This is a genomic window from Sphaerisporangium sp. NPDC005288, assembly GCF_040607475.1.
GTDB lineage: Bacteria > Actinomycetota > Actinomycetes > Streptosporangiales > Streptosporangiaceae > Sphaerisporangium > Sphaerisporangium rhizosphaerae.
The window spans coordinates 1-48,826 of the sequence record NZ_JBEXGT010000057.1 but is presented as its reverse complement, the minus strand read 5'-3'; the positions used below and the strand labels follow the sequence as shown (position 1 = coordinate 48,826).

General features: G+C 70.6%; 45 protein-coding genes and 1 pseudogene. 24 read left to right on the top strand and 22 right to left on the bottom strand.

What is annotated here, in order from left to right; all coding sequences use genetic code 11:
- Positions 1-436 (bottom strand): PHB depolymerase family esterase (locus ABZU32_RS36305; protein ID WP_354930068.1); only part of this gene is annotated, 436 nt, incomplete at its 3' end.
- Positions 437-1,509: 1,073 nt separating this feature from the next.
- Here ABZU32_RS36305 and ABZU32_RS36300 point away from each other — a divergent pair.
- On the top strand, positions 1,510-2,796 hold the full coding sequence (locus ABZU32_RS36300) for a cellulose binding domain-containing protein (protein ID WP_354930065.1): 1,287 nt from the start codon (positions 1,510-1,512) through the stop codon (positions 2,794-2,796).
- A 60-nt stretch (positions 2,797-2,856) separates the two neighbouring features.
- Here the strand turns inward: ABZU32_RS36300 and ABZU32_RS36295 are convergent, their stop codons facing one another.
- On the bottom strand, positions 2,857-3,843 hold the full coding sequence (locus ABZU32_RS36295) for a zinc-dependent alcohol dehydrogenase family protein (protein ID WP_354930062.1): 987 nt from the start codon (positions 3,841-3,843) through the stop codon (positions 2,857-2,859).
- Between the two features lie 538 nt (positions 3,844-4,381).
- On the opposite strand from ABZU32_RS36295, the gene ABZU32_RS36290 reads away from it, so the two are divergent.
- The 4 genes from ABZU32_RS36290 to ABZU32_RS36275 all read left to right on the top strand — a co-directional run bounded on the left by ABZU32_RS36290 (position 4,382) and on the right by ABZU32_RS36275 (position 9,944).
- A complete protein-coding gene (locus ABZU32_RS36290) occupies positions 4,382-6,073 on the top strand; it encodes a cellulose binding domain-containing protein (RefSeq protein WP_354930059.1) in 1,692 nt (563 codons plus the stop codon).
- A gap of 478 nt (positions 6,074-6,551) precedes the next feature.
- The gene (locus ABZU32_RS36285) at positions 6,552-8,942 is read left to right on the top strand and encodes an excinuclease ABC subunit UvrA (protein WP_354930056.1); all 2,391 of its coding nucleotides are present in this window, start codon (positions 6,552-6,554) and stop codon (positions 8,940-8,942) included.
- A 118-nt stretch (positions 8,943-9,060) separates the two neighbouring features.
- Positions 9,061-9,528, top strand: a complete 468-nt coding sequence (locus ABZU32_RS36280; RefSeq protein ID WP_354930053.1) for a helix-turn-helix transcriptional regulator — start codon at positions 9,061-9,063, stop codon at positions 9,526-9,528.
- A 5-nt stretch (positions 9,529-9,533) separates the two neighbouring features.
- Positions 9,534-9,944 carry a VOC family protein gene (locus tag ABZU32_RS36275; protein WP_354930050.1) on the top strand — a complete coding sequence of 137 codons (411 nt, stop codon included), beginning with the start codon at positions 9,534-9,536 and terminating at the stop codon, positions 9,942-9,944.
- Positions 9,945-10,039: 95 nt separating this feature from the next.
- On the opposite strand, the gene ABZU32_RS36270 is transcribed toward ABZU32_RS36275, so the two are convergent.
- Entirely contained in the window at positions 10,040-11,230 is a 1,191-nt protein-coding gene (locus tag ABZU32_RS36270) for an NAD(P)/FAD-dependent oxidoreductase (RefSeq protein WP_354930047.1), read from the bottom strand.
- A gap of 53 nt (positions 11,231-11,283) precedes the next feature.
- On the opposite strand from ABZU32_RS36270, the gene ABZU32_RS36265 reads away from it, so the two are divergent.
- The 3 genes from ABZU32_RS36265 to ABZU32_RS36255 all read left to right on the top strand — a co-directional run bounded on the left by ABZU32_RS36265 (position 11,284) and on the right by ABZU32_RS36255 (position 13,630).
- Positions 11,284-11,976, top strand: coding sequence for a TetR/AcrR family transcriptional regulator (locus tag ABZU32_RS36265; RefSeq protein WP_354930044.1), 693 nt, complete (start codon positions 11,284-11,286; stop codon positions 11,974-11,976).
- 104 nt (positions 11,977-12,080) lie between these two features.
- A complete protein-coding gene (locus ABZU32_RS36260; RefSeq protein ID WP_354930041.1) occupies positions 12,081-12,488 on the top strand; it encodes a YciI family protein in 408 nt (135 codons plus the stop codon).
- Entirely contained in the window at positions 12,485-13,630 is a 1,146-nt protein-coding gene (locus ABZU32_RS36255; RefSeq protein ID WP_354930038.1) for a DUF6596 domain-containing protein, read from the top strand. Before ABZU32_RS36260 ends, ABZU32_RS36255 begins: the two co-directional genes overlap by 4 nt.
- A gap of 84 nt (positions 13,631-13,714) precedes the next feature.
- Here ABZU32_RS36255 and ABZU32_RS36250 read toward each other — a convergent pair whose 3' ends face one another.
- Positions 13,715-14,914 (bottom strand): SGNH/GDSL hydrolase family protein, encoded by a 1,200-nt coding sequence (locus tag ABZU32_RS36250; RefSeq protein ID WP_354930035.1) that lies wholly within the window; start codon positions 14,912-14,914, stop codon positions 13,715-13,717.
- Between the two features lie 319 nt (positions 14,915-15,233).
- Between ABZU32_RS36250 and ABZU32_RS36245 the strand changes: the two genes are divergently transcribed.
- Positions 15,234-18,695: a BTAD domain-containing putative transcriptional regulator gene (locus ABZU32_RS36245; RefSeq protein WP_354930032.1), complete on the top strand. Its 3,462-nt coding sequence runs from the start codon at positions 15,234-15,236 to the stop codon at positions 18,693-18,695.
- A gap of 30 nt (positions 18,696-18,725) precedes the next feature.
- Here the strand turns inward: ABZU32_RS36245 and ABZU32_RS36240 are convergent, their stop codons facing one another.
- On the bottom strand, positions 18,726-19,757 hold the full coding sequence (locus tag ABZU32_RS36240) for a recombinase family protein (RefSeq protein ID WP_354930029.1): 1,032 nt from the start codon (positions 19,755-19,757) through the stop codon (positions 18,726-18,728).
- 294 nt (positions 19,758-20,051) lie between these two features.
- Between ABZU32_RS36240 and ABZU32_RS36235 the strand changes: the two genes are divergently transcribed.
- Positions 20,052-20,621 (top strand): WHG domain-containing protein, encoded by a 570-nt coding sequence (locus ABZU32_RS36235; RefSeq protein ID WP_354930074.1) that lies wholly within the window; start codon positions 20,052-20,054, stop codon positions 20,619-20,621.
- A gap of 36 nt (positions 20,622-20,657) precedes the next feature.
- Positions 20,658-21,836, top strand: a complete 1,179-nt coding sequence (locus ABZU32_RS36230; protein ID WP_354930026.1) for a GDSL-type esterase/lipase family protein — start codon at positions 20,658-20,660, stop codon at positions 21,834-21,836.
- Positions 21,837-21,941: 105 nt separating this feature from the next.
- On the opposite strand, the gene ABZU32_RS36225 is transcribed toward ABZU32_RS36230, so the two are convergent.
- From ABZU32_RS36225 to ABZU32_RS36205, 5 genes are all read right to left on the bottom strand, one after another.
- Positions 21,942-22,163 carry a Tn3 family transposase gene (locus ABZU32_RS36225; RefSeq protein ID WP_354930023.1) on the bottom strand — a complete coding sequence of 74 codons (222 nt, stop codon included), beginning with the start codon at positions 22,161-22,163 and terminating at the stop codon, positions 21,942-21,944.
- 26 nt (positions 22,164-22,189) lie between these two features.
- Entirely contained in the window at positions 22,190-22,807 is a 618-nt protein-coding gene (locus ABZU32_RS36220) for a hypothetical protein (protein WP_354930020.1), read from the bottom strand.
- The gene (locus ABZU32_RS36215; protein WP_354930017.1) at positions 22,764-23,264 is read right to left on the bottom strand and encodes a DUF4158 domain-containing protein; all 501 of its coding nucleotides are present in this window, start codon (positions 23,262-23,264) and stop codon (positions 22,764-22,766) included. The genes ABZU32_RS36220 and ABZU32_RS36215 overlap by 44 nt, the downstream gene beginning before the upstream one ends.
- 231 nt (positions 23,265-23,495) lie before the next feature.
- Positions 23,496-24,740 (bottom strand): hypothetical protein, encoded by a 1,245-nt coding sequence (locus ABZU32_RS36210; RefSeq protein WP_354930014.1) that lies wholly within the window; start codon positions 24,738-24,740, stop codon positions 23,496-23,498.
- A gap of 969 nt (positions 24,741-25,709) precedes the next feature.
- Positions 25,710-26,831: a tyrosine-type recombinase/integrase gene (locus tag ABZU32_RS36205; protein ID WP_354930011.1), complete on the bottom strand. Its 1,122-nt coding sequence runs from the start codon at positions 26,829-26,831 to the stop codon at positions 25,710-25,712.
- Between the two features lie 160 nt (positions 26,832-26,991).
- On the opposite strand from ABZU32_RS36205, the gene ABZU32_RS36200 reads away from it, so the two are divergent.
- Positions 26,992-28,119 carry a hypothetical protein gene (locus ABZU32_RS36200; RefSeq protein WP_354930008.1) on the top strand — a complete coding sequence of 376 codons (1,128 nt, stop codon included), beginning with the start codon at positions 26,992-26,994 and terminating at the stop codon, positions 28,117-28,119.
- Between the two features lie 96 nt (positions 28,120-28,215).
- Here the strand turns inward: ABZU32_RS36200 and ABZU32_RS36195 are convergent, their stop codons facing one another.
- Positions 28,216-28,452 (bottom strand): hypothetical protein, encoded by a 237-nt coding sequence (locus ABZU32_RS36195; protein WP_354930005.1) that lies wholly within the window; start codon positions 28,450-28,452, stop codon positions 28,216-28,218.
- A gap of 222 nt (positions 28,453-28,674) precedes the next feature.
- Here ABZU32_RS36195 and ABZU32_RS36190 point away from each other — a divergent pair, with 222 nt between their 5' ends.
- A complete protein-coding gene (locus ABZU32_RS36190) occupies positions 28,675-28,995 on the top strand; it encodes a hypothetical protein (protein WP_354930002.1) in 321 nt (106 codons plus the stop codon).
- Positions 28,996-29,070: 75 nt separating this feature from the next.
- Here ABZU32_RS36190 and ABZU32_RS36185 read toward each other — a convergent pair whose 3' ends face one another.
- On the bottom strand, positions 29,071-30,246 hold the full coding sequence (locus tag ABZU32_RS36185) for an MFS transporter (RefSeq protein ID WP_354929999.1): 1,176 nt from the start codon (positions 30,244-30,246) through the stop codon (positions 29,071-29,073).
- 55 nt (positions 30,247-30,301) lie between these two features.
- Here ABZU32_RS36185 and ABZU32_RS36180 point away from each other — a divergent pair, with 55 nt between their 5' ends.
- Complete coding sequence (locus tag ABZU32_RS36180; protein WP_354929996.1) at positions 30,302-31,045, top strand: helix-turn-helix transcriptional regulator; 744 nt, start codon at positions 30,302-30,304, stop codon at positions 31,043-31,045.
- 51 nt (positions 31,046-31,096) lie between these two features.
- Here ABZU32_RS36180 and ABZU32_RS36175 read toward each other — a convergent pair.
- The 3 genes and pseudogenes from ABZU32_RS36175 to ABZU32_RS36165 form a co-directional block, all read right to left on the bottom strand.
- Positions 31,097-31,416, bottom strand: a pseudogene (locus ABZU32_RS36175) (Tn3 family transposase); the annotation flags it as partial.
- Between the two features lie 413 nt (positions 31,417-31,829).
- Complete coding sequence (locus ABZU32_RS36170) at positions 31,830-32,345, bottom strand: GNAT family N-acetyltransferase (RefSeq protein ID WP_354929993.1); 516 nt, start codon at positions 32,343-32,345, stop codon at positions 31,830-31,832.
- A 37-nt stretch (positions 32,346-32,382) separates the two neighbouring features.
- A complete protein-coding gene (locus ABZU32_RS36165) occupies positions 32,383-33,591 on the bottom strand; it encodes an MFS transporter (protein ID WP_354929990.1) in 1,209 nt (402 codons plus the stop codon).
- A gap of 90 nt (positions 33,592-33,681) precedes the next feature.
- Here ABZU32_RS36165 and ABZU32_RS36160 point away from each other — a divergent pair, with 90 nt between their 5' ends.
- The 3 genes from ABZU32_RS36160 (at position 33,682) to ABZU32_RS36150 (ending at position 35,463) form a co-directional block, all read left to right on the top strand.
- Entirely contained in the window at positions 33,682-34,164 is a 483-nt protein-coding gene (locus ABZU32_RS36160) for an Rrf2 family transcriptional regulator (protein ID WP_354929987.1), read from the top strand.
- A 284-nt stretch (positions 34,165-34,448) separates the two neighbouring features.
- A complete protein-coding gene (locus ABZU32_RS36155) occupies positions 34,449-34,628 on the top strand; it encodes a hypothetical protein (protein WP_354929984.1) in 180 nt (59 codons plus the stop codon).
- 52 nt (positions 34,629-34,680) lie between these two features.
- Positions 34,681-35,463 (top strand): Tn3 family transposase, encoded by a 783-nt coding sequence (locus tag ABZU32_RS36150; RefSeq protein WP_354929981.1) that lies wholly within the window; start codon positions 34,681-34,683, stop codon positions 35,461-35,463.
- Positions 35,464-35,550: 87 nt separating this feature from the next.
- Here ABZU32_RS36150 and ABZU32_RS36145 read toward each other — a convergent pair whose 3' ends face one another.
- Complete coding sequence (locus ABZU32_RS36145; protein WP_354930071.1) at positions 35,551-35,985, bottom strand: recombinase family protein; 435 nt, start codon at positions 35,983-35,985, stop codon at positions 35,551-35,553.
- A gap of 473 nt (positions 35,986-36,458) precedes the next feature.
- Here ABZU32_RS36145 and ABZU32_RS36140 point away from each other — a divergent pair, with 473 nt between their 5' ends.
- Positions 36,459-36,770, top strand: coding sequence for a hypothetical protein (locus ABZU32_RS36140; protein WP_354929978.1), 312 nt, complete (start codon positions 36,459-36,461; stop codon positions 36,768-36,770).
- 15 nt (positions 36,771-36,785) lie between these two features.
- Here ABZU32_RS36140 and ABZU32_RS36135 read toward each other — a convergent pair whose 3' ends face one another.
- Positions 36,786-37,226 carry a hypothetical protein gene (locus ABZU32_RS36135; protein WP_354929975.1) on the bottom strand — a complete coding sequence of 147 codons (441 nt, stop codon included), beginning with the start codon at positions 37,224-37,226 and terminating at the stop codon, positions 36,786-36,788.
- On the opposite strand from ABZU32_RS36135, the gene ABZU32_RS36130 reads away from it, so the two are divergent.
- Entirely contained in the window at positions 37,225-37,848 is a 624-nt protein-coding gene (locus tag ABZU32_RS36130; protein WP_354929972.1) for a hypothetical protein, read from the top strand. The two genes, ABZU32_RS36135 and ABZU32_RS36130, sit on opposite strands and share 2 nt — an antisense overlap.
- A gap of 161 nt (positions 37,849-38,009) precedes the next feature.
- Here the strand turns inward: ABZU32_RS36130 and ABZU32_RS36125 are convergent, their stop codons facing one another.
- Positions 38,010-38,804, bottom strand: coding sequence for a MerR family transcriptional regulator (locus ABZU32_RS36125; protein WP_354929969.1), 795 nt, complete (start codon positions 38,802-38,804; stop codon positions 38,010-38,012).
- A gap of 78 nt (positions 38,805-38,882) precedes the next feature.
- Between ABZU32_RS36125 and ABZU32_RS36120 the strand changes: the two genes are divergently transcribed.
- The 3 genes from ABZU32_RS36120 (at position 38,883) to ABZU32_RS36110 (ending at position 41,293) form a co-directional block, all read left to right on the top strand.
- Positions 38,883-39,245: a nuclear transport factor 2 family protein gene (locus ABZU32_RS36120; RefSeq protein WP_354929966.1), complete on the top strand. Its 363-nt coding sequence runs from the start codon at positions 38,883-38,885 to the stop codon at positions 39,243-39,245.
- 38 nt (positions 39,246-39,283) lie between these two features.
- The gene (locus ABZU32_RS36115) at positions 39,284-40,072 is read left to right on the top strand and encodes an SDR family oxidoreductase (protein WP_354929963.1); all 789 of its coding nucleotides are present in this window, start codon (positions 39,284-39,286) and stop codon (positions 40,070-40,072) included.
- A gap of 189 nt (positions 40,073-40,261) precedes the next feature.
- Positions 40,262-41,293 carry an alpha/beta hydrolase gene (locus tag ABZU32_RS36110; protein WP_354929960.1) on the top strand — a complete coding sequence of 344 codons (1,032 nt, stop codon included), beginning with the start codon at positions 40,262-40,264 and terminating at the stop codon, positions 41,291-41,293.
- Between the two features lie 231 nt (positions 41,294-41,524).
- On the opposite strand, the gene ABZU32_RS36105 is transcribed toward ABZU32_RS36110, so the two are convergent.
- A complete protein-coding gene (locus ABZU32_RS36105; RefSeq protein WP_354929957.1) occupies positions 41,525-42,451 on the bottom strand; it encodes a recombinase family protein in 927 nt (308 codons plus the stop codon).
- A gap of 517 nt (positions 42,452-42,968) precedes the next feature.
- Positions 42,969-43,868 (bottom strand): helix-turn-helix transcriptional regulator, encoded by a 900-nt coding sequence (locus tag ABZU32_RS36100; protein WP_354929954.1) that lies wholly within the window; start codon positions 43,866-43,868, stop codon positions 42,969-42,971.
- 248 nt (positions 43,869-44,116) lie between these two features.
- On the opposite strand from ABZU32_RS36100, the gene ABZU32_RS36095 reads away from it, so the two are divergent.
- Positions 44,117-44,815 carry an SDR family NAD(P)-dependent oxidoreductase gene (locus ABZU32_RS36095; RefSeq protein WP_354929951.1) on the top strand — a complete coding sequence of 233 codons (699 nt, stop codon included), beginning with the start codon at positions 44,117-44,119 and terminating at the stop codon, positions 44,813-44,815.
- 163 nt (positions 44,816-44,978) lie between these two features.
- Positions 44,979-45,350: a beta/gamma crystallin domain-containing protein gene (locus tag ABZU32_RS36090; RefSeq protein WP_111699642.1), complete on the top strand. Its 372-nt coding sequence runs from the start codon at positions 44,979-44,981 to the stop codon at positions 45,348-45,350.
- Positions 45,351-45,716: 366 nt separating this feature from the next.
- Here the strand turns inward: ABZU32_RS36090 and ABZU32_RS36085 are convergent, their stop codons facing one another.
- Together ABZU32_RS36085 and ABZU32_RS36080 are read right to left on the bottom strand one after the other, a co-directional pair.
- A complete protein-coding gene (locus ABZU32_RS36085; RefSeq protein WP_354929947.1) occupies positions 45,717-48,059 on the bottom strand; it encodes a Tn3 family transposase in 2,343 nt (780 codons plus the stop codon).
- Between the two features lie 35 nt (positions 48,060-48,094).
- Positions 48,095-48,826: DUF4158 domain-containing protein (locus tag ABZU32_RS36080; RefSeq protein WP_354929944.1), on the bottom strand; the 732-nt coding region annotated here is incomplete at its 5' end.

Sequence of the window (48,826 nt, the reverse complement as noted above, 5' to 3'; positions counted from 1 at the left end):
CCGCGATGCGGCCGGGGTCGATGTTGTAGCGCTGGCGGGCGTAGGCGACCATCGACATGATGCCGGTGGAGTCGCTGCCGCCGTTGCGCTTGAGCCCGGCGGCGGTGGAGACGTCGAAGCACTTCTCGCTACGAGTGGCCTCGGGCAGGACCATGATGTAGCCGTAGCGGTCGGCGGCGGTGACGAAGTCGTGCCCGTTGCCGTTGAAGATCGCACTCGCCGAGCCGCCGCAATAGTGCACCAGCACCAGCAGCGCCGGCCGTGCGGCGACGTTGTTGGGCACGTACATGTACATGTTGAGGTTGGTGGGGTTGGTCCCGAATCCGGTGACCTGGGTGAGGGAGGCGGCCGCGGCGGGCCGGATCCCCAGAAGCACGCTCGCGACCACCAAAGGGAGGGCGGCGGCCGCGAGGATGGCGGTGAGCCTTCGTTTCACGGCATGTCCTTTCGTCATCGAAACAGGCGCCGGAACGGCGTCGGCCTGTGAAACCCTTGCTCACGCCCGGGTGCTCGGGACAGGCGCCGGCGATGGGCATGCCCTCGGTCGACGGCTCGGCGCGGAGCACGCGGTAGCGGACCGCTCAAGGGCCGGCCCTCGCCCGGCGGACCGAGGGGTTGCGGGTAAGACGCGGGTCCAGCGCCGGTCGGCGGGGCGTCGCAGGTCTGGAGCCGGACGCCGCTGGTGGTGGCGCGGTTCGGCACGTCCAGGCGAAACCGCTCGCGCCCACCTCGTGGATCGCACCGGTGGACGAGGCGTTGAGGCCGAGGTGGTGTCGATCCGTGTCGGTCGGGGTCGGTCCGTGGCTCGCGACACCCTCGATCACCGGGCGTGTCTGGACGGAGCTGCATTGTTAGCGTTCACATCAGTGGCCGAGTGCGTCTCCTTCTCCGGCGGGTGGTCGGAGGTGGTGGTGTGGGGTGGAGCAAATCCGAGACAGGGACGCGCCGTCAAGCGGTGCTCAGGCGCAGCAGGCCGAAGCGTCGAAGGGGCCGGCGTGGCCCATCTGGTGCTATCGGCGTTCCCGTACCGGACCGGCTCCTCGATTGTGCTGAAACTTTCAGTCACCTTCATGGCCGGCGTCCCGCGCCGGCGCACCGCAAGCCGGGCGGAGCCATCGCAGGATCCAGGTGACCAGGGACCGAGGGGCACGGCATGGAGGACACATCCGCGTCCGGATGGGGTCCTGAAACTTTCCTGTGGATATTGACACGTTTCGGCCGTGTTTCCACACTGAGTCCCCAAGAGGTTTCCTGCCGGTGGTGGTGCGGGAGCCGCTGATCGCGACGCCCGCGTGGTGGTGTGCGTTCCGATGCCGGGACGGAGAGGCGACCGGTGCGGTGGGAACCGCCGCACCTTCAGGCCACTCCGCGACGGCGATCACGTGCAGCTCCCTATGAGGGGCTCACTCGAGGAGAAGGAACACCACAGTGCGACGACGTTCCAGCGAGACTCCGGCGCCCGGTGCCGCCACGAGATCACGTTCAGGGCCCGGCTCACAGGGCGGGTTGGTGAGGCGGGCGATGGCCGCGGCGGTCGTCATCCTCGGCCTGCTCACGGTGACCGTCGTGACCCGGCCGGCATCGGCCGCCGACAATCCCTATCAGCGGGGTCCCGACCCGACCTTGGCCAGTGTGGCCGCCAGCAGGGGCAGCTTCGCCACCGCGCAGGTCAGCGTGCCGTCGGGCAACGGCTTCGGCAGCGGGGTGATCTACTATCCGACCGACACCAGCCAGGGGACCTTCGGCGGGGTCGCGATCGTGCCCGGCTACTCCGCCCTGTTCGCCAACGAAGAAGCCTGGATGGGCCCCTGGCTCGCGTCCTTCGGCTTCGTCGTCATCGGAATCGAGACCAACAGCCGCACCGACGGCGCCGACGCCCGGGCCGCCCAGCTGCTCGCCGCGCTGGACTATCTCACTCAGCGCAGTTCGGTGCGCGACCGGGTCGACTCCAGCCGGTTGTCGGTGGTCGGCCACTCCGCCGGCGGCGCCGGTGTCCTCCTCGCGGCGGTCCAGCGGCCCTCGCTGAAGGCCGCGGTCGGGCTCGCGCCCGGCTCCCCCACGGGGAACCTGAGTCTGGCCAATGACCGGGTGCCGATGATGTTCATCTCCGGGCAGAGGGACACGACGGTCACGCAGTCCTACCTCAACGGGCTGTACACCACTCTGCCGGCCTCGACTCCGAGCGCCTGGGTGGAGATAACCGGCGTGGACCACCTGTTCGCCACCAGGGCGAACGCGACAGAGATGCGGACGCTGATCCCGTGGCTGAAGATCTTCGTCGACAACGACACCCGCTACACCCAGTTCCTGTGCCCGTTGATGGACTCCAGCAACATCTCGATGTACCGCAACAAGTGCCCGTACGTGCCGCCGGGCGGCACCTCGCCATCGCCCTCCCCCTCGCCGTCCCCGTCCGCCACCCCGTCACCCACACCCACGCCCACGCCTTCCCCGTCGCCGACTCCCACCCCCTCGCCCAGCCCGTCGCCCTCCCCTTCCGCGGGCGGCTGCACCGCGAGCTACCGCACCACCAACTCCTGGCCGGGCGGCTACCAGGGCGAGGTCACGGTGACCGCGGGCGGCTCGGCGATCAGCGGGTGGACCGTCAGATGGACCCTGGGCAGCGGACAGACGGTCAGCCAGGTGTGGAACGGCACGCTGTCCACCAGCGGCTCCGCGGTGACGGTGACCAACGCCTCCTACAACGGATCGGTCCCGGCGTCCGGCTCGACCACCTTCGGCTTCCTCGGCGGCGGCACGCCGTCGACCCCCTCCCTCACCTGCACCGGCCGCTAGTGACACCCGGTCGGCCCGCTTAGTCATCACACGCGGGGCGGCGGCGACCGCCGCGCCGGTTCAGCCGGTGAGGTCAACGACGATCTTGCCGGCGGCCTCGCCGGCCTCCACCAGCTTGTGCGCCTCGGCGACGGTGCCGAGGGTGAACCGGCGGGGGTCGACCAGCGGGGTGAGGGCTCCGGCGTCGGCCAGGGCCGCCGCCTCGCGCAAGATGTCCCCGTGGTGGTCGCGCCCTCGGCCGGTCAGCATCGGCAGCAGGGTGAAGACGCCGGAGTAGGTGGCGCCGCGGAACGACAGCGGCGCGAGGCTGTGCGACCCCCAGCCCAGGGCGCTGACCACGTGGCCGGTGTAGGTGCGGACCGCGGCGAAGGACGCGTCCAGCACCTGCCCGCCCACGGTGTCGAAGACGACGTCGAAGCCCTCGCCGCCGGTGTGCTCGGCGACGTAGTCCTCCACGGCGGTGGCCTCGTAGTCGATCGGGACGGCGCCGAGGCGGCCGATCGCCGCGAGGCTCCCGGCCGACCCGGTGGCGAACACCTCGGCGCCGCGGGCACGGGCAAGCTGGACGGCCACGTGCCCGACGCCGCCGGCCCCGCCGTGCACCAGCACCTTGTGGCCGGCGCGGACGCCCGCCCGGTCCACCAGGCCCTCCCAGGCGGTGATGGTCGCCAGCGGCAGCGCCGCCGCCTGACGCATGCTCAGGGCCGCGGGCTTGCGGGCCAGCAGCCGCGCGTCGACGGCCGCGTACTCGGCGAGCGAGCCCTGCAGGTCGCCGACCCCGCCGGTGAGCCCGAAGACCTCCTGGCCGGGGGCGAAACCGGTGACCTGCGGGCCGACCCGCTCGACCACCCCGGCCAGATCCATGCCGAGGACGGCGGGCGGCCGGGTGCGGGCGTGGGCGGCCCGGCCGGCGCGGATCTTGGTGTCCAGCGGGTTGACGCCGCTGGCCTCGACGCGCACCAGGACCTGGCCGGGTCCGGGGTCGGGGGTCGCGATCTCCGTCAGGGTCAGCGGGCCGCCGAACTCTTCCAGCACCACAGCGCGCATGGCAATCGCCTTCCACTCGTATCCGTACAACTCGCTGATCAGCACGCTCCGTGCGGGACGGCCCCGCCGTCGTGTCGCTCACAGAGCACATCCTGGGAAATCGGACAAATATCCCTGTTTTATTCCGCTGGGTCTCCGCCGACCTCCGGCCTCCCACCAGGCACGACGGCCCCTCGTCGCCGAAGAGCCGCCCGCGCCCCCGTCCGCACGGGCATCGCCGCCGGCGCCGCCCGGGCCGGACCACTCGCAGAGGCCTGCGTCGTGGGCCGAGCTCCGGCGGCATGCCGGGCAAGGGTCACCGGAGAACCGGCATCCGGGTTCGCGGTTTCCGCAACTTTCATCGGGCTTCCGCAGGCCACACCTGCTCAGAGGACCATCGGAACCCTCGCGCCTGAAATATTTCTAAGCAATATTGACACGTTTCATCGAGATTTTCAGACTGATCAGCGACTGGACACGCGCACGGCGTACAGCCCCGTGCCGCAGATCATCGATCGGCGGTCGTCGTTTCCCTCACCTAACCGGAAGGAGAGGCCTCGTGGTCATCAACTCGGGCCGCTCTAGGATCCGCTCCGTGGTCGTCACGCTCGCGGCGGTGACGCTCGCGGCCATGTGGGCGGCGTTCACGGTGGTAGACGCCCAGGCCGCACCCGCGCGCGCCACGGCCGCCCTTTGGGCGGCGGCCGGTGTCGAGGACGAGGGCGCCGACTGCCCGGTGCCCGCCCTGCCGGACGCGGGGTCGTTGCCGACCACTCCCCGGCTCCCCGACCCGTTCAAGAAGCTCGACGGCACCCGCATCACCAGCAAGGCCGACTGGCGCTGCCGCCGCGAGGAGATCAAGAAACTCGCCGAGAAGTTCGTCTACGGCGAGAAGCCCGGCAGACCCTCCACCGTCACCGGCACCGTCTCCAGCACCAACATCACCGTCAACGTCTCGCACAACGGCCGGACCTCCAGCTTCTCCGCGGGCGTCCAACTGCCCTCAGGCACCGGCCCCTTCCCCGCCGTGGTCGTCCTGGGCGGCTTCGGCGCCGACACCGCCGCCATCCGCTCCGCCGGCGCCGCCGTCATCACCTACGACCCCTACGCCGTCGGCAAGGAAGGCACTCCCCGCAACAACAAACAAGGCGCGTTCTACACCATCTACGGCTCCAACAGCCCCACCGGCCTGCTCGCCGCCTGGGGCTGGGGCGTCAGCCGCATCATCGACGTCATCGAACGATCCGGCGGCGCCATCCTCAAAGCCGACGCCGTCGGCGTCACCGGCTGCTCCCGCTTCGGCAAAGGCGCCTTCGTCGTCGGCGTGCTCGACCAGCGCATCGCGTTGACCATGCCCATCGAGTCGGGCAGCGCCGGCGTCCCCATCTTCCGCGGCATCCCCGGCGAAGGCGCCCAGAGCCTGTCCAGCGCCTACGGCGAGCAACCCTGGCTCGGCGACGCCTTCGGCACCTTCACCGGCAGCCCCACCCGCCTGCCCGTCGACACCCACGAGATGGTCGCCATGATCGCCCCCCGCGGCCTGTTCATCATGGACAACCCCCACATCGCCAACCTCGGCCCCAAGTCCGCCGGCGTCGCCGCGCTCGCCGGCGCCGAGGTCTACAAAGCCCTCGGCGCCGGCGCCAACATCACCTACTGGTCCGACATCCAGGACGGCACCCATTGCGCCAACCGCCCTGAATGGCGCACCCCGCTCACCCAGAACATCCAGAAGTTCCTCACCAGAACCGGCAACGCCGCCGGCGCCATCCGCATCTCCTCCAAGGCCCAGGGCAATCTCGCCGAATGGCGCGACTGGACCACTCCCACCCTCACCGACGACGGCCCCACCCCCACCCCCACGCCGACCGTGACGCCCACGCCGACGCCGACCCCGACCGTCACCCCCACTCCGACGCCGACCCCCACCCCGACTCCCACCCCGACTCCGGCGCCCGGTGGATGCGCGGCCACGATCCAGACGGTGAACTCCTGGTCCGGCGGCTTCCAGTCGACCGTCACCGTCACCGCCGGCACCAGCGCGATCAACGGCTGGACGGTCACCTGGACCTGGCCCGGATCGCAGACCATCACCCAGTTGTGGAGCGGCGTCCGGTCCGGCTCGGGGGCCAACGTCACCGTTGGCAACGAATCGTGGAACGGCAAGCTCAACGGCAACGCCGCGACCACCTTCGGATTCACCGCCGGCGGCAGCGCGGCCACACCCGCACTGAGCTGCAGCGCCTCGTGATCCACTGAGGACACGACGGCGCACGCGCCGGACGACGGCGGCATCCTCGGCACAACGAGGGTGCCGCCCTCGTCGTGTCCGCCGCGGCGACGGTCCGCGGGTGCCTGCGTAGATCACCCCAGAAGTGCGTCCAGGGCGGCCACCCCGACCGGTCACCACCGGTCAGGAATCGAGAAGCGCCGGTCAGCGGGCCGGAGCTAGCCTCAGGGCCATGGAACTCACCGTTCGTCCGAGTGCTGCCGCGGCGTCCCGGCATCACCCGGACCTCATGGCGCCACACTCCCGGCTTCGCGGTCCGCGACGTCGTCGGCCGAGCGCATCACCGCCCACTCCGCGGATCAGGTAGACAGAGGGGCGTCGCCGCGCCCCCGCGCCGGCGACGCACGACCTACAGGTACCGCTCGAAGCCGGTCGGACCGCGCCGGGCGACGCCCGGCGGGGACCGCGCAGGCGGCCCGCCCGACAAGATGGAGAAACGATGAGCATGGCCACCGGGCCGGACACGCACTCGCCTGCGCCGCACGTCGCCGACAGCCACGATCTGATCCGCGTGCACGGCGCGCGCGAGAACAACCTCAAGGACGTCAGCATCGAGATCCCCAAGCGCCGGCTGACGGTGTTCACCGGGGTCTCCGGCTCGGGCAAGAGCTCGCTGGTGTTCAGCACGATCGCCGCGGAGTCGCAGCGGATGATCAACGAGACCTACAGCGCCTTCGTGCAGGGGTTCATGCCCACGCTGGCCCGGCCGGAGGTCGACGTCCTGGACGGGCTGACCACCGCGATCATCGTCGACCAGGAGCGGATGGGCGCCGACCCCCGCAGCACGGTGGGCACCGCCACCGACGCCAACGCGATGCTGCGCATCCTGTTCAGCCGGCTCGGCAAGCCGCACATCGGCTCGCCCAACGCCTTCTCCTTCAACGTCCCCTCCGTCCGGGGCAGCGGTGCGATCACGGTCGAGCGCGGCGCCGACACCAAGGCCGTGAAGCGGACCTTCACCCGTCTCGGCGGCATGTGCCCGCGCTGTGAGGGCCGGGGCTCGGTCAACGACATCGACCTGACCCAGCTCTACGACGACACCAAGTCGCTGAACGAGGGCGCGCTCACGATCCCCGGTTACAGCATGGACGGCTGGTACGGGCGGATCTTCGGCGGCTGCGGCTTCTTCGACCCCGACAAGCCGATCAGGAAGTTCACGAAGAAGGAGCTCGCCGACCTGCTCCACAAGGAGCCGACCAAGATCAAGGTCGACGGCATCAACCTCACCTACGAGGGCCTGATCCCCAAGATCCAGAAGTCGATGCTGTCCAAGGACGTCGACTCGCTGCAGCCGCACATCCGCGCCTTCGTGGAGCGGGCGGTCACCTTCACCACCTGTCCCGAGTGCGAGGGCACCCGGCTCAGCGCGGAGGCCCGCTCGTCCAAGATCAACGGGATCAACATCGCCGACGCCTGCGCGATGCAGATCAGCGACCTGGCCGAGTGGGTGAAGGGCCTGGACGAACCCTCCGTCGCGCCGCTGCTCGAGGCGCTGCGGCACAGCCTCGACTCCTTCGTTGAGATCGGGCTGGGCTACCTCAGCCTCGACCGCCCGTCGGGCACGCTGTCGGGCGGCGAGGCGCAGCGCACCAAGATGATCCGCCATCTCGGCTCCTCGCTCACCGACGTCACCTACGTCTTCGACGAGCCGACGATCGGGCTGCACCCCCACGACATCCGGCGGATGAACGACCTGCTGCTGCGGCTGCGCGACAAGGGCAACACCGTGCTGGTCGTGGAGCACAAGCCCGAGGCGATCGCGATCGCCGACCATGTCGTCGACCTCGGCCCGCGCGCCGGCGCCGAGGGCGGCCAGGTGGTGTTCGAAGGCACCGTCGAGGGGCTGCGGGGCAGCGGCACGCTCACCGGGCGGCACCTGGACGACCGCGCCCGCCTCAAGCCGTCGGTGCGCACGCCGTCGGGGGTGCTGGAAGTGCGCGGCGCGGCCACCCACAACCTGCGCGACGTCGACGTCGACATCCCGCTCGGCGTGCTGGCCGTCGTCACCGGAGTGGCGGGCTCGGGCAAGAGTTCGCTGATCCACGGCTCGGTGTCCGGCCGGGACGGGGTGGTGTCGGTCGACCAGGCGGCGATCAGAGGCTCGCGGCGGAGCAACCCGGCCACCTACACCGGGCTGCTCGATCCGATCCGCAAGGCCTTCGCCAAGGCCAACGGCGTGAAGCCCGCGCTGTTCAGCGCCAACTCCGAGGGCGCCTGCCCCACGTGCAACGGCGCCGGGGTGGTCTACACCGACCTGGCGATGATGGCCGGCGTCGCCACCACCTGCGAGGAGTGCGAGGGCAAGCGGTTCCAGGCCGAGGTGCTGGAGTACAGGTTCGGCGGTCGCGACATCAGCGAGGTGCTGGCGATGCCGGTGACCGAGGCCGAGCAGTTCTTCGGCGCGGGCGAGGCGCGCACGCCGGCCGCGCACGCCATCCTCAGGCGGCTGGCCGACGTCGGGCTCGGCTACCTCAGCCTGGGCCAGCCGCTCACCACGCTGTCCGGCGGCGAGCGGCAGCGGCTCAAGCTGGCCACCCACATGGGCGACAAGGGCGGGGTCTACGTCCTGGACGAGCCGACCACCGGCCTCCACCTCGCCGACGTCGAGCACCTGCTCGCCCTGCTCGACCGCATCGTCGACTCCGGCAGGTCGGTCATCGTCATCGAGCACCACCAGGCGGTCATGGCGCACGCCGACTGGATCATCGACCTCGGCCCTGGCGCCGGCCACGACGGCGGCCGCGTCGTCTTCGAGGGCACGCCCGCCGACCTGGTCGCCGCCCGGTCCACCCTCACCGGCGAGCACCTGGCGGCCTACGTCGGCACCTGACCGGAACGTCAACGGCACCGCGAGGGAAGGGGTCCGCCCGATGTGTTTCCGGCGTTTTCCGGTCGACCGGCGCAGCCTGGAGTGGACGAGCCGGTGGTCGGCTCGGGAGGATGAGGACGTGCACCACAACAGTTCGGCCCCCGAGGAACTCCTGCTCAGGCAGCGCCGGCGCGACCTCGCCCTGCTGCGCCGCGTCCGCGACCGCATCGACCGGGAGTACGCCCGGCCGCTGGACGTCGAGGCGCTCGCCCGCGGCGTGAACATGTCGGCCGGGCACCTCAGCCGCCAGTTCCGGCTCGCCTACGGCGAGTCGCCGTACTCCTACCTGATGACGCGGCGCATCGAGCGGGCGATGGCGCTGCTGCGCCGCGGTGATCTCAGCGTCACCGAGGTCTGCTTCGAGGTCGGCTGCTCCTCCCTCGGCACTTTCAGCACCCGCTTCACCGAACTGGTCGGGGTGCCGCCCAGCACCTACCGGCGCCAGGCGGCGAGCGCGACGGCGGGGATGCCCTCCTGCGTGGCCAAACAGGTGACCCGGCCGATCAGGATCCGAGAAGCGCCGGTCGGCGAGCCGCAGCTAGCCTGAACTGCATGGACCTCACCATTCATTCGAGCTTCCTGCCGCACGACGACCCGGAAGCCGCCCTTGCCTTCTATCGCGACACCCTCGGCTTCGAGGTCCGCAACGACGTGGGCTTCAAGGGGCTGCGCTGGATCACGGTCGGTCCCGCCGGCCGGCCCGGCACCTCCATCGTCCTGATGCCGCCGGGCGCCGACCCCGGCGTCACCGACGACGAGTGCCGCACCATCACCGAGATGATGGCCAAGGGCACCTACGCCGGCATCTTGCTGGCCACCCCCGACCTCGACGACACCTTCGACCGGGTGCAGGCCAGCGGCGCCGAGGTCGTCCAGGAGCCGACCGAGCAGCCCTACGGCGTCCGCGACTGCGCCTTCCGCGACCCCGCGGGCAACCTGGTCCGCATCCAGGAGCTGCGCTGATCCGCCGTCGACCGCCTGCGCGGGCCGCTGACCGGCGCGGCCGTCGGCGGGCTCGGCCGTCGTGGCGGTCACCGTGCCGCCGCCGCCGCTGACGGTCAGGACGACTGGACTTCGTCGAACAGGGCGATGGCCTGGGCGGGGTCCGGGCTCACGAGGCGGTCGAGGCCGGCCAGCGTGATCTTCGCCCACCTGCCGGCCCGCGCCCACATCTGCTCCTCGAAGGCGCGGACGGCCTCGTCCAGATCACCCGGGGCGGCGGCGAGGGACTCGGCGAGTTCGGCGCCTTCCAGCATCGCGAGGTTGGCGCCCACTCCCAGCGGGGGCATCAGGTGGGCGGCGTCGCCCAGCAGCGTCACCCCGGGAACGTGGGCCCAGGTGTGGTCCACGGGCAGGACGTGGAGGGGACGGTGGACGAAGGCGGCGCCGCGGCGGAGGAGGTCCAGGACGGGGGCGGCCCAGCCGTCGAACAGAGCCAGCAGGCCTGATCGCATGGCCTCGGCGTCGGCCAGGTCCAGGCCCGTGTCCAGGTCCGCGTCCCTGCCCCGGTCCAGGTTCGTGCGCCGGTTCAGGCCGAGATGCCGGTCCGGGTTGGCGTGCCAGTCAAGCGGCGCGCGGAACTGGGCGTACACCTTGACGTGGCCGCCGCTGTTGCGCTGGGCGACCAGGCCGCGGTTCACGCCGTACACGGCCACCGAACCGTCGCCGATCAGGCGGGCGAGGTCGGGGTGGCGGGTGTCGACGTCGTCCAGGGAGGTCTCGACCAGGGTGACGCCGGTGTAGTGCGGCGTCGCGGGCGAGACCGCCGGGCGGACCCGGGACCAGGCGCCGTCCGCGCCGACCACGAGGTCGAACCTCTCCTGCCGCCCGTCGGCGAAATGGACCAGCACGCCGTCCCGGTCCCCCGGCACCACCCGCGTCACGCCCCTCCCCCACTGCACGTCCAGGGAGTCGAGCAGCAGGTCACGCAGTTGCCCGCGGTCGATCTCGGGATTGGCCCGGTCGCCTGGACGGGGCCGCCAGTCGCGCAGGACGGTGCCGTCGGTGTCCAGGATGCGCATGGCCTGTCCCTCGGGACGCGACAGCGCCTGGAACCGCGTCAACAGCCCCGCCTTGTCCAGCGCGAGCTGGCCCATCCCTGCGTGCAGGTCCAGCGTGCCGCCCGGGGGACGGGCGTCGGGCGCCGGATCGCGTTCCAGGACCGTGACGGGGTGATCGTGGCGGTGCAAGACGCGGGCGAAGGTGAGGCCGGCGGGGCCGGCTCCGATCACGGCGATACGATGTCTCATGTCGATACAGTGTATTTGGGTAAGACGATGTATCGCAACAGTACGATGTAGCCATGACTGTGTGGGATCGGCCGGAGCCGCCGTCTCGCCCCGCGCCGCTCGACCGCGAGCGCATCGTCGCCGCCGCCATCGCGCTGGCCGACGAGGGCGGGCTGGAGGCGGTGTCGCTGCGCAAGGTGGCCGCCCGGCTGGACGCCGGCCCGATGCGACTGTACGGATACATCTCCACCAAACAGGAGCTGTTCGACCTCATGGTGGACGAGGTCCACGCCGAGATCCTCCCCGAGGAGGCACCCCGCGACTGGCGGGAGGCGCTGCGCAGCCACGCCCACCGCACCAGGCAGGCCACCCTCCGCCACCAATGGTTCGCCGACCTGCTCGGCGGCCGTCCGGCCCTGGGGCCGAACGCCCTCGCCGTGACCGAGGCCACGCTGGCCGCCCTCGACGGCCTCGCCGACCTCGACACCGTCATGCGCGCCGCGGAGACCGTCAGCGCCTACGTCACCGGCGCGATCAGGCGCGAGATCGCCGACCTGCGGGCCGAACACGCCACGGGCCTGTCCAAGCGCGACTGGCAGCGGGCCTACGGCCCGCATGTGAGCAGGATGCTGGCCACGGGCCGCTTCCCCGTGCTGGCCAAGGCCGTGCACGACGGCACGCACGCGGACGCCGAGACCTCCTTCGCCACCGGACTCGACTGGGTCCTGGACGCCGTGGCCGCCAAACTCTCCCGGCCCTCGGCATGACGCCCGAAATCTCTTCGCGAAGGGATGTCGAGAACCGGCGCGCGGCTCCGTCCCCGGCGTGAACACGGCCACAATGGGCCGACACCACACCAAGGAGAACAACGATGGCCAAGTACCTGCTGCTCAAGCACTACCGCGGCGGGCCGGCGGCGGTCAACGACGTGCCGATGGAGCAGTGGACGCCAGAGGAGATTTCGGCCCACATGCAGTACATGGGTGACTTCGCCGCGCGGCTGGAGCGCACCGGCGAGTTCGTCGACGCCCAGGCGCTCTCCCCGGAGGGCACGTGGGTCCGCTACGACGGCGAGGGGCGGCCGCCGGTCACCGACGGCCCGTTCGCCGAGACCAAGGACCTGATCGCCGGCTGGATGGTGATCGACGTCGAGACCCACGAGCGCGCGGTGGAGCTGGCCGGCGAACTGTCCGCGGCTCCGGGCGCGGGCGGCAGGCCGATCCACGAGTGGCTCGAACTGCGCCCCTTCTACGGCGAGACGCCAACGGTGTCCGAGTGAACGAGCCTCTGCTGCGGGAGCTGGTGCCCGCGGTGATCGGCGTCCTCGTCCGCCGCGGAGCCGACTTCGCGGCGGCCGAGGACGCCGTGCAGGACGCCATGGTCGAGGCCCTGCGCGTGTGGCCGGACGACCCGCCGCGAGACCTCAAGGGCTGGCTGGTCACCGTGGCCTGGCGCAAGTTCCTCGACGCCGCCCGCGCCGACACCTCCCGGCGGCACCGCGAGGTACGCGTCGAGACCGAGCCCGCGCCCGGCCGGGCCGAGGCGGTGGACGACACGCTCAGGCTGTACTTCCTGTGCGCGCACCCCTCCCTGACGCCGGCCTCGGCCGTCGCGCTCACACTGCGCGCGATCGGCGGCCTGACCACGCGTCAGATCGCGCTGGCCTACCTGGTTCCGGAGGCCACCATGGCCCAGCGGATCAGCAGGGCCAAGCGGACCGTCTCGGGCGTCCGGTTTCACCGGCCCGGGGACGTCGCCACCGTGCTCCGCGTGCTCTACCTGGTCTTCAACGAGGGCTACTCCGGCGAGGTGGACCTCGCCGCCGAGGCCATCCGGCTCACCCGCCAGCTTGCGGCCACGACCTGCCACGAGGAGGTGGCGGGCCTGCTCGCGCTCATGCTGCTGCACCATGCCCGGCGCCCGGCGCGGACCGGCCCCGACGGCAGGCTCGTCCCCCTCGCCGAACAGGACCGCGGCCTGTGGGACACCCGCCTGATCGCCGAGGGCGTCGAGGTGCTGCAGACCGCCCTGGCCCGCGACCGCCTGGGCGAGTACCAGGCGCAGGCCGCCATCGCCGCGCTGCACGCCGACGCCCGCACGGCCGAGGAGACCGACTGGGTGCAGATCGTCGAGTGGTACGACGAACTGGTGCGCCTCACCGACAGCCCGGTGGCCCGCCTCAACCGGGCCGTCGCGGTCGGCGAGGCCGACGGCCCGCGGGCCGGCCTTGCCGCCCTGGCCGGGCTCGACCCCACCCTGCCCCGCCACACCGCCGCCGCGGCGTACCTGCACGAGCGCGACGGTGACCCGGTCACCGCGGCGCGGCTCTACGCCCAAGCCGCCCGGTCGGCGCCCAGCCTTCCCGAGCGCGATCACCTTACGCGGCAGGCGGCGCGGCTCAACGCGCGACTGCGCGCCTGACCCGATGCCGCCGGACCACCGTGGAGACGGCCCTCAGGCGTCATCACCGGTCGTCACGCCGCGGACCGACTGATGCGGGCCGGCTCAGCCGAACAGCGACAGGTCGATGGAGTCGGCCAGGGCCTGGTAGCCGGCGTCGTTGCCGTGCAGGTGGTCGCCGCAGTGGAAGTCCTGCCTGATCCGGCTGGGGCGCTCCGGGTCGCGCCAGACGGCGTCGAAGTCGAGCACGGCGTCGAAGGCGCCGCCGGTGCGTATCCATTCGTTGACCCTCTGGCGTGCGCTCTCGCCCTCCGGCGAATGGATCTCCGCGCCCTCGAAGGGCGCGATCGTGGTGGCGTAGACCCGCACGCCGCGTTCGCGTGCCCGGGCGACGAGCTGGCGGTAGCCCGCGATGACGTCGTCCGTCGTCACCGGCGCGCCGGGGAACATCTTCAGCAGGCCGGCGAGGGGACCGTCGTCGTCGCGTGGCGCGAAGGAGATGCCGATGTCGTTGCCGCCCACGGAGAGCACCACGTAACCGAGGCCGGGCGTCGCAAGCACGTCACGGTCGAAGCGGGCCAGGACGGCGGCGCCGATGCCGTCGTTGAGCATCCGGTTGCCACTGATGCCCTGGTTGGACAGGTAGCCGGCGCCCATTCCCCGCTCGGCGAGACGTCCGGCCAGCAACTCCGGCCAGCTGCGGTTGGCGTCCGGGGTCGAGCCGGCGCCGTCGGCACGGGAGTCGCCCACCACGACGATGGCCTTGGCCGGGCCGCCGGGGAGCACGTCGACGGCGGAGATGAGGGCTCGCACCGGCAGGACCCCGGCGGTCGCCGGAACGGCAGCAGCGGCGACGGCGTTGCCCGGAATCGTCCAGCCGGTCTCCAGGGCGGGGTCGTGGCAGGTACAGGTCTCCACGTGCCCGGGCAGGTAGAGGCTGATGGACAGCTTGGCGAGGGCGGGCACGGGCAGGTCGACCGGATCGCTGAGGATCGGCGCGCCCGCCGGGACGGTGACGGCCGGCGCCCCGGAGAAGGTCAGCACGCGCTCGCTGCCCGGCCGGACCGCGCCGCCGGCCACCGCGAGGCCCACCCGGGCCGCGCCGATGGTGAAGGGGGCGGTCCCGAACTCGTTGGTGAAGCGGACGCGGATCCGGTGGCCGCCGCCGCTGACGCGCACCACCTGGCGCAGGGTCACGTCGGCGAGGGGCGGGTGGTCGTCGAGCGAGCCGATCCCGTCGTGGGCCGCCTGGGGTGAGGCGCCCCAGCTCCTGACCCAGTTGCCGGCGTCGTTCGTCTCGGTCATCTGTCGCCTCCGTTGTCGGTGATGGTGGTACGGCATGGGAAGAATGAGACGAGTCGCTGACACGAAGCACACACCGAGCACACACGGGGCGAACACGGGGCGAACACGCGGCGGACACGCGACGGACCCCCGGCGGACACCGGCCGACACCGGCCGACACCGGCCGACACCGGCCGACACCGGCCGACACCGGCCGACACCGGCCGACACCGGCCGACACCGGCGGACACCCGGCGGACACCGGCGGATACCGGCGGACACGGCCCTGGCACCGCCGCCCTGCTTCGGGTCTCGCAGGTGAGCACGCGAAGATGGGGGAATGGACGGGGTTGCACGGCTTCGCGTCACGCTGCTCGGCGCGTTTCAGGTCTCTCGCGGCGACGCCGTCCTGCCGGTTCCGGGCGCGCGGTTGCAGGGCCTGCTCGTCCGGCTGGCGCTCGCCGGTGGCCGCGCGGTCGAGCCGGGTGTGCTGGTCGACGCGATCTGGGCCGAGGAGCCGCCGTCCGGCCCCGCCCCCGCCCTGCAGACCCTCGTCTCCCGGCTGCGCCGCGCCCTCACCCCCGCTGGCGCGGCCCACGGCGTGGTCGTGCAGGTGGCCGGCGGATACAGGCTGGCGGTGGAGGCGGCCGAGGTGGACGCGCTGCGCTTCCAACAGCTCACCACCGCCGGTCGGGAGAGACTGCGAGCAGGCGACCCGCAGGCCGCGCGCGTCGCGCTCGCCGAGGCCATGGCGTTGTGGGGCGACCACCCTGGCGCCGAACCCGCGGTCATCGCCGCGGTCGCGCCGACGGTCGCGACCCGGTTGGCGCACGTGTCGATCGAGGCGGTCGCCGACCTCGCCGAGGCCGAGCTGTCGCTGGGGGAGGCCGAGGCGGCCGCGGCCCGGCTGAGCGGGATGCTGGCCGAGCAGCCGGTCCACGAGCGGGCGGCGGCGCTGCTGATGGACGCGCTCGCCGCTCAAGGACGTCAGGCCGAGGCGCTGGCCGTGTACGAGCGGGTCCGCCACACCCTGGCCGACCTCCTCGGCGCCGACCCGGGCACCGCCATGCGGGAACGCCATCTGCGCCTGCTGCGCCCCGGCCGGCCGGTCCTGGCGCCGGACGCCTGGTCCGGAGGCGCCCCGGCGGGAAGCCCGGCTCCAAGCGTCCAGATCGACCCGACGGCTTCGGGCGCCCCGGCCGCGAGCACAGCGGCTTCAAAGGCCCAGGCCGGCAGCCCGGCGGCCTCAGTCCCCCAAGCCGGCAGCCCGGCGGCTTCGGTTCCCCGGGCCGATAGCGCAGCGGCTTCAGGCGCCTTGGCCGGCAGCGCGGTGAGCGAACCCGGCCGGCTCGCCTCCACCTACCTGCCCGCACCGCTGACCGGCTTCATCGGCCGCGATGACGAGCTCACCAGGATCGGTGTCCTGCTCACGACCGGACGCCTGGTCACCGTCCTCGGTCCCGGCGGCGCCGGGAAGACCCGGCTGGCGCTGGAGGCCGCCCGCCGCCACCGTCACGAGTACCGCGACGGCGCCTGGCTCATCGACCTGGCGTCCGTCACCGAACCGGTGAAGATCGCCACGGCCGTGCTCGCCGGTGCCGGGCCGCGGGGCGGTGCGATGCCCACCGCTCGCACGCGAGTCCAGGGCGAGGAGCTGGACGTCCTGATCGGCGAGTTCGGCGGCCGGGAGAGCCTGCTGCTGGTCGACAACTGCGAGCATCTGATCGACGCCGTGGCCCACCTGCTGGCGGCGCTGCTCCCCCGCTGTCCGGGGCTGCGGGTGCTCGCCACCAGCCGCGAGCCGCTCGCGATCGACGGCGAGGCTCTGGTGCCGCTGGCCCCGCTCGCGCTGCCCCGCCCGGACGACGGCGTCGAACAGGCCCGAAGCGCGGCCTCGGTGCGCCTGTTCACCGAGCGGGCCGCCGCCGTGCGACCCGGGTTCGAGGTCGACGAGACCACGCTGCCCGACATCGTGCGGGTGGTGCACGGCCTGGACGGCATGCCACTGGCGCTGGAGCTCGCGGCCGCCCGGTTGCGTACGCTGTCACTGCCCGACCTGGCCGACGGGCTGTCCGACCGGTTCCGGTTGCTCACCACCGGCAGCCGCGCCGCGCCGCCGCGGCACCGCACGCTGCGCGCGCTCATCGCCTGGAGCTGGCGGTTGTTGAGCGAGCACGAGCGCACGGTCGCCGAACGCGTCTCCATCCTGCCCGGCGGCGTCACGCCGGCCTCTGCCACCGCCGTCTGCGCTGACACCGCGGTCCCCGCCGGCGAGATCCCCGAACTGCTCGCCACCCTCGTCGACCGGTCACTGCTGCAGCTCGCGCCCGGCGCCGGCCGCTACCGCATGCTCGAGACCATCCGCGAGTACGGCGTCGACCGCCTGACCGGCGCCGGGGACCTCCGCACGGCCCGGGACCTGGCCGCCGGCCACTTCACCGAGCTGATGGCCCGCTACGACCCCCGTTTGCGCGGGCCCGACCAGCTGACGGCCCTGGAGGTCATCGGCGCCGAGTACGACAACACGCTCGCCGCGCTGCGCCACCTGTGCGCCACCCGGGACTCCCGCGGCGCGATCGCTCTGGCCCTGGCCCTGACCTGGTACTGGCAGATGTCAGGCCGCCAGTCCGACGGCGCCTACTGGCTGGGCGAGGCCCTGGCGGTGCCCGGAGGCGGCCCTACTCCCGAGCGCGACTGCGCCCGAGCCGTCCATCTGCTCAACCGGGCGGACATCCTGTCGGGGATCACCGCCGGGGAGGCCGCGGACGACCGGGCGGAGATGCGCGAGCTGGCCGGCCGGCTCCTCACCCATCCGGAACTGCCGGGCCACTACCGTGTGTTCGGCCCGGTCCTGCTCTTCCTGCGGGAGGAGCAGGCCGCGCTCCCGGTCTTCCAGCGCCTGGCCGACGGCGACGATGTGTGGCTGTCCGGGCTGGCCCACGTGTTCCAGGCCGAGATCGCCGAGAGCGCGGGCGCCCTTGACCGGGCGCGTGTCCACGTGGAGGCGGCCCTGGCCTGCTTCAGGCAGGCCGGTGACCGCTGGGGCCAGGCCGCTACGCTGCCGATGCGCGCCCGGCTGCGGCGGTACGGCGACCTGGATGTCGCGCTGGCCGACCTGCGCGAGGCCCGGATGCTGGCCGGCGCGTTCGGCTCGCCCAGCCTCGGTGACCAGCTCTACAGCGACCTGCGCTGGATCGACGTGCACATCCGGCGCGGCACCACAGATCAGGCGATCGCGATGATCGCCTCCGCCCGTGAACGGGCGCTGCACGCGTCCTCGCCGGAGATGCTGATTCTGGTCGACGCGTGTGAGGCCGGCTTACGGGTGTGGCTCGGCGACCTGGACAGGGCGGCCCGCCTGCTCGCCGACGCCGAACGGGGTCTGCTCGGCGACACCGCGTTGCCCGCTCACCACGTCCGGACTCTGGTCGGCGGCGCACGGGCCGCGCTGTGCCTGGCGCTGGGCGACCTGCCCGGCGCGGACAAGGCGCTGGTGGAGGCGTACGCGGCGGCGCTGGCGACCCGGGAGCTCCCGCTCCTGTCGCTGGTGGCGGTGAACGCGGCGGCGCTCGCCGAGGGGCGCGGCCGGTGGCAGGAGTCGGCCGTGCTGCTCGGGGCCGCAGCCCGGCTGCGGGGGGCGCACGACCACACCGATCCGCAGGTCCGCGAGATCACCCGCCGTGGTCAGGCCGCGCTGGGCGGGGAGGAGTTCGCCGCGGCGTACGCGAAAGGCTGGGAGCTGGACACCGGAAAGGCCGCGACGGCGGCCGGCCCTGCCGCAAGAATGTACGGGTGTGAGTAGTTGCGGTACCGAAAGTGCCGCTGAGATCGATCACGGTCCGGCTGGCGTCGGGGTGAGTGGATCATCCGGCCGCCGGATGCGGACTCGGCGGGGGCGGTGGGGGATGTCGTCGGCGTCCTGGAGGTCGGCGAAGTCGGCGCGGGCCGCCGCGATGGCCTCGGGGTACGCCTCCCTCTTCTCGTGCTCGGCGAGCGCGCGGTAGATGCTCGCGACGCTGGGAGCCTGACCTTTGCGCTCGCCCGTGGGGATGATCAGGTCGGGCTGGATCTGCTCGACGGACTCGCCGTTCGCGCGGCGACGGAGCACGGTGTGGAGCATGTCGTCGGTGATGACGGGCGGCCGGCCGCCGTGCTTGCCCTTGCGGGCCGCCGCGTCGAGTCCTTCGAGGGTCGACTCCCGGATGCTCTCCGGCTCGGTCTCCGCCATCGCCGCGAAGAACGCGAACAGCGGTCGGCCCGGCCCGCTGGGGTCGTACATCCCGGTCAGGGGCCCGGCGAGCATCTCCAGGACCAGGCCGTGGGCGGTGAGGTGGTCGGCGAGCGCGGTGAGTTCGGCGGCGTCGCGGCCGAGGCGCTTCATCTCGTACACGGTGAAGGTGACCCGGCAGTGCGGGGCGTGGGCCTTGATCTGGCGGGCCAGCGCGAGCGCGGCCTCGAACTGGGGCCGTACCCGGACGCGGGTGCTGATCTTCTCGGAGAGCACCTTGTCGCGCGGGATGCCATGCTTGGCGAGCGCGTCGAGCTGCGACTGGAGTTCCTGGGTGAGCGTCGAGCACCGTGCGTACCCGATACGGATGTCGGCGGTCGGAGTGTCCGGCGCGAGGGCGAGCGGGACCAGGGTGCCGGGGCGCCACGGCTGGCCGGGCCCGCGGTCGGCAGGGGTGGGTACGCGCAGGAGCTTGACGAGCCGGGGCACCTTGGTGAAGCGGCCGGTGTGGTAGGTGCCGGCGACCGCGCCGGAGCGCGAGCGGCACGGCGAGCCAGGTCCGGCCCGGCAGCGTGGGCAGGGGTGGCGCTCGACGTCGTCCGCGTCGCTCAGGGAGGCTTCTTGAGGGGCCGTCATGCCCCGGATGCCGTCACAACCATTCTCAGAAGGGCCCCGCACCCGTCTTTGAGTGAGAACGAGTTTTGCGAACCGGAACGGCGCTTCGCGGTCGCCGGGCCGTCACGTTCGATCTTGCTCGGGCAAAGGGCCGTTTGTGCGAATCAAGGCGGGGGTGCCCGTGCGGCTTCGCAGACCTGCCCTCTCGCTCGCCCCCTTCGATGGAGTCGCCAAACCTTAATGAGTACAATGTTTGCCTATAGATTGTAGGTAGATGCATACTGGACATAGACATACTGAGAGTAGGTGATGGTTGTGGTTCGGGCAGGACTGAGCCCGGAGCGGCTGACGCTCGCTGGTGCGGAACTCGCCGATGAGGCCGGTTTCGACCAGGTGACCCTGTCCGCGCTCGCCCGGCGTTTCGACGTGAAGCCGGCGAGCCTGTACGCGCATGTGAAGAACTCCCACGAGCTCAAGATCCGGATCGCGCTGTTCGCACTGGAGGAACTCGCCGACCGGGTCGCCGACGCCGTGGCCGGGCGCGCGGGCAAGGACGCCCTGACAGCCTTCGCGAACGCCTACCGGGACTACGCCCGGGCGCACCCCGGCCGGTACGAAGCAGCGCGGTACCGGCTCGACCCGCGGACTGCCGCGGCCAGCGCCGGCGTCCGGCATGCACAGATGACACGGGCGATCCTGCGCGGCTACGACATGGCTGAGCCGGACCAGACGCACGCGGTCCGCATGCTGGGCAGCGTCTTCCACGGCTATGCCTCCCTGGAGGCGGCCGGCGCTTTCGACCACACGGACGTCGCCGCTCAGCAGTCCTGGGCCTGGACCCTGGACTGCCTCGACACCGCATTGCGGAGCCGGTCCACCCCCTGACCGGCCGCCCCACCCCAGAATCAAAAGTTTGAGGCAATGAGCACCGAACAGAACCTGATCACCACCCCCATCACCGCCGACTTCCTGCGCGGGCACCTCGACGTGGAAGAGACTGCCCACGGCCTGCTGCCGCACCGGCTGCCTGCCTGGGCGCGCCGCCAGATCCCCGACGACCTGCTGGCCGTGGCCGAGGCCCAGCCCTCCGGTGTCCGGCTGGCCTTCCGTACCAGCGCCACCACCATCCGCCTGGAGACCCTGCCCACCAAACGCGTCTACCGGGGCTTCCCGCCCCCGCCGGACGGCATCTACGACCTCCTGGTCGACGGCCGCCTCACCGCCCAGGCCACCGTGGACGGCGGGAACCTGCGCACCATCACTGACATGCAGACCCAGACTGCGGAATTCACCCCGGGCCCCGCCGGCACCGCCCACTTCACCGACCTCCCCACCGGCGAGAAAGACATCGAGATCTGGCTCCCGCACGCGGAGATCACCGAGGTCATCGCCCTGCGCACCGACGCCCCCGTCGAGCCCGCTCCGGACAAGGGGCACCGGGTGTGGCTGCACCACGGCAGCTCCATCAGCCACGGATCCAACGCCGTCTTCCCCAGCACCATCTGGCCCGCCCTGGCCGCCTCCGCAGGCGATGTGGAGCTGATCAACCTCGGATTCGGCGGCAGCGCACTGGTCGACCCGTTCACCGCCCGCGCGATGCGCGACACCCCCGCAGACCTGATCAGCCTCAAGCTCGGCATCAACGTCGTCAACAGCGACGCCATGCGCCTGCGCGCCTTCACCCCCGCCATCCACGGCTTCCTCGACACCATCCGCGAGGGCCACCCCACAACCCCCTTGCTCCTGGTCTCCCCCATCCTGTGTCCGACCCACGAGAACACCCCCGGACCTCTGATGCCGGACCTCTCCAGTGGAACCCTGAAGTTCAAGGCCACCGGTGATCCGGCCGAGACCGCCGCCGGACGGCTGACGCTCACGATCGTCCGCGACGTCCTGGCCGACACCGTCAAACAGCGGTCCGCCGAAGACCCCAACCTCCACTACCTCGACGGACTCGACCTCTACGGCGAGAACGACCACGACGAGTTCCCCCTTCCGGACGCGATCCACCCCAGCCCCGAAGGACACCGCCGCATCGGCGAGAACTTCGCCAAACTCGTCTTCGCAAACAACGGGCCCTTCGCCATCACGACCGGCTGACCCGGATAACCCGTGCCCGGCGGGGAGAGCGTGATGGCTGGCTCCCCGTACCGCACCACCCCGTAGGCGAACAGGACTCGGCCACACATTCCGGGGCTATGCCTCCTAGTCACCGTCCTCGGGCGCGTCCGGAAGGTTGACCTTGTTGCAGGCCACGTCCTCCAGCGGCCCGTACCCGGTGGCCGGCTCCCCGCCGTCGTCGGGCAGGTCGGCCCGCCAGAACCGCTGATCAGCCAGGTCGCGGAAGCGCGGGGCGAAGCGGAAGCCGAGCATCTTGTACAGGCCGAACGCCATGCCGGAGTACGAGGCGTTATCGGTCGCCACCATCTCCGGCTACACCCCGCCATCCAGGTTCAGCAGGGTGTCCAGGGTGTAGAGGGTGTAGAGGGTGTCGCGCGGGGTGCCGCGCACGACCATCGCGCCGATCGTGCACGTCCCCCGCCTTCGGGAACAACGATCTCCACCTTCGCGTCGGTGCCGGCTTCCTCCAGGCGGTCGGCCATCTGCCGCCACGCCGCATCAAGCCCGCGGGTGAGCTGGGCCAGGTGCTCGCCGGCGTCCTCGCTCAGGGACAGACCCGCGAGCACGTCCGCGCGCATCGCCTCCCACCGCGGGCCGTCCAGCAGGCGGGCGCGCGGGTCGGCCCATCGGTTCGAGGGGGCAGCGAAGACGTCGCGCCGGTTCGGGGCGCGGTGCAGCTGCTCCAGCACGCACACCACATACGCGTCCCGGTCGACCGCGCCCTGGGGCAGCTTGGCGTTGGAGAACACCGCTCGGCGCCACATCGCAGGCACCAGGTCCGCGAACGCGGAGATCTCCCCCACCCGCTCCATCGCCCGCACCATCGCGGTGCCCGTCGACTTCACCGGCGGCGTACGCAGCCGCTCCAGCTCCGAGACTCGGTTGCCCTCCGGCACCGCCAGCAGTTCAGCCAGCGCCGGCGCGAGCGCGGGATCGGCCCGGTGCGGCACGGGCCACCGCCTCGTACAGCCGCCGCTCGGCCGCCGTACGGGCCTCCGACACCTGCCGGGCCAGCACCGACACCCCCGGCAGCAGCACCCGGTTCTTCCGCACCCACGTCACCGCGTGGTTGAACAGCGCCACTGGCCCCTCGGCGTGCGTCCACGCCCGCCCGTACAGGAACCCGCGGAACTCCCGCCCCCACCGCCGGTCGGTGAAGTCGCGGTACCGGAACCGCTCCTGGATCTCCTCCGCGTGTTCGTACGGCGTCCTGCGCCGCTCGGGATACCGCTTCACACACGACGCGTCATCGATGCTGAGCTGCCTGGCCAGGTACTCCCACGGCACCGCCAGCGGATCGTCGCCCAGGAACCGGCCGATGTAGCGAACGGTACAGATCTGCACCGCCATGCCCAGCCGGTGGGCGTCCGTACGCCGCAGCGCGATCAGGTCACGGGTCGTCGTCATCGAGGAAGAAGAACCGCTCCAGCTCCGGGCGCGTGGGCACCTGGGTGAAGGTCCCGTACGCCTCGGCCTGCTCGTCAGTCAGAAACTCCACCGGCACGAAGCGGACCGTAGCCAGCGCCAACAGCCGCCCGGCGACCTTTCCGTGAACCCCAGCGGCAGCCGCATCCCGTGTGCCAGCCAACCATGATCAATCTCAGCGGCACTTTCTGTACCGCAACTACTCACACCCGTCTACTGCCTGCGGGCCTCCAGCGCCAGTTCGGCGGTGACGGCGCGTTCGCGCAATTGGGCCGACTCGGCCCGCAGGGTGTCGGCCTGGGCCCGCAGGTCGGCGACCCTGGCCCGTTCGATCTCCAGCAGGGCGGCCAGCCGGTCGCGTTCGGCGACGGCGGCGCGTTCGCCGTCGACCGCGGCCGCCACGGCGGTGGACGCCCGCTCCTCGGCGGCGCGCACGCGGTCCGCGGCCCGCCGCTCGGCCTCCTCGGCGCGGGCGCCCGCCTGGGCGGCGTCGGCGGCCGAGCGGGCGGCCTGTCCCACCGCCTCGGCTCTGGCCTGTTCGGCATCGCCGGCCCGGCTCTGCGTGCGGTCGCGCTCGGCCTCGGCGGCCTGGGCTCGGGCGATCGCCGCGGCGGCGGCCTGCTCGGCCTCCACGCGTGCGCGGCGGGCCAGTTCGGCCTCGGTGCGCGCCGCGTCCCGCTCGGCGGTGGCGCGTTCGGCGTCACGCCCGGCCTCCTCTGCCAGCTGCCGCGCCCTATCGGTCTCCTCGCGCGCCTCGCGCGCTTCGGCCAGCGCGGTCTCGACCTGCTCGCCCATCTGCTGGATCGCCTGCTCGCGCTCGCTCTGTGCGCGGGCGGCGCGCCGGTCGGCCTCATCGGCGACCTGCTTGGCGCGTCGTTCGGTGGCGGCCGCCTCGCGCAGGGCGGCCAGGGCCTGCTCGCGGGCGGTCTCCGCGTCCGACAGGGCGGTGTCGCGCTCGGCCTGGGCCTCGCGGATCCGTCCGCGCATCTCCTCGCGTTCGCGCCGGGCGTGCTCGGTGGCCTCGCGTGCCAGCCGTACCTGCTCGAAGGCCTGTTCACGCTCGGTGCGGGCGATCGCGACACGGGTGTGCGCCTCGGCCTGAACCGCGCTCAGCTTGGCCTCCACCCCGGCGGGGCTCAGCTCGTCGGCCAGCACCTGCGCCAGCGGGGCGATGGCCGCCGCGAGCCCTTTCTCCATGCGGTCGTACAGGTCTTCGGCCCGGGCCAGCGCCCCCTCGAGGCCCGGCGTGGCGCGGCGCATCTCCCGCTCGCGCTTGGCCGCCGCCTGGCAGTCGCCCAGCGGACAGTACTCCTTGGGCCGGCCGCGCCCGGAGCGCCGTTCGATCGCCGCCCCGCAGTGCTTACACGCCGTCACCGCCCCGGCGCCCCCCGCCGCGGTGTCCTCCAGCGTCCCCGCCTCACCCACGCCCGCCTGCCCTTCGTCCCCCTTGATCGCCACCTCCGCATCCTAGCATTTACGAATTTCCAGAAATTGAAAATCAGAAACAACGATCCATTGCGTCCTCCAGGTCTGGAGCAACTAACGAGAAGGAGACTTCCCGCAAGTAACCCGACCTCCATCCCCCGGCATGACGAAAGGCGGGCCTTCCCTGCGGTTGGCGCTGAGAACGATTACGGTCTGCTGGTGTCCCATCTCACTCGAACTGGCGCAGTCTCACCGAAGTTGGCGCCATTCATGGTCCCGTCTCACCCACTTGGCGTGCTGACTGTTCTGCGGACTGCCACGAAGTTGTCCTGCAGTAATGCCAGTTGATGTCAGTGGATTTGCCACTTCGTGTCAGCAAGATCACTAGATGTCACTTGATCCGTCCGACGGAAGTTTTGCGGCACCGACAGTTTCCCAGCTAAGAGCTTTGGTCTCTGGCAATCCTGCAGCTCTTCGAGCGGTCGTTGCTTCGTGCAGCACACCGACTACTTCTTGTCCACGAGCAGCATCCTCTACGGCCTGCTGGGGTCGCTTAGTGCGCTCCGATGCTGTTTCCGTTCGTCCTCGACTGACAAGCTGTATCGACCTGCCACGTACTGACAGTCCCCCTAGACGCTCTGACCTGCATATTTGCCATCAGGTGTCAGTGCTGTCGTGATCTAGGTGTCAGTGGCGCGCTTTCAGTCGCCACCCGTGTTGTCCCGGTCGAAGATCGACGTTGCGCATGGTGCTGCCGCACGAGCGGCTCGACCTTGTTGTCAGCGGCGATGCTCCTCGCTCTCCCATCCTCCGCTCCTAGCTCAACGCTTGGTCTCTTCGCCGGTGCGCGGTTTCCGCGAACGAGGCGAAAGACGGCGTTGGGGGCGGCGTTCTACGGTGTCGGCGCTCGCAACGGCGCGGAACCGTGACTGTCTCAGGGGCGCTCAGGGAAGTCTTCGCGATAGGTGGCACCGCCTGAACCCTCAGCCGACGCTGCCGGCATCAGCTTGCCGAGTTAGGGACGGCGACGAAGGAGATCAGGCGGGTGGCGGGGTGGCGGTCCAGGGCGTAGCGGGCGCGGTCGTAGCCGCGGGTGGTGCGCGGGTCGGCGTGGCCCATGGCGTCTTGCACGTCGCGCAGGGCGGCGCCGGCGTCCAGGGACAGGGTGGCGAAGGAGTGCCGCAGTGAGTGCGGGGTGAGCCGGTCGGCTGAGGGGATGGCGGCGGTGCGGGCGATGCGGCGGATGAGTTTGGTGATGGCCCAGCGGTCCAGGCGCCTGCCGCCGAGGTGGGGGCCGGATGCTGTGGTGACGAACAGCGGTCCCCGCAGGTGTTCATGCGGCTGGCCGCTGCCGGCGCGGTCGGTCAGGTAGCGGTCGAGGGCGTCGGCGACGGGCGGGGCGAGCGGCAGGGGCTGGCGTTTGCCGCCTTTGCGGGTGACGGTGAGGGTGCGCCAGCCGCGGTTGTGGCCCAGGTCGGTGATGTCGGCGTTGCAGATCTCTGAGACGCGGACGCCTTCGGTGAGCATGATGGCCAGCAGGGCGGCGGTGCGCAGCCGGACCGGGCGGGGGTCGGCGGCGGCCGCGGCCAGGAACCGGCCGGCCTCGTCGCGGGACAGGGCGATGGTGGCGGAGGTGTCGCGGTCGGGCCGGGGCCGGTCGACGGCGGCGACCGGGTTGCGGTCGCAGGCCTCGTTGCTGGTCAGGTAGCGGTACCAGGAGGAGATCGCCGACAGTTTGCGGGCCACGGTGGAGGCGGCCGCGCGGGCGGCCAGGTCCGTCTTGTACAAATCGACGTCGGCGCGGCGTACCGCCAGCGGGTCCAGGGCGCGGTCGGCGCACCAGGTGAGCCAGTGGGTCAGGTCGGTGCGGTAGGCGGTGGTGGTGGCCGGTGAGGGCCGCGATTCCAGCCAGATGGCGGTCAGCCGGTGCACGCCGTAGGGGTCGGCGAGCTGGACCGGGCCCAGCGCCGGGAGCGCGGTCACGTCCCGGGCCAGGTCCGCGCGCCGCCGTTCCAGCGCCTCGAGCGCTCCGCCGGTGACCGCCGGTGCCGCAGCGGTGGCCGTGCCAGCCGTGGTGGGCATGGTGGCTGCTTCCGCGCCGTCGGCCGTCTGCGTGCTCACCATTCGCCCTCCTCGGCGTCCGCCGGGTGTCTGTCGCCGATGAGGATCGACCGTACACCATAACCGTGATTATGGGGTACGACTTGTCGACATGGATTTCGCGCACTCAGTGACGCGTTTTATTTTCGCGTGCTATTGCGCGAATTATCGATAGAGTGTGAGGGTGATCGACGAGCAGCGAGCCGACCTCCACGACGACACGCCCCACCCCGCCGGGACGCCCGACGCCGAGCCGGGGTGCGCGTTCTGCGGCACCCCGCTCCCCGAGCCGCCGCTGGACGAGCACGGCCGCCGCAAGGCCGGCCGGCCAGCCCGGTACTGCCGCAAGGCCTGCGCCGACGCCGCCTCCCGCGCCCGCCGCACCCACCAGCACGCCGCCATCACCGACCACCTGACCGCCGCCGCCCGGCTCGGCGCCACCACCGGCCCGGCGCTGGCCGAACTCACCGCGGTGCTCGCCGAGCTGACCGGCAGACTGCGACAGGCCGAGACCGGCGCCCTGGCCCAGATCCACTCCGCCGAGCAGGAGGCCACCGACGCCCGCGCCTTGGCCGAGACCGCCGAACAACGCGCCACCGACGCCGAACGCGCCCGCCGCCAGGCACTGGCCACCCAGCGCGCCGCCGAACAGGCCCGCGCCGAAGCCGAACGGCGGATGAGCGACACGCGCGCCGAGACCGACCGGATCCGCGAACAGGCATGGCGGCAGGTCGCCGAACACGACACCGCCCGCGCCCGCGCCGAGGCGGCACGCGAAGCGGCGCTGGCCGCCCGCGACGAGGCGATCGAACGGCGCGACACCGCCCAGCGCGAACTGGCGGAGCTGCGCGCCACCTGCACCCGGCAGACCGACCAGATCGAGGCACTGCGCCAGGCACTGGACGACCAGCAGACCGCGCACACCGCCCAAGCCGCCCAGCTCGCCGACGCCCGCGCCGCGCTGGCCCAGGCCACCGCGGCCGCCGACCTACTGCGCGAGCAGACCAGCGCGGCGCTCACCCGCGGCGAGGCCGCCGAGCAGCGCCACGAGCAGGCCGAGCGACGGGCCGCCCACGCCGAACAGGCCACCGCGCGCACCGCCCAGCAGATCGAACAACTGCGCGCCGACGCCGAACGGCAACTGGCCGCGCTCACCACCGCCCACCAGGCCCAACTCGCCGCGATCACCGCCCGCGCCGACGACGCCGTCGAACGCGCCCGCAGAGCCGAAGCCCAAGCCGACGAAGCCACCCGGCAGCTGCAGGCGGCGCGCGCCGAACGCGCCCAAGCCCAAACGGGTACGGCGCGGTGAGCCCCCCGCGATAGCGGGGACAGCTCGGAGAGCGGACTCAGCGCACCCGCCCCTGCACCGTCGTCACCCAGCGGTGCACGCCGGCAGAGAAGGCGATCAGCCGACGTCGAAGGCCGCGACTCCGGCTGCGCCACCAACGGCAAGCAGCGATCGCGGCAACCCCGCAGCATTCGTGTACGGTACGACGCTGAACGATGTGACCGGAGCACCCATCACCACCCGCGCGATTTCGATACCGGTGAGCGGATCCAAGACCCGCACCGTCCCATCATCGCCGCTGGTGGCGAGCAGGGGGCGGCCGCCGGGACCCGGCACCACCACCATCGTCTGCACCCCACGCGAGTGCCAGGTGTCGGGGCTTGATCGACAACGGAACGGTCAGTGGCGTTAGCGAGCCGACGCGGGCGGAGTTACCGCCAACCACCGTTCCAATGTCGTTGGGCTCGATGTCCGCGTCGGGTGTCGAAAAATCGACCGATTCCTGAACAAGATCAAAAACCTGCTATTCGTGCCCCGATCGAGCCCGGATGGTGCGCAAGAAACGGTGTCAAAAAGGTGGCGTGCGTCGACGAGGAGAAGCTGACGGCGAACGCTCTGTGGGAGGCGGTGACCGGGAAGCCGGGCACCCAGACTTGGTACGAGCGGGTGCACATCACCTGCCGCAGTCCGGAGCCGGAGGTGGCCCGCAAGGCGGAGAACGAGCGGATCTACGGTCCGCGGCGCGAGCGCGCTGAGAAGGCGAAGACGGAGCCAGCCACAGCCGCTCAGGTGAAGTACCTGACCACGCTCGCGGAAAAGGTCGGCAAGGAGCGGTTCGACGCCGAGTTCGCCAAGGTGATCAAGGATCTCGGACCAGCTCACCGAACCGGCCGATGAGTGAGACGAACTGGAGTCCGGACACGTCCTCGTCCGCCGTGCGGACCATGTGCATAGTCACTGATCCGTGCTGGTCTACGCGTCTTGCCGTGCGGGTGCGGCGGCTCGGGGCTTGGGGGCGGTGGGTTCGGGCAGGGCGCGGAAGAGGAGCGAGCTTAGGGCGGGCATGGCGATCAGGGGAGTGAGGGCCGTCTTCAGGGAGGTGGAATCGGCCAGGTGTCCCAGCAGGGGGCTGATGAGGCCGCCGATGCTGACGGTGAGGCCGAGGGTGACGCCGCTGGCGGTGCCAATGCGGGAGGGCAGGTAGTCCTGGCCGAGGGTGACCTGGAGGGAGAAGGGGACGTACAGGCCGGTGGAGGTGAGGGCCACGAAGAGGAACATGCTCGGGCCGGGTGCGTAGATCACTCCGGTGACGGCGGCGATGGAGAGCAGGTAGGACCAGCGGGAGACGCGGACGCGGTCGTAGCGGTTGGCCAGGGCCCCGCCAAGCACCGAGCCGACGGCACCGCCTAGGAACAGCAGGAATAGGGCGACGGTCCCCGCGGTGGTGCTGCCCTGCATGCGCTGCTGGGCGTAGAGGGAGATGAAGGTGCTCAGGCCGGTGAAGACGATGGAGCGAAAGACGACCGCCAGGGACAGCTTCACGAACGAGGCCACATCATCGGCGCCCCGCAGGGTCTCCGTCTTGGACGTACCGGCCTGGGGCCGGGCGAGCATCCGGAGCACAGGCGCACACAGGGCGGCGCCGGCGAGCGCCGGGAGGACGAGGACGGGTGTCCAGCGCAGGGAGCCGTGCCCGATCGCGGCCGACACCATGAGCGGGGCGAGCGCGAAGCCGATGTTGCCGCCGAGGGAGAACCAGCTCATCGCGCTGTGGCTGCCTTTGCTGGCCAGCCGGGCCACGCGGGCCGACTCCGGGTGGTAGGCGGCTACCCCGATGCCGGAGACGGCGACGAAGAACAGGGTGAGCCCGTAACAACTGTACAGGCCGCTGAGCGCGATGCCCACGCCGCCCAGCAGGGTGCTGACCGGCAGCAGCCACGGCATCGCCCACCGGTCGGTGAGCGCCCCGAACACCGGCTGGGCGACCGAGGACAGCAAGGAAGCGGCCAGCACGATGCCGGAGGCGACCGCGTAGGTGTAGTCCCGTTCGGCCACGAAGAACGGGATCAGCGCCGCGACGGCGCCCTGGTAGATGTCGACGCAGGCGTGCCCCACGGCCAGCAGCAAGATCGATGTATTCCTTCGCACCCCTCCCATGCTGGGAGAACCACCGAGTGTCGCGCTTTCGATAGATTGACAGGTGATGCAGAAAATCCGCCACACCTCTGTCGCGCCGACCCGGACCCAGCGCCTGGCGTCCGGCGGCGAGATCGACGCGCACCGCCACGACGACCACCAGATCGCCTACGCCAGCCGGGGCACCATCGCGGTGACCACCGACGCCGGCTCCTGGGTCGCCCCCGCCACCCGCGCGCTCTGGATCCCCGCCGGCACCGTCCACCAGCACCAGGCCCACGGCGAACTCGACCTCCACCTCGTCGGCCTGCCCGCCACCGAGAACCTCCTCGGCCTCGACGAACCCGCCGTCCTCGCCGTCAGCCCCCTCCTGCGCGAACTCATCGTCGCCTACACCCGCGACCCCGACAACGACAGCCCACCCCACCTACGCCTGCGGGCCGTCATGCTCGACCAGCTCACCATCTCCCCCGAGCAACCTCTGCACCTGCCGACCCCCACCGACCCCCTGCTCCGGGAACTGCACGACATCCTGCGCGCCGACCCGGCCGACAACCGCTCCCTCGACGACCTCGGACGCCAGATCGGCGCCAGCGCCCGCACCCTCTCCCGCCGCCTCCGGGACGACCTCGGCCTTACCTACCCACAGTGGCGCACCCAGATCAGGCTCCACCACGCCCTGATCCTCCTGGCCGACGACGCCCCCGTCACCGCTGTCGCCCACCGATGCGGCTGGTCATCCGCCAGCACCTTCATCGACGTCTTCCGCCGCACCTTCGGCCACACCCCCGGCACTCGCCCCACCACCTGACGCAGGACCCGGTCGGCGGACGGACGGTCTGAAGCATCTGGCAACCAAGGTCTAGTCCTGCCCGCCCCCGTCGTCGTCCTCATCCAGCTCCGGCGCGTCTGGGGCGCGCAGCGGGCGCAGGGAGCCAGCGGCCGGGACCCTGGCGGTGAAGCTGTAGCGACCGAGCAGGTTCAGGTCCTTGTGCTCGAGCGGGGAGAGCCGGGCGATGTCCTCCTCCCGGATCTCGTGGCCCTCGGCCTGAGCTGGGCGACGGCGGCGTCGATGTACCGCGTCGTCCAGAGCACGATGGCGTTGAGGACCAGGCCGAGCGCGCCAAGCTGGTCCTCCATGCTGTCGCGATACGCCTGGTGGATGGTGCCGCGCTTGCCGTGGCACGACAGTGCGCCGGTCCTGGTGACGCCGGGCATGAGGGGCGGCCAGGTCCGCCGCGCGCGGCGGATGCAGGTCGGCCTCGATGCCAGAGCGACTGCGGCATCGAGGCCGGCGCTCTGATGGCGTGCAGCCGCATCTCCTGGCTGACACGACGCTTACGGACGGGCGTTGATCTCCCGGGCGGCTTCGCGCAGGCTGGGTGGCCCGCGAGCGCCGTCCAGCAAACCGGTCGGCGCGTGCCGAGGCCGCCTCGCTCCGGTGCGGGAGCACGCATCAATGCAGGTCAGCGAAATCCGAACCCTCGCGAGGAGGGCCCGCCTCCCGGGCCGCACGGCAGGTGCATTGGGACGGGCACCCGTAAGAGGGGGTCAGCAGAGGATGATTGTGACGGCCCGTCGGCTGATCGAGGAGTTCACGGCGAACGCAAGAACACCACGATGTTCGCCCTCGGCCCGGTCAGGCGCCGCCAGCCGAGCCGTTCATAGAACCTGATCGCGTCAGCCGCTTGCGGGGCGGTCAGCAGCCAGCAGGAGTCGGCGCGGCCGCACAGGAGGTCGAGGATTCGTCCCGCGAGGCCCTGGCCGCGCGCGTGTGGGCTCACCGCCAGCTCGTCCACCTCCAGCGCTCCAACCAGCCGCGTTTCCACCGCGTCACCTAGTTCGGCACGGACGAGATCGTAGGCGCGGCCCGTGGGGAAAGGCCTCGGGGTGCGCCATGCCGTACCGAAACCAGCGGGTTCGCCGTTGTCGCTGGCCAGCACCGCCGCGAATCCGGGACGTTGCGCGTCCGCGGTCAGGCGTTCAGCGAAGGCGTCGGCGGCGCGCTCGTCCTCGTGCCATGGCGGGCCGCCGAACGCGGCCCGGTAAATCTTCACCAGGTGAGAGGTGCGGGGCAGGATCTCCTGACCGGTGAGACGTTCGAGGTTCACGCGGGCACCCGCACCTTTCCGATGCTCGAGGTGCACGTCAGCGTTCCTTGACCGGACGGAGGATGGTGCTGCGCAGACGAGCGATGGGCAGAAGCATCAGCAGGCCGATCGCGCCCAGCATGCCGAAGGCGAGAGCGAAGTCGCCCGTGGCGTCGCGCAGCGCGCCCACCAGAAGGGGGGCCAGCGCGGCGCAGCCGTAGCCGACGAAGAACGCCATCGCGCTGATCCGCCCCGCCTCGCCGGGGTCACGGCCGGCCAGCACGGGCAGGGTCAGCACGAGCGTGAACAGCCCGCCGTGCCCCACGCCCAGCGCCGCGATCCACATCCACGTCGCGGTGCCCGGCGCGTACGACAGCCCCAGGAAGCCGGCCGCGGTCAGCGTCATCGTAAGCGCCAGTCCCGCCCACGTGCCGCGGCGTTCTCCAAGCAGCGCCGGTACGGCCAGCATCGCCACGACCTGGATGGAGATCATCACGGTCAGCATGCCCCCGGCGGTCGCCGCGTCGCGACCGGCGTCATCGTGCAGTAGCGGCGTCACCCAGGCCAGCTCGCAGTAGTACAGGGCGGAGTTGACGGCCGACAACATGGTGATGTGCCAGGCCGTGCCGCTGCGCCAGGGCATCTGCTGGGTTACGGGCCCGGCGGGGGCCGTGACGTTGTCCAGGCTCAGGGGGCCCTTGGCGGCAGACCACAGCGCGATGCCCGCCAGTGCGAGCACCGCCCACGACGCGAGCGCTCCGGGCCAGGAGCCGAGGGCGTCGGCCAGCGGCGCGCTCACTCCGGCCGCCACCGCGCCGCCCAGGCCGAGTCCAGCGGTGTAGAGACCGGTGACCAGCCCGGCGCGGGCGGCGAAGCGCGTCTTGACCACGGCGGGCAGCAGGGTTTGTGCGATGGCGATCCCTGCTCCGACGGTTGCCGCGCTGCTCAGCTGGAGCCAGGTGGACTCGCCGAGCAGGCGCGCCGCCGTAGCCAGGGCGATGATCACGAGCCCGGCGAGCACGCCGGACTGCAGGCCGTACCGGCGGCCCGCGTACGCGGCCAGCGGCGCGCACACTCCCATGGCCAGCGTCGGGACGGTGGTCAGCAGCGACACCCCGGTCGCCGACAGATCCAGGTCGGCGCGGATGTGGTCGACAAGCGGCGAGACGGCCGCGATGGCCGGCCGCAGGTTCGCCGCCGCGACGAACAACGCTAAGGCTGCCACCCCCAGGGATGTGCGGCTGGATTGCAGTGCTGTCTGCGTCATGGGCACTCCAACAATTTCTCTCGGATATTTTCTATCCGAGTTCATATCACAACTCGGACATCTCTTGTCCGGGATGGGTAGGGTTGGGGCATGAAGATGTCGAGCGGGGTGGAGTGGGCGTTGCACAGCTGCGTCACGCTCAGCCAGAGCCACGAACCGGTGCCGGCGGCACGACTGGCGGAACTGCACGGCACCCCGCCGGCGTACACGGCCAAGCACCTGCAGGCACTGTCGCGGGCCGGAATCGTCCACTCCACCATGGGCCAGGTCGGCGGCTACACCCTCACCAGGCCCGCCTCGGAGATCAGCGCTCTGGAGGTGGTGCAGGCAATCGACGGAGACGAGCCCGCGTATCGATGCGCCGAGATACGGCAGCGCGGACCCCTCGGCATCCCCTCCGAACGGTGCTCACGGCCATGCGCGATCGCCCGAGCCATGACCGCCGCCCAAGACGCCTGGTCGCGCGCACTCGCCCAGCTCTCCATCGCCGACCTGGCCGTCGACATCGACGCCGACAGCAACGGCACCGCCATGCCCGACATACGCCGCTGGCTGACCACCACCAGGAGCTGAAGCGCTCGGCGTGCTGGCCATCGAGATCGAACTTCTCCAGCCCGCCACCACGTGACCGCGGCAACCCCAGCCGTGATTTAGGGCCCACGCGCACTGCCCGGGCCCTAAACGCATGTGCGCCCAGCATGGGCGATCGCTTGGGGGTGAAAGTCCCCTGGAGGAAGAGGTGGTGCTAATTCCGAGCCGGAGGCAAGGGCGTCGTCGTGAGGCGGGGTCTGGAGGAAGCCCGAGGCGAAACTCTGCACCGAGGAACGCGAACCGCGTATGAGGCCGGATGGGTCTGGGTGAGCCTGCACGCGAAGGTGAAGCCGGCCCTGGCCGTGCTGCGCTCGGACTACCCGGGCCTGTCCTGGCACACCCTCGGTGGCCACTTCCGCGAGCCCGCCCCCTTCTGGGACGCGGTCGGAGCCGCGGCGGGCGGCTACAGCCAGCGGCGCCCCTGCCCACACATCGAGACAGGCTGACCGGAACGGGACCCACACTCGCCGGCCGGTGGCCCCGCCAGCCCGGGAGGTCTTGCGCCCCCTCCTCGTCCAGGTTGCCAGGGACCTCCCCGAGACCGTCGTGTCCGACACGGGCTCGTACAGCGACGTCGTCTTCGGACCGCTGGAGCTGTTGGGGATCTCCTACCGGCCGGCCCTGGCCGACCTGCCCGATCAGAAGGGCTGGCGGATCAGCCCATCGGCCGACTACGGGCCGCTGGGCACCTTCGCCCGGGGCAAGATCGACCTGCGGAAGATCCGCCGGAACTGGGAGGACATGCTCCGGGTCGTCGCCTCGATCTACACCGGCACAGTCCGGGCCTACGACGTCGTCACCATGCTCCAGCGCGACGGCCACCCCACCGCCCTCGGCGAGGCCATCGCCTCCTACGGCCGGATCTTAAAGACCCCGCACATCCTCCAGTTCATCGACGTGGACGAGACCTACCGCCGTGACATCAAGGACATCCGCAACCTCCAGGAGAACCGTCACTCCCTCGCCCGCAAGATCTGTCACGGCAAGAAGGGCGAGCTCTACCACCGGTACGAGCGCGGCCTGGAGAACCAGCTCGGCGCCCTCGGCCTCGTTTTGAACTGCGCCACGCTCTGGACGACGGTCTACCTCGATGCCGCCGTCCGCCAGCTGGAGGCCCAGGGCTATCCGGTGCGGGATGAGGACATGGCCCGGCTGTCGCCGTTCGTCCACTCCCACCTCGGCGTCCACGGCACCTACACCTTCGCCCTGCCCGACCTGGCCCCCGGCGCCATCCGCGACCTGCGCGACCCCGACGCAGGCGAGGACGATGCGGAGATCTGACGATCCGCCCCCGTGGCCGGTGTCAGCCGGCCGGGATGCTTTGGTCGGGCAGTAGATCGGACAGCGCGGTTCGGATGGCGGCTCGGCTCACCCCGTGGGCGCGGGCGAGCGCTGCGATCGAGGCTCCCTGCTCGGCGTAGGTCGACCGCACCACGTCCACGTCGCCGCCGGTGAGCGCGGGCCCTCGGCCTCGGCGGCGGCGATCGCCTCGACGGTGAGCTCGTTCTGGATGTCACGCTGGAACTGGCCCACAGCGGTGATCACATTGATGATCACGGCGGTGGTGGCGTCGTTGGCGGCCAGATCGTGGAAGTTCGACAGCGGCCCGGACAGGACACGCAGGACGACGCCGCGGGCCTGGCACCAGCCGCGGACGGCGTGGATGTCGAGGAGGTCGCGGCACAGCCGGAACAGCTCCGAGACCGTCAGGGTGTCACCCGGGTGGGCCTTGGCGGCGATCTTGCTGAACGCGGGCCGGTCCAGAGCGGGGATCTTGGAGGTGGTCGCCGGGTCCTCGAACAGCAGAACGCGTCGGCGGGCCGGAAGCCCTCGGCGACGCCTTCGGTCCGCACGAGAAGGCCGGCCTCGGTGAGGATATGCCGCTGCCGCAGCAGCGACTGCGTCGCGGTGGAGACACGGGAGTAGACGATCTGCCCCGGCGCTCCTCGGAAAGGGTGGGGAGCCTCGTTCTACCTGTCGGAAAATACTGTCGTCAATTCTAGCGCCAAATCGGCCGCCCGACGTTACATTTTGTCACTCGATGTCTGTTTCCCGGAGGGTCCGGGACGCCGATTCAGGACCTATCGGCAAACCTTCTAATCCCGACAGCATCGAGTCGATGAGGGATCGGGTACGGAGGCAGGATCACTGGTCTGATCTGTAATGGCCTGTTTACCCTCAAGACGGGGCCTGGAGCCTCGGCCCTTTGGTACAGCAGGAGTTGCAGCAGTTCTTTCACCTCCACGATGCCGACTGGGCGTTGATCGTCGAGCCTCGTGGGCAGGAGCCGCCGGCATCTCGCGCTCTCTCGGCTGAATGCCGCGCGCGAGCAGGAGAGCGGTGGCCGCCTCGGCGAGGTCGGCAGCCCCACCGCGCTTGTAAACCCGCCACAAGAAGTGAAGCCCGAGCCAGAACATCACGACGCCGCTCAGCGACGTGACCACGAACGCGGCGATGACGACGATGTCCGTCACGGTCGCCTCCTTGAAAAAGCGGCTGCGGTTCGCAACCGACATCGCAAGGATCGGGCACGTAACTTCGGGTCAGGAAAGCTCGCTTACGATCCAGCTCATATCCACCGAAATTGATCACGATCTCGCGCTCTATTCCATACGCTTGCTTACATTCACGGACAGGCGCAGGATCGGGTCATGGCCGAACTGCGCATGCCAGAGCTGGAAGACGGGCCGCTGCGTGACCTGTTCATCGAACTGCACCGGCTGCATGCCCGTGCTGGTTGGCCCAGCGTGCGCGTCATCGGCAATGCCACGTCGTACGGGCCCATGACCGTGCACACACTCTTCACCAGCGGGCGACTGCCACACTTGCGGCAGATGCATGACATCGGCGCATTTCTCATCGAACAGGATGCCCTCAAGCCCGACCTGGAGGAACTGCGGGAGCGCCTGGATCACATGTGGACCGCCGCTCAGCGCGGAAGTGCCACGGCGGTGATGCAGCCAGCGAGCACCTACCGGAGCGAGCCGTTCCGGCTGGGGCCGATGAAGTCGACCCTGCTCATCGTCGAGGGCGACGGCGGACATGATCGCGCGGCAGGATGTCCGGCTCGTCATCGCCAACACGATGGTCGAGGTTCCGGAGGAGGTGGTCGAGTGGCGCGAGGCCATCGTCCAGGAACAAGAGCGGATCAAGGCGTCTGGCCGCGAGCCGATGTGGAACGGCTCAAGCTACGCCGTGGACTACGTCTCGGTGTCTCGCGTGCCCGACGTCGAGGACGCCCGGATCTCCATCGGACTGCAATGGTCGAACTACTTCACGTTCCTGGCCGCCCAGCAACTGGACCGCCCTATGCGAGACGGGCAGACACTGCGCTCCAGGTACCTCGACGGCAAGCACTGGTCGTCGGTGCCGCCGTTCATCTCCAGCAGCTTCGGCATCAACGTCGCGGTGACCACGGCCGACAACCAGATTATCCTCTCGAAGCGATCAGGACAGGTTGGCACGCAGCCGAACGTGTGGAACTCCTCGGCGAACGAGGGCCTGTCCCGGGAGCTCGCGACGAAGGCGGACAGCGGGCAAGCTCGATGGCCACCCGGACGGCCTGGCCGCCGGTGTTCGTGCCGGTCAGCGTGGCGATCATCGCGGCGCGGTCGGCCGGATCGCGCGGCAGCTCGACCGTCCGCGAGATGCCGTCCGGGTCGATGACGAGACCGATCATGAGCGCTCCGTGCCGGGGGCCGGTTCCAGGAATCGGACCGGCCGCGAGGCCGCCGGGTCCGCGCCCATCATCCCCCGGGAGGCCCCCGGCGCGGTGATCTTGTACGTGAACGGACGTCAATCACAACGCAGTCCCGCAACTGTTCGCTTCAGGTGACGCGAAAGACCGGCCAGCCGATCTCGGTGCGCCACGCTGCGGGATCGCTTGTGTCACGAGGGCCGACGACGTAGACCTCCCGCACCGGCCCGGCCACCGACATCGCGTTCTCCACCACCCAGGTCCCGAGTGCGCCGTACGTGACCTCGATGCCGTCGTGCTCGCCGACGTGGGTGGTGACGGCCAGTTCCGCGGCCGGGAGAGTTGCGGGGTGCACGCGTCCGGTGCGAGGTGGCGCAGCGGTCGGTAGGTAGACGAGCGCGTGACCGCGCTCTTGTTCGAAGAGGGCGTTGTCGTAGCAGCCGCCCGGCGGTCCGGTCGCGGCGGCGCCGACGGCCGCCTCCAGTTCGGCCATCGCGCCTGCGTACCAGGTTGCGACGTCGCGACCTCTGACTACGGCCTCCACCGCCGCGACGGTCCGGGCGGGCTGCGCACGCAGCTCGACGTCGATCGGCGCGGGGTCGGGCCGGAGCAGGCGCCGCAGCGACACGACTGCGGCCCTGGTGCGGTCGAGCTCGTCCTCGAGGCGTTGCAGGTGGTCCGCGACCAGGGCCGCCCGGACACCGGGGTCGGGGGTCCGTAGGATTCGCTGAACATCGCTCAGGGGGACGTCGAGTTCGCGGAGCCGGTGGATGACCTGCGCGGTCGGGATCTGGTCGACGCCGTAGTAGCGGTAACCGGTGATCTCGTCCACCACGGCGGGTTCCAGCAGGGCCGCCTCGTGATACCGACGCAGTGTCCGCACGCTCAAGTGGGTCAGCCGCGAGAACTCCCCGATGGTCAGCACCCCCACATTCTGGACCCTCTCCCAGGGGGAGAGTCCACGGCTTGACCCTCCCGCACCGTGAGGTCGCACGGTGAGCTCATGACACAGCACACCGATCTTCCGTCCGATCTGCTCCCGACCACCGTGCGCGAGTTCTTCGCCGCCCACGTCGTCCACGACGCCGACACCGCCTCGTCGTTCCTCACCGAGGACGCGGTGGTCGTCGACCAGGGCGAGACCTTCCGCGGCCGAGAGGAGGTCCACGCGTTCCTGCGGGACGCCGGGTCCGAGTTCGAGTACACAACCGAACAGATCGGCGCTCGCCGCCTCGATGACGCCCACTGGGTGGTGACCGTGCGGCTCGAGGGCACCTTCCCGGGTGGCGTCGCCGAACTCGACTACCGGTTCGCGTTGCGGGATGGCCTCGTCGCCGAACTCGTTATCGCCAACCACACAGCCTGACCGAATCCGCGCTACGTCGATCTTCAGTGGAGAGAGAAATGTCTAGTTCAGATCGCGATCGTCTCGACGGTCGCCGGGCGCTGGTCACGGGCGGTTCGAAGGGCTCAGGCAAGGCCGTCGTGGAGAGGCTCCGAGAAATGGGTGCCGACGTATACGTGACGGCGCGAACGATGCCCGACGGGTACGAGCACCCCGACCGATTCATCGAAGCGGACGTGACGACGATCGAGGGCACCGATGCCGTGGCCGCTCGAATCGGTGAGGTAGGCGGCGCACTCGACATCCTGGTGCACGTCGTCGGAGGTGCGTCGACGCCGGCCGGTGGGTTCGCGGTCATCACCGATGACCAGTGGCTCACCGAGTTGAACCTCAACTTCCTGGGAGCGGTGCGGCTCGATCGAGCTCTTCTCCCGGCGGTGATCGAGTCTGGGGCGGGCGTGGTGCTGCACTTCACCTCGATCCAGCGTGAACTACCCCAGTACGACGCGTCCCTGGCGTACGCGGCAGCGAAGGCTGCTCTGCGCACGTACAGCAAGGGACTTGCCAACGAGCTCGCGCCGCGCGGCGTGCGGGTAAACGCGATCAGCCCCGGCGGGATCGAGACCGAAGCCTACGAACGATTCGTGGACCGGATCGCTGAGGGCAACGGACTCACGCGTGAAGCGGCCAAGCAGACCATCTACGACTCCCTGGGAGGAGTACCCCTGGGGCGATTCGCGAACACCGAGGAAATCGCGGACCTGGTCGGGTTCCTGGTGTCGGACCGCGCCTCGGCGATCGTGGGCGCCGAGTACGTGATCGACGGCGGGACTGTTCCGACCGTCTGAGCCAGGAGGCGGTTCCGAGCAGCCACTCGCTAACGGTTCGATCCGGCTGCCGAACCCCTCCTGCGCAAGCAGAACTCGAACGCTCAGCTCGGCCTGCCAGTTGGCGGGCCGCATCCACCACCTGACACATATCGATCACCTATGACCTGGGGCAGGCAGACATCCGGTCTCTTGCCGCGAGGAGAACATATGACTGCGCACGTCACGGACCGGTCCTCCACCCAGCCGGTCGGACCGCCACCACCCTTCGATCCGGAGCTCGCTCCTGTCGTTGAGTTGCTGACCGGCCTGCGCCCTCCCGACGCGTACCGTTCGGACAACATCGTCGAGATGCGCAAGCCCGTCCCCGGGGTGGAGACCCCGACCGACGAGATCCTCTCGCGCGGTGGCGCCTACAGCGTGCAGGAGCGGGCGGTGCCAGGGCCGGACGGGGACCCGGACATCTCGCTGCTGATCTGTCTCCCGAAGCACGCGGCGACCCCGACTCCGGCGATCTACCACGTCCACGGAGGCGGCATGATCGTCGGAGACAACCGATTCGGCCTGGTCGAGATGCTGAACCTGGCCGAACCGATGGGCATGGCGGTGGTCTCGGTCGAGTACCGGCTCGCACCCGAGACACCCCACCCCGGTCCCGTCGAGGACTGCTACGCGGGACTGGTGTGGGTGTCGGATCACGCCCACGAGCTCAACATCGACCCTGAGCGCATCGTCATCGGCGGTGCGAGCGCCGGCGGCGGCCTCGCGGCGGCTGTCACCCTGATGGCACGCGACCGCAACGGCCCGGCCATCCTGGCCCAGCTGCTCCTGTCGCCGATGCTGGACGACCGCAACGATTCGCCCTCCGCTCAGCAGATGCGCGGCCTCGGCATCTGGGACAGCTCCTCGAACGAGACCGGGTGGAACGCGCTCCTCGGCGACGGCGTTCGCGGAGGACCGGACGTGCCTTCGTACGCCGCGCCTTCCCGCGCCGCAAACCTCTCCGGCCTGCCCTCCACGTTCGTCGACGTCGGGTCGGCCGAAACGTTCCGGGACGAGGACGTCGCCTACGCCAGCCGCATGTGGCAGGCGGGCGGCAACGTCGAACTGCACGTCTGGCCCGGCGGGTTCCACGGGTTCGACGTCGTGGTTCCCCATGCCGTGCTCTCGCAGGACGCCATCGCGGCTCGAGTGGCATGGCTGCGCCGTCAACTGGGGCGTACTCCCCCGGTGAGGCGCTGAGCTGGGCGCGTGACCCGTGATCAGGTGTTGTCGGACCAGACGTGGGAGCGGATCGCGCCGTTGTTGCCGACGCAGTGGGGCAACGGCCGCCCGTTTCGTGATCACCGACCTCGATGGCTCAGGTCTTGGTCGAGTTGGGGTGCCGGTAAGAACCGTGTCATGAGCCCCAAACGAGCCCGAGGTAGCGGATCAGTACGGCCAGGGGCTGGTGAGCCCGGCGAAGCGGCGTGGTTAGTTGCCGGGCGTTTTCTGCTGTTGAGCAGCTGTGATGCGGGTGGCGTACACCCGGTGGGCCTTGCGTTCGGCCGGTCCGGCGCCCTCGGCGGCGAGGGCTGCGCTCTGTTGCAGCGCGGCGTGGTGGAGTTCGAGCGGCATGGTGAGGCGGATGGAGTAGCCCTTGCCACGGCGGATGATCCGCCCCCAGATGAGCGCCTGGCGGATGGTGTCGTCGTCGGCGGCCCGCAGGTGGTCGGCGAGCAGGCCGGGCAGGTCGAGCGTCACGGGCGTGTCCGCGGCGGGGCCGGACGGCTCCTCGGGAACGGGGAGCGCGTCGAGCTGGTCGGGGAGTCGGCGGGCGTGGGCGGCGTCCAGGACGCGGCGGATGGTCTTGGGCGCGACGTGATGCTCGCGGGCCAGGGCCTTGACGGCGGCGCCTTCGGAGTAGGCGGTGACGACCTCGGCGGCCTTGTCCGGGGCAAGCGCTGTTGGGCGGCCGAGGGTCTTGCCGGAGGCCTCGGCGGCGGCGACGCCCTGGCGGGTGTTCTCGCTGATCATGTCGCGCTGGAACTCCAGCACCGAGGCCAGGACGTTGACCATCATCTTGGTGCCGGGATCGTCGGCGGCCAGGTCGATCCCCGACAGCAGCCCCGACTCCACCCGCAGGTGCAGGCCGCGGCGGATCAGCACGGGGCGCAGGGCGAGGATGTCGGCGACCGAGCGGAACAGGCGGGCGGCATCGGCGATGCGGATGGTGTCGCCGACTGCGGCCTCGTGCAGCAGCTTGGTGAACCCCACCCGGTCCAGGGAGAGCTGGCGGCTGGAGGTGGCGGGGTCGTCGTAGACGGGGGCGCCGGAGGCGATCAGCGCGGCCAGGGCGTGCCGCTGGCGGGCGTCGGTCTGCTTGTCGGTGGAGTGCCGCAGGTAGACGCGGTCGGCCATGCCCGATCAGGTTCCTTCCCCGCAGGTGGCCCGGGAGGTGTCCGGCGGGCTCTGATGGCCACTTTAGGGGGCGAAAAGGAGGGGCGGAAGTGAAGATCGGATCTGATTGGATCGGCGCCCGGTTTCGGCAGGTCGGGCGCTGGGTTCTGATTGGATCGAGTGAGGGGGCGTAGTCGGTCGATTGCGCCCTCGCTCGCCATCGGCTTGGCACGGCGGGGATCACGCTCTCGTCGTGCCGCCCCCTGGGAGATCGTTTCTCGAAGCACACCTGGACCTCGATGATGACAGGCGTCGCCGTGGCTATTTGGGGTTGTTCGCATCTTTTCGCAGGGCAGGGAGATGTGATCTTGCCAGGCACGTAAAAGGCACGTTGGCTGGCATGCTGGCATGCTGGGGTGAACGCGTGTTCAGGTCGTGGTGATGTTCGTTCAATGCCTGTCCGCGGGGCCCGGTCAGCGCAGCGGCTCGCCGTAGCTATAGGTGCCCGAGCTGCAGGCCGTGAGCAAGTCGGCGCGCTTCAACGCGGCTGGCTGGTGGGGTGTGCCGGCTGGGTGGCTGCCAGGCTGGTCAGGAGCTTGAGCCGCTCTTCGGAGGTGCTGCCCGGTTCCGCGGTGTAAATGGTGAGGTCGTACACTGTCCGGCTGGAGATGGGCAGGTCAAGGGACTGGTAGGTCAGCTCCAGGTCGCCGACCTGCGGGTGCCGCAGCCGCTTGCCGCCGGCGTGGCGGATGCGCACGTCGTGGGCGGCCCACTGGCCGCGGAACGCGGTGCTGAGCGTGGACAGCTCGCCGACGAGGTCGCGTAGCGCCCGGTCGTGGGGCTCGCGTCCGGCCTCGGCGCGCAGCAGCGCGGCGCTGACGGCGGTCGCCGCGTCCCAGTCGGCGAAGAACCGCTGGGAGCCCGGGTCGAGGAAGACGTAGCGTGCGAGGTTGGCGCGGCCGTGCCGTGTGCTGGCAGGGCTGTCGAAGACCGGCGCGAGCAGGGCCCGAGCCAGCGCATTGTGGGCGACGATGTCCTGGCGGCCGTTGCGTACGAACGCCGCCGACATCGTCATGGAGTCCAGCAGCCACTGGACGCGCGGCGGGACCTGGACGTCCTTGCAGCGCGAAGGTGCGCGGCGGGCGGGCCGGGCGGCCTGGGCCAGGTCGAACAAGTAGGTGCGTTCGTCCTGGTCCAGGCGAAGGGCCTGGGCGACCGCGTCGAGCACCTCTTCCGATACGCCGCTGATGTGGCCCTTCTCCAGCCGGGTGTACCACTCGGTACTCACACCGGCCAGCACCGCGACCTCCTCGCGGCGCAGCCCGGGGACCCGGCGCCGACCGCCGGTGGGCAGCCCGACCTGCTCCGGAGTGAGCTTCGCGCGCCGGATGGCGAGGAAATCCCGGATCTGGTCGCGGTTGTCGGACCGGTCGTCCATACCCCCACGGTAACCGCAGGGTTCGCGCAGGCGCCGACGGTAAGGGGGTTGAGCTTGTCCCCCCTATAAATGCGCTCTGTCTCGCGCTCGGCCAGGCGGGTTTCCTCGGATCAGCAGGTAGAACGCGATCTGCGATACGGAGATGGACCTTGTCCGACCAGCTTTTGTAGTGGTGATCGGGCCGCCCATCACCGTCGACGCCCTCCTGTGATGCATTACCAGGACCTCCAGCACCGGGGAGTATGACCATGACCGGCAAGACCGTACTAATCACCGGCGCGACCAGTGGCATCGGCGCCCACACCGCACGATTGCTCCTCGACCGCGGCCACCGCGTGGCCGTCACCGGCCGCGACGAGACCAAACTCAAGTCCTTCCTCGACGAGACCGGCCACTCCGACCGGCTGCTCGGCATCATCGCCGACGCCGCCGACTGGCCGGCCACCCAAGCCGCCGTGACCCGCACCGTGGCACACTTCGGCGCCCTGCACGCCGCGGTGGCCAACGCCGGCTTCATCCCCGCCGACCACCCGCGCACCATCGCCGACGGCGACCCGGAACTGTGGGCGCCCATGGTCCTCACCAACGTCCTCGGCCCCGCCCTGCTGGCCAACGCCGCCCTGCCTCACCTCGAGACCACGGGCGGACGGCTGGTGCTCATCGGCAGCGTCGCCGGCCTGAAGAACAGCCCCGCCAACCTCTACTCCGCCACCAAATGGGCCATCACCGGCATGGCCGAGAACCTGCGCATGTACGCCACCAGCCGCGGCGTCGGCGTCACCCTCGTCAACCCCGGCATGACCGACACCGCCTTCTGGCAAGGCGGCGTCCCGCCCTTCGCCCTGTCCCCCGAGCCCGTCGCCAAGGCCATCTGCTTCGCCCTCGACCAGCCGGCCGACGTCGACCTCAACACCCTGACCATCCGGCCGGTCGGCCAGCCCGTCTGAGGCAGATCTGACGCCCTGTGGCATCGCAGCCGGTCGTGAGCCGTGATGTTCGCATCGGAAGCGAGACAGCCACCCCGGCAGGCGGCCAGAGATCTCCTGGTCACGCCTGCGGATAGTCCGGCTCCAGTTCCACCGCATGAATCTCACTGCAAAGGAGAAGTCCATGAAACGCATCACCAAACGCGCGGCCCTGGCCACTCTGGCGTCCGTCGCGGTGACGGCCTCACTTGCCGTCGCCCTCCCGACGGCGGCGTACGCGATCAATGAGGTCCCGTGCGGCGACCGGACCGACCTCGTGCGCGCCACAATCCACGCAACCGGCGGCTCGTCAGCCGACTACTGCTACGCCAACGGCGGAACGGATATGTACGTCCAGGATGTCTGGTGGGTCACCCGGATCTCGACCGGTAACAACCGCGTCCAGTGGTACGGGGACGGAAGGTGGCAGCCGGCTCAGCCGATCCCGAAGTGGACCGTGTTCACCTGGCCGAACCATCCCGGTGGGGTCCGCATCCAGGGGATCAGGATCGTCTGAACTGCCGGCGATATCGGGGCGGCGGTCCTGCCCGATCGCCGCTCCGGCCGGCAAGGCCCCGGGGCACAGCCCCGGGAAAGCCGGGCTCCCACATTAAGGTCGCGAGTTCGCGTCACCGCCACTGACATCAACGCGGACGAAACCAGCGTGTCCCAGGTCGGGGTGCGGGCCGGCGTCTGATCCTTGCCGGTCAGCCAGATCGCGTAAGCGATGTCCTCGCCGAACTTCCACACCAGGTCGCGGCGGATGTGGGCGAGGTCGGGGTCGCTGTCGGTGGGCCGGGAGGGCTTGCGTCGCCACCAGTTCATGGTGTCGATGCTGGCATCCGCCCGGCCCGGGACGGGCCGTCTTCTGTCGATCTCGGCGTTACTGGGAGGCGGGCGCCCGCCCGGTCTGCTCCTGCCCGCCGAGCGGCAGGCGCTTGGCCACATCCAGCCGCACCTCGCCGTAGGGCTGGACGTGCTGCCGGAACAAGGGCGTCAGGCCGCGCCGGTCGGCGGGCTTGAGCAGCTTGACCCACTCGGGGTCGGCCAGGACGTCTTGCAGCATCAGGGTGTTGATGTAGACGAGAGCGGCCTGCAGGATGCGCAGGCACAGCACGGTCATCTCCAGTTCCTCGCGCCGGTTGGTGGCGATGTCGCCGCCCTTCCCGTAGAGGATGACCGAGTTGGCGCCGTTGGAGGCCTCCACCACGTTCAGCCCTTCCTGGATCTCGCGCTGGAGTTCGCGCAGGCGCAGGTAGCGGGCGACGAAAATGGTCTTCTGCGCGCGGCCGACCTCCAGCATGGCCTGGTAGACCGGGTGGGAGGCGGACTCGGTGAACCGGCGCAGGATCGCCTCAGTGGAGGCGGTGCGCTGTTTGATCGCGGTCGCGTACTTGATCATCTGGTCGTAGTTCTGCTCGATGAGCTCCCAGCGGATCGGCCGGGTCATCGCCGGTGTCAGCCGCGGGAACCGGTCGCTTTCGCCGGTCTCGACGCGGTAGAGCTTGACCTTGTTGATCTGCTTGATGCGCGGCAGCAGGTCGAACCCCAGCAGCCGGGTCACGCCAAAGCCGATCTCGGTCTGGCCGTGGGAGTCGACGTAGTTGCCCTCGACCTTCATGGTGGTGCCGTGCCGGACCGCGCCCTCGATCATCGCGTGGACTTCCGAGGCCGAGGCGCGCAGGGTCTGGGAGTGCACGACCATCGACCCGCGCTCGATGTGCCAGTAGATGAGGATGCCGCGGCCCCCGTACCGGGAGTGCCACTCGGTGAAGATGTTCTGGTCGTAGGCGCGCACGTGCGTGGAGTCGGAGGCGACGGTGGTGGTCGCCTCGCCCCACAGCGCGGTGTCGCGGGCGGTGAAGGTCGCGTTCGCGATGGCGATCGCGATGTCCGCGGCGACCTGCGGGGTCAGGTAGCGACGCCGCACGTAGCGGATGTCGTCCTCGCTGTGGGCGTGCCCGCCGGCGGCGACCGCCCGGATCCCGGTGTTGGTGCCGTACCCGAAGATCGCCAGCATCAGCCGCTCGGCCAACACCTCCGGCGCCAGGCTAGAGGTGCCAGCCACCGAGGTGACTGCGTTCAGGCAGCCGGTGCGCAGCACCGCCTCCTTGAGCATGTCGATCAGCGGGACCGATCCCCAGCGGCGGCCCACCTCGTTCTTGATCTTTCGCAGGTTCCGCGGCTCTTCGGCGGCCTCGATCTTCGTCAGCTTGATCGCGCCGGACTTGCGGTCCTTGATCTCCACCCAGTCCAGCGTGGGCAGCGCGGTGTCCAGCGCCTCCAGCTCGGCGCGCATCTCGGCTTTCAACTCGGCGATGAACACCGCCGGGTCCAGCGGCTTGCGCAGCTCGGCGTAGTTGGTCACGCGACGGGCGGCGAAATCGGCGGGCAGGTCCTCCTCCGGGTCGCGGAAGGAGCCCGCGCCGACCACCCAGATCTCCTTGCACCGCAGTGCCTCGCGCAGCGCCTGGAAGGTGACGATCTCGTACACCATCCGCACCACCCGCCGGCGGCCGCGCTTGTCGCGCTTGAACACCAGGTCCTCCCAGGCCCCGGCGGTGCCGCGATGCTCAGGCACCCGCCCGCCGCGCGGGTAGTAGGTGGTATTGCCCGCCTTGGCATACCGCTTGACCAGCTCCAACGCCTCGATCACCGGCTGGTAGGCGGTGTTGTTGCTCTTGAACTCCAAGGTGTCCAGCAACGCGATCAACCCGCGCCGGTAGTGGTTGGTGTAGGAGGCGCGCAGCGTGGTCTGCACCGTGGTGCGGTAGGCCGGGCCCTTGGTCTTGAACTCGTACACCAAATCCTTCAGCGTCTGCTCACCACCGGTCACCGCCGGGAAGATGACCGCGCGGACCGGATCGTCGGGATGCCCGAGCGCGGCGTCGGCGACCTGGAACAGGATGTTCTCCTTGCCGGTCACCCGCTTGAACGCGTTGATCAGCTCCTTGGTCACCTTGCTGTCGGCACGCGCCTTGATCCGATGCACAGTCGCGATCAGCAACTCCACCAGCGTGTCGGTGATCTCCCGCTCCCGCTCGCAGACCAGCGCCGCCAACAACAGCACCGTCAGCTCACGCGGATGCGTGCGCATGTGCGACGGAGCCTCCACCGCCGCCCGCGTCCGCCAGGCCGCCAGCACCTTCGGCGCCACATCGGCGAACAACCCCGGCGGCAACCCGATCGACCGCACCGCCTCCAGCTTGCGGATCTCGGTCATCATCGACTCCAGACTCACATTCCCCGGAGCCGACTTGATCAGCGCCAGCAGTCCCGAAGAACCGCCGTCCTCATCTCCGCCGCCTCACCCGGCGCCGTCTCTTCCCCGTCCTCGTCGTTCTGGTCCTCGCTCTCCTCGTCGATGCCAACCAGGGCGTAGATGCGCCTGGTGGTCTCCGCACTCAACTGAGAGGCGATCCGCACCGACCAGGTGACCTCCGCGCTGTGCAGGGCCGAGGCCGCAATCCGCGAGATCCGCCCCATGGTCGGCGGCTCGATCCGCTCCTGACGCAGATGCTTGAGCAGCTCCTCCCGAACCCGCTCGGGCCGACGCTCGGCGTGGGCGACGTTCTCGGCCAGCCACACCGTGACCTTGTCCGCGTCCGCAGTCGAGCAGACCCGAAACCCCAGGTGCGTCCGGATCTGCCCCCGGTGGTACTCGATCGTGGAACCAGACCACTCGTAGAAGCCGAACTCCGAGGCGGGCACCTGGACCTGCTTGGCCACATGCTCCACGACCTCGTCGGCCAGCTCCGAACGCCCTCGCGGGAACCGCCCGTGCCGCGTATAGAACTTCAGCAAGATCGCGAAGCCGAGCCGGGTGGCGCCTCGCTTCCCGGCGATCCGCTCACGTTCCTCGTCCAGGACCGTCCAGTGCTCGACCAGCTCGTCGATGTGAAGTTGCCCCGGTTGTGTGGACAGGTCGGGGTTTGCGGCTATGCGGCAGCGTAGCGGTTGTGTTCGGCGTCGTGTCGGCGTTCGTATTCGGCG

What these genes read in the sequence shown, in the direction of transcription:
- ABZU32_RS36295 (WP_354930062.1), bottom strand. Translation starts at nt 3,843, where the DNA reads ATGCGCGCTGTGGTGCTGGAAGAGTTCGGCGGCCCGCTGACCCTGACG.
- ABZU32_RS36285 (WP_354930056.1), top strand. Translation starts at nt 6,552, where the DNA reads ATGAGCATGGCCACCGGGCCGGACACGCACTCGCCTGCGCCGCACGTC.
- ABZU32_RS36275 (WP_354930050.1), top strand. Translation starts at nt 9,534, where the DNA reads ATGGACCTCACCATTCATTCGAGCTTCCTGCCGCACGACGACCCGGAA.
- ABZU32_RS36270 (WP_354930047.1), bottom strand. Translation starts at nt 11,230, where the DNA reads ATGAGACATCGTATCGCCGTGATCGGAGCCGGCCCCGCCGGCCTCACC.
- ABZU32_RS36265 (WP_354930044.1), top strand. Translation starts at nt 11,284, where the DNA reads ATGACTGTGTGGGATCGGCCGGAGCCGCCGTCTCGCCCCGCGCCGCTC.
- ABZU32_RS36260 (WP_354930041.1), top strand. Translation starts at nt 12,081, where the DNA reads ATGGCCAAGTACCTGCTGCTCAAGCACTACCGCGGCGGGCCGGCGGCG.
- ABZU32_RS36250 (WP_354930035.1), bottom strand. Translation starts at nt 14,914, where the DNA reads ATGACCGAGACGAACGACGCCGGCAACTGGGTCAGGAGCTGGGGCGCC.
- ABZU32_RS36245 (WP_354930032.1), top strand. Translation starts at nt 15,234, where the DNA reads ATGGACGGGGTTGCACGGCTTCGCGTCACGCTGCTCGGCGCGTTTCAG.
- ABZU32_RS36240 (WP_354930029.1), bottom strand. Translation starts at nt 19,757, where the DNA reads ATGACGGCCCCTCAAGAAGCCTCCCTGAGCGACGCGGACGACGTCGAG.
- ABZU32_RS36230 (WP_354930026.1), top strand. Translation starts at nt 20,658, where the DNA reads ATGAGCACCGAACAGAACCTGATCACCACCCCCATCACCGCCGACTTC.
- ABZU32_RS36225 (WP_354930023.1), bottom strand. Translation starts at nt 22,163, where the DNA reads ATGGTGGCGACCGATAACGCCTCGTACTCCGGCATGGCGTTCGGCCTG.
- ABZU32_RS36215 (WP_354930017.1), bottom strand. Translation starts at nt 23,264, where the DNA reads ATGACGACGACCCGTGACCTGATCGCGCTGCGGCGTACGGACGCCCAC.
- ABZU32_RS36205 (WP_354930011.1), bottom strand. Translation starts at nt 26,831, where the DNA reads ATGGTGAGCACGCAGACGGCCGACGGCGCGGAAGCAGCCACCATGCCC.
- ABZU32_RS36180 (WP_354929996.1), top strand. Translation starts at nt 30,302, where the DNA reads ATGCAGAAAATCCGCCACACCTCTGTCGCGCCGACCCGGACCCAGCGC.
- ABZU32_RS36165 (WP_354929990.1), bottom strand. Translation starts at nt 33,591, where the DNA reads ATGACGCAGACAGCACTGCAATCCAGCCGCACATCCCTGGGGGTGGCA.
- ABZU32_RS36160 (WP_354929987.1), top strand. Translation starts at nt 33,682, where the DNA reads ATGAAGATGTCGAGCGGGGTGGAGTGGGCGTTGCACAGCTGCGTCACG.
- ABZU32_RS36130 (WP_354929972.1), top strand. Translation starts at nt 37,225, where the DNA reads ATGATCGCGCGGCAGGATGTCCGGCTCGTCATCGCCAACACGATGGTC.
- ABZU32_RS36135 (WP_354929975.1), bottom strand. Translation starts at nt 37,226, where the DNA reads ATGTCCGCCGTCGCCCTCGACGATGAGCAGGGTCGACTTCATCGGCCC.
- ABZU32_RS36120 (WP_354929966.1), top strand. Translation starts at nt 38,883, where the DNA reads ATGACACAGCACACCGATCTTCCGTCCGATCTGCTCCCGACCACCGTG.
- ABZU32_RS36115 (WP_354929963.1), top strand. Translation starts at nt 39,284, where the DNA reads ATGTCTAGTTCAGATCGCGATCGTCTCGACGGTCGCCGGGCGCTGGTC.
- ABZU32_RS36110 (WP_354929960.1), top strand. Translation starts at nt 40,262, where the DNA reads ATGACTGCGCACGTCACGGACCGGTCCTCCACCCAGCCGGTCGGACCG.
- ABZU32_RS36105 (WP_354929957.1), bottom strand. Translation starts at nt 42,451, where the DNA reads ATGGCCGACCGCGTCTACCTGCGGCACTCCACCGACAAGCAGACCGAC.
- ABZU32_RS36100 (WP_354929954.1), bottom strand. Translation starts at nt 43,868, where the DNA reads ATGGACGACCGGTCCGACAACCGCGACCAGATCCGGGATTTCCTCGCC.
- ABZU32_RS36095 (WP_354929951.1), top strand. Translation starts at nt 44,117, where the DNA reads ATGACCGGCAAGACCGTACTAATCACCGGCGCGACCAGTGGCATCGGC.
- ABZU32_RS36090 (WP_111699642.1), top strand. Translation starts at nt 44,979, where the DNA reads ATGAAACGCATCACCAAACGCGCGGCCCTGGCCACTCTGGCGTCCGTC.
- ABZU32_RS36085 (WP_354929947.1), bottom strand. Translation starts at nt 48,059, where the DNA reads ATGATGACCGAGATCCGCAAGCTGGAGGCGGTGCGGTCGATCGGGTTG.